Here is a 56414-nt window from a genome sequence, read left to right on the forward strand (position 1 = left end):
CGCGCACAAGGCCGGTACCGTGACCGGTCTGGCCGTCGAGCCGGGTGCCGCGATCACGCAGGGCACCGTCCTCGCCGAACTCAAGTAAGACGCTCACGCCGAATGCCCCCGACCCCGAGGTCGGGGGCATTCGGCGTTTCAACGCAGTCGTTAGTCTGTCGACATGGCCGAACCACCGGAGATTCGCATCGGGACCGCCGAACGCGAGCAGGCGCTCGAACAACTCAGCCGGCACTTCAGCGACGGCCGGTTGTCGGTGACCGAGTTCGACGAGCGCAGCGGGCTGATCACCGCCGCGACCACCCGCGGACAGCTCGAGCAGGTGTTTGCGGATCTCCCCACGCCGACGGCAGCGACCGCCGCGCCCCCGGACGCCTCCACCCCGGACCGCCGCTTCTCCCCCGACTGGCAGGGCCGGATCATGGCGCTGATCCCGCTCGTCGCCCTTCTGCTCTTCTTCGTCACCGGCAGCTGGCTGTGGTTCCTCGCGATCCCCGCCGCCGGCATCCTGCTGTTCGGCACCGATCGCGAACGCAAGCAGCGCAGGCACCGGGACCACCGCCGCCGCGAGCTCGGGGACGGAGACGAGGGCTGATGGAACCGATCGAGATCAACGCCGGTTCCTGGTATCTGCGTGCACTGCGGGAGGACGAGCGCGTCGACGACCGTCCCGCCCTCGCCGACGGCGGTGTCACCGACCCGGATTACATCGCCAACCGCACCGCGCAGTGGGCGGCGGAGGAGCACTACTCGTGGGCGGTGTGCGAACCCACCACCGGCGAACTGCTCGCCGAGGTCGGCCTGACGCCGCGCGGTGACGTCGGCGAGCTCGGCGGCTGGGCACGACACGGCCACGACGACGCACTGGCGAGCGCGAGCGATGCCGTCCGGCGTTTCGCCGAGGGAGCGCTCGGGCTCACCGTAGCCGACCGCTGAGGGCGACCGCCGGGCGACGGCGCGGGCACTCGGTGCACGGGTAGCCTTTTTCCGTGTCCCAGATCGTGGTCCTGACCGGTGCCGGCATCTCCGCAGAGAGCGGAGTGCCGACCTTTCGCGACGCCGACGGCCTGTGGGAGAGCCACCGGATCGAGGACGTGGCCACGCCGGAGGGGTTCGAGCGTGACCGGCTCACGGTGCAGCGGTTCTACGACGCCCGCCGCGACGCGCTGCGCACCGTCGAACCGAATCACGCCCACCGGGCGCTGGCCGAGTTGGAAGAGACACTCGGAACGAGGCTACTGGTCGTCACCCAGAACATCGACGACCTGCACGAGCGGGCCGGCTCGCGCAACGTGATCCACATGCACGGCGAGCTCCGCAAGGCCCTGTGCCGCGCGTGCGGCGTCGCCTCGCCGTGGGACGACGGTTTGATCGACGGGCCGCCCTGCCCCCGCTGCGGAGTCGCCGACCTGCGGCCCGACGTGGTGTGGTTCGGCGAGATCCCGTACGAGATGGAGCGCATCGCCGACGCCCTCACCGAGGCCACCCACTTCGTGTCCATCGGCACCTCCGGTGCGGTCTACCCCGCGGCCGGGTTCGTCCGGCACGCCCGGCAGCACGGTGCCCGGACCCTCGAGCTCAACCTCGAGCCCAGTGAGGGCAGCCACCTGTTTCACGAGACACGGCAGGGCCGGGCCGGCGACCTGGTACCGGCCTGGGTCCGCGAGATGCTGGAGTCGCGGCGCTGACCACCCGTGCGCCCCGGCACGCAACCCGGGCGTGCGTTTCAGCCCTCGAGCAGATGCGAACGAATGGCCTGCTGCGCGGCCCCGTCGATCCCGAGACCGTCGGCGAAGTATCCCTCCACCGTCCCGAACTTCTCCCGCATCTGCCCCAGAGCCGTCTGCAGATATTCGGGACGGACGCCGAGCACCAGCTCGAGAAGTTTCGGGTCGCCACCCCCTGCGGTGAACTTGTCGAAGACGGCCTGGAACGACGGCAGCAGCTGGTCGTTGGTCAGCAGGTAGTCGTGGAACACGTCGTCCTCGTCGACACCGAGCAGGAGCAGCAGCGACGCGGTGGCCCAGCCGGTACGGTCCTTGCCCGTCGTGCAGTGCACGAGGGCGGGCAGGGCGTCGGGCGCCGCGAGGTCGACGAACATCGCCCGGTACGACGCGAGCGCGCTCGGCAGGGTGACCAGGTCGCGATAGACCTCGAGGAACAGGTCCATCGCGTGGGTGTCGCCGAGATACTTCTCGAGGATCGCCGGTTCCTCCAGCACGGACTGCATCTGGGCGGCCATCGACGCCTGCACCTGGTCGGCCAGCACGTCCAGCGGCACCTCCCGAACCGATGCCGGCGCCCGATCGGGCGCCGCGTCGCGCTCGGCCGCGGTGCGCAGGTCGAACACCGTCACGAGACCGAGGTCGGCGAGCCTGATCGCATCGTCGACGGTGACCTTGCTCAGATCCGTCGAACGGTAGAAGCGACCGAAGCGGACCGTCGCGCCGTCACGGGTGCGATACCCGCCGATCTCGCGCAGGTTCGGGACGGACAGGATCGGGATGCTCGTGCCGGGCGTGATCGTCATCTGCCCAAAGTAGGCGAATCCGACACCGGTGGCTCCCCAACCGTCTCGGGGACCGGTTCGTGTCGCGTGGGACGCTGCGGCCGTCAGTCCCGGGTGAGGAGCCGGGCCCGCAACGCGTCGACATCCTCGGTGCCGAGCCCGAGACCCCGCACGAAGTAGCCCTCGATGTCGCCGAAGTCGGTGTGCATCTGGTCTAGCGCGGCCTCCAGGTACTCGCGGCGCACGCCGAGCAGCGGCAGGAGGATGTCGGGGTTGCCGCCGGCGCTGCGGAACCGGTCGAACACCGGCGCGAGCGCGGGCAGCAGCTGCTCGTTGGTCAGCAGGTACTCCTCGAACACCTGGTTCTCGTCGACGCCGAGGACCAGCAGCAGCGCGGCCACGGCCCACCCGGTGCGGTCCTTGCCGGTGGTGCAGTGAATCAGGACCGGCGTGTCCTCGCGGCGGGCCAGGTCGGTGTACAGCGCCCGGTACGCGGCGACCGCGGACGGCATGGACACGAACTCGCGGTAGCTGCCGAGCAGGTGCGAGTTGGTGCCGCCGGTGTCGCCGCCGAGCAGCTGCTCCGCGAGGACGGGATCGCCGATGAGCTTCTGCATCATCGCCGGGGCGGCGGACGGGTCACGGTCGGCGAGCACGTCGAGCGCGACCTCCTTCGCGCCGGTCGGCACGCGGTCCGGGCGGTGCTCGCGTTCGGCGAGTGTCCGCAGGTCGAACACCGTCGCGACGCCGAGGGCGTCGAGCGCGGACCGGTCCGAGTCCGCGACCGCGCCCAGATCGGTGGAGCGGTAGACCCGGCCGCTGCGCACCACCGCGCCGTCCGTGGTGCGGTACCCGCCCGCATCCCGCAGGTTGGGGACGGAGGCGACTGGAATCGGCGACCCGACCGGGCGCGAGATGCTCATGCCTGCACGGTAAACCACGCCGCGGACACCGTCTGCGCCCATCCCCCGCCGCTCCGCTCACCTCACTGCCCGGTCGACACTTCGACGGTGCGCGCAGGCTGCGGCCACGGCGCACAGGGCGCCCCCGCGCTCGGTGCGGCGGCCTCGGTCATGACGACGCCGATCGCCATGCCGAGCACCAGCGCGGCGGCGACACCGATCACCCAGGTCGCCTTCGAGACGGCCGGATCGGGATGTGTGGTCGGATCGAACTCGTTCAAGTGCTGGTTCCTCGGGTGCAGGTTCGGGGCGGGACCGGCACGCGGACGAGGCTGTCGCACAGCCTCGTTCACGCGGGTCCTCGCCGCTCCACCGCGGAGCCGACCAGAATGACAGGGGGCACCGACACGTTCTCCCGAAGCCCCGCCCGGTCAGGCCCCCGGCACCCCGTCCGCCGCGAGCACCCGGTCCAGCGCGGCGACGGCGTCCGACAGTTCGGTGGCGGTGACGGTCAGCGGCGGCCGGAACCGGATCCCCCGTTCCCCGGTGCCGAGAACCAGTACCCGCTCGCACTCGCGCAGGGCGGCGACGGCGGCGTCGCGGCGCCCCGCGGTGTCGAGGGTGATCGCGCACATCAGGCCGCGGCCACGCGGGTCGCTCACCCCGTCGTGCCTGCGTGCGAGCGCCGTCAATTCGGTGAGCAGGTGCGAGCCGAGGAGCCGGGCCCGGTCGATGAGCCGGTCGCGCTCGATCACCTCGAGGATGCGCCGGGCGCGCACCATGTCCGTGAGGTTGCCGCCCCACGTGGAGTTGATCCGTGAACTCACCGCGAAGACGTTGTCGGGGATCTCGTCGACGCGGCCGCCGGCCATGATCCCGCACACCTGGGTCTTCTTCCCGAACGCGACGACGTCCGGTCGCAACCCCAGTTGCTGGTAGGCCCAGGCGGTGCCGGTGAGCCCGGCGCCGGTCTGCACCTCGTCGAGGACGAACAGCGCGTCGTGCTCGCGGCACAGGTCGGCCATCGCCAGCAGGAACTCCGCCCGCAGGTGCCGGTCACCCCCCTCCCCCTGGATGGGTTCGGCAACGAAACAGGCTATGTCGTAAGGGTTCTCGACGAAAGCGCACCGAGCCTGGTCGAGTGCGCGGGCCTCGGCCGCGGCGATGTCCGTCCCGGCTTCGATCGCGGGGGCGTCGATCCGCGGCCACGCGAACAGCGGGAACCGTGCGACCTTGACCGGATCGGTGTTGGTCAGCGACAGGGTGTAGCCGCTGCGACCGTGGAAGGCGTGCCGCAGGTGCAGCACCTGGGAACCGAGCGCGCGGTCCCGGCCGGCCGCCTCGTTGCGGCGGCTCTTCCAGTCGAACGCGACCTTGAGCGCGTTCTCGACCGCGAGCGCGCCGCCGTCGACGAGGAACAGGTGCGGCAGCGCGGGATCGCCGAGGACCCGCTCGAATGCCTGCACGAAGCGTGCCATCTCGACGGTGTAGACGTCGGAGTTGCTCGGCTTGTTCACTGCGACCTCGGCGAGTTCGGCGAGGAACTCCCCGTCGTCGGCGAGCGCGGGATGGTTCATGCCGAGCGCGTTCGAGGCGAAGAACCCGAACATGTCGAGATATTCGGTGCCGTCGCGCTGGTCGACCAGCGTGCGACCGCGGGATCGGGCGAGGTCGAGGACGAGGTCGAATCCGTCGACCAGCATGTGCGCACCCAGCACGCCGAGAACCTCGCCGGGTCCGATGTCCCCGACTCCGTGTCGCTGGTCGACCGCGCCACTCATATTCCGAGGTTAGGCCAAAACTTCCCGTTCAGACACGATATTCAGTAACATTTCCGGCCCTATCTACGCCCTGTCGTAAAATGTCTGCAGAATGATGGTGCTGCGGGTACGGACGTTGGCTGTGGTCCGGATCAGCTGCAGTAGCCGCTCGAGCGCCCGCGGAGACTCCACCCGCACCAGCAGGACGTAGCTCTCCTCCCCCGCGACCGAGTGGCAGGCCCGGATCTCCGGAATGTGCGCCAGGCGAGCAGGCGCATCGTCGGGACCCGACGGATCGAAGGGAGTGATCGCCACGAAAGCGGACAGTTCCTCACCGAGCGCTTCGGGGTCGACGCGCGCACCGTATCCGCGGATCACGCCGCGCGCCTCGAGCCGGCGCACCCGGGTCTGGACCGCCGACACCGACAAACCGGCCTTTTCCGCGAGCGTGGCGAGCGTCGCCCGTCCGTCGTCGACGAGTTCGCGCACGAGCAGCGTGTCGATCTCGTCCAGTGGCTCCGACATGGAGGCAGGCTAGCCCAGTAGGTTCCCATCCGCCGCGACCGCAAGAGGTGCATCCGATGTCCCCCACTTCCCCACGCGAACTCGCCGCCCGGGCCCTGCAGGCGTGCGGTGTCCCCACGCCACCCGACGACGGGGACCTGCCCGCCCGCACGCCGATCGATGGATCGACACTGTTCCGGCTGCCGTCCTCCACCCCCGAGCAGGTGGACGCCGCGATCACCGACTCCCGGCACGCCTTCGAGCGGTGGCGGATCGTGCCCGCACCGCAGCGGGGCGCGCTCGTGCGCCGGCTCGGGGAACTGCTCACCGAACACAAGCAGGACCTCGCAACACTGGTGACGATCGAGGCGGGCAAGATCGCATCCGAGGCCCTCGGTGAGGTGCAGGAGATGATCGACGTCTGCGAGTTCGCGGTCGGACTGTCCCGCCAGTTGTACGGCCGGACAATGCCTTCCGAGCGGCCCGGGCACAGATTGATGGAGACGTGGCACCCACTCGGCGTCGTCGCGGTGATCTCGGCGTTCAACTTTCCGGTCGCGGTGTGGTCGTGGAACGCCGCCGTGGCGCTCGTGTGCGGGGACCCGGTGGTGTGGAAGCCGTCCGAACTGACCCCGCTGACCGCGCTCGCCTGCGACGCGCTGGTCCGGCGCGCGGCGGCGGACACCGGCGCCCCCGACGGCGTGCACCGGGTGCTGCTCGGGACCGGTCCGGTGGGCGAGCGGCTCGTCGACGATCCACGGGTGGCTCTCGTCAGCGCCACCGGCTCCGTCCGCATGGGCCGGGAGGTGGGCCCGCGGGTCGCGGCCCGGTTCGGCCGCTGCCTGCTCGAACTGGGCGGCAACAACGCCGCGGTCGTCGCCCCCTCCGCCGACCTGGATCTCGCGGTCCGGGCGATCGTGTTCGCAGGCGCGGGTACCGCCGGGCAGCGCTGCACCACACTGCGCAGGCTGATCGTGCACTCGTCGATCGTGGACACCGTCGTCGACCGGGTGGCGGCCGCCTACCGGAAGTTGCCGGTGGGCAGCCCCCTCGACGACGGCGTCCTGGTCGGTCCACTGGTCCGCGAACAGGCTTGGGACGGCATGGTTTCCGCACTGGACCGGGCCCGCGCCGACGGCGGCACGGTGGTCTGCGGCGGCGACCGGGTCGAGCGGGCCGGGGTGTACGTCTCGCCCGCCCTCGTCCGGATGCCCGCACAGACCGCGGTGGTCCGCGAGGAGACCTTCGCGCCGGTCCTCTACGTCCTGACCTACGAGGACCTCGACGAGGCGATCGCGCTCCACAACGCGGTCCCGCAGGGGTTGTCGTCGGCGATCTTCACCCTCGACCAGCGCGAGGCCGAGCGGTTCCTCGCCGCCGACGGGTCGGACTGCGGCATCGCGAACGTCAACATCGGCACCTCGGGCGCCGAGATCGGCGGCGCGTTCGGCGGCGAGAAGCACACCGGCGGCGGTCGCGAGTCGGGCTCCGACTCGTGGAAGGCGTACATGCGCCGGGCCACCAACACCGTCAACCACTCCGACCAGCTGCCCCTGGCACAGGGCGTCGAGTTCGGGCGCTGACGCATCGTGAGTCCTTCCGGTCCGGTGGCGGGCCGGAAGGACTCACCGGCGGCGGAGCCGCCTCGCACCGATGCCGTCTCCGGGCCCTTACCCTGAGGGCGTGACGCACTGGTCCGAGCTCGCTCACGAAGTCGCCGAGGACGTGCTGTTCCCGGCCGCCGACAGCGTGGACGCCGACGGCGAGATCCCGTCGAGCCACTTCGCCGCACTGGCCGAGGCCGGGTTCTACGGGCTCGCCGCGCCCCCGGACCGGGGCGGCCCGGCACTCGACACCGGCGAGCTGGTCGCGGTGGTCGAGATCCTCTGCGGCGGCTGCCTGGCCACCGCATTCACCTGGATGCAGCACCACGGTGTCGTCAGCTCGCTCGCCTCGAGCCCGAATCACGATCTCCGTGAACGACTCTGGGACGGCCTGGTCAACGGGTCGGTCCGCGGCGGGGTGGCGTTCGCCGGCGCGATCCCGCAGCCGCCACTGCTCTACGCGCGACGGGTGGACGGCGGATACGTGCTCGACGGGGTCGCGCCGTTCGTCACCGGCTGGGACATCGTCGACGTCCTGCAACTGTCCGCCCGTGACGAGTTCGACGACTCGATCGTCCACCTGGTGGTGGACGCCACCGCCACCGAGGCGGTCGTCGTCGAAGAACTTCCGCTGATCGCGGCCCGCGGCAGCAACACGGTGCGGCTGCGGCTCGACGGGTTCGAGGTTCCGGACGCCCGGGTCGCGAATGTCACCTCGCCCGAGGTGTTCGCGGCCGGTCAGCTGTTCGGGTCGTGGTTGAACGGCTGCATGGCAACCGGCGTGGCACGGCGCTGCCGGACCGAGCTCGCGGAGCGGGGAGTCGACGTCGATCCGTTCGAGTCGGCCGCCGACACGGTCCGCGAGCGTCTGGACAAGGCGCTGACCGTGGCCGGCGACTTGTACGACGCCCGCGCCGCCGCATCGGAACTGGCCATCGTGACCGCGGCCGCGCTGGTGACCGCCACGGGAAGTGCGGCGTCGATCGGCGGCAGCACCGCCGAACGGCTGATGCGGGAGGCGACGTTGACCCTGGTCGCCGCGTCGCGGCCGCAGATCCGCTCGGCGCTGTTGGACCGACTCGGCAGCGGCTAACGCGCGATCGGACGTTCGACGGCGGCCGTCACGTGCCCGCGGATCGTCTCGGCGACCAGCGCCGGATTCTCCAGCATCGGGATGTGCCCGACCCCGGGCAGAACCACCCGGCCTGCGGTGGCGGGCAGCTCGTCGAGGAATCGCCGGCCGTACGTCTCGATCGGCAGCAGCGTGTCGTGCTCGCACAGCACCAGCAGTGTCGAGACCCGAACCCGGCCGATGCCGCGGATTCCGCCGTCCCGCAAGCCCATCCATTCGGTCGGCAGGAACGCGCCGCAGTGCGTCGCGGCCTTGATGACCAGCCGGAGGTCGTCGGCGGGCACCGCGGCGTCGTCGTGGGAGAGCAGCCACAGCACCAGTCGCCGCACCAGTGGCATCCTCCACGCCTGGTCACCGATCAGGCGCCCGATCCCGATGAACGGCGCCAGCGCCAGGAAGATCGCCCCGAGTCGCAGTTCGGACGGCGAGAGGTCCGACCAGCCGCCGGCCGGGGCGATCGCCGTCAGGGAACGTGCGCGGCCGCGCCGCTCGAGTTCGAAGCCGACCCAGCCGCCGAGGGAGTTGCCGACGATGTGGCAGGTGTCCCAGCCGAGCTCGTCGACGATCCGCTCCACACCGTCGGCGTAGTTGTCGATACTGACGTCGAAGGGCCGGACGCGTTCCCCGGCCCAGTGTCCCGGCATCGAGACCGCCAGCACGTCGTGGTCGGCGGCCAGCAGGTCGGCGGTTCGTCGCCACACGTGATGAGACAGCGCGAACGGGTGAATCAGCAAGACCGGTTCGCCGGCGCCCACCCGCCGGAACCGAGCTTCCGCAGTGGTCATCCGGGCAGGCTACGACACCTGTCGAGGGACCGCGCCGTTTCGACACCCACTCGTGATGTCGGGGGCGCGAGGCAGGATGGACCCATGGATGCCGTGCAGGATGGGCGCAGCGACGCCGTGCGGGATGGGCGCAGGGACGCCGTGCTCGACAGGTTCTCGGCGCCCACCCGCGAGTGGTTCGCGGGTGCCTTCCCTGCGCCGACGTCCGCACAGCTCGGTGCGTGGGAGGCGATCGCGGACGGTTCGCACGCCCTCGTCGTCGCACCGACCGGCTCCGGAAAGACCCTCTCGGCGTTCCTGTGGGCCCTCGACCAGCTGGCCACCCGCCCGCACCGGCTCGCCGACACGACGGAGGAGCAGCCCACCGGGACGACGGTCGTCTACGTCTCGCCGCTCAAGGCACTGGCGGTGGACGTCGAACGCAACCTGCGCGCCCCACTCGTCGGGATCACCCAGACCGCGAAGCGACTCGGCCTGACGCCGCCGGAGATCACCGTCGGCGTCCGGTCGGGCGACACCGCCCCGGCCACGCGGCGCGCGATGCTGCGCACCCCGCCGGACATCCTGATCACCACCCCCGAGTCGCTGTTCCTGATGCTCACCTCCGCGGCCCGCGAGACCCTGGCGACGGTGCGGACGGTGATCGTCGACGAGGTGCACGCCGTCGCCGCCACCAAACGCGGCGCGCACCTGGCCCTCTCGCTCGAGCGGCTGGACATGCTGCTTGACCGGCCGGCGCAGCGGATCGGGCTCTCCGCCACCGTCCGCCCGCACGAGGAGGTGGCCCGGTTCCTGGCCGGCTCGGCGCCGGTGCACGTCGTCGCACCGCCCGCACCGAAGACGTTCGACCTGACGGTCCGGGTCCCGGTCGAGGACATGACCGAGCTCGGTGTCACCGACCCGGACCCGACCTCGGAATCACCGGCGCCGCAGCAGGGTTCGATCTGGCCGCACGTCGAGGAACAGATCGTCGACCTGGTGCTCGAGCACTCCTCGTCGATCGTGTTCGCCAATTCGCGCCGCCTCGCCGAACGCCTGACCGCACGACTGAACGAGGTGTACGCGGCGCGACTCGGCGACCCGGTCACCACCCTGCACGCGCCGCCTGCGCAGATCGGCGCGCCGACCGAGGTGAACCACGGCGCCGAGCCGCTGCTGGCGCGCGCCCACCACGGATCGGTCAGCAAGGACCAACGCGCACTGATCGAGGACGACCTCAAGTCCGGCCGGCTGCGGTGCGTGGTCGCCACGTCCAGTCTCGAACTCGGCATCGACATGGGTGCGGTGGACCTGGTGATCCAGGTCGAGGCACCGCCGTCGGTGGCCAGCGGGCTGCAGCGCGTCGGCCGGGCGGGGCACCAGGTCGGGGAGATCTCCCGCGGCGTGCTCTTCCCGAAGCACCGCACCGACCTGATCCACTGTGCCGTCACGGTGGAGCGGATGACCACCGGGAAGATCGAAGCCCTTGCGGTACCGGCGAACCCGCTCGACATCCTGGCGCAGCACACCGTCGCGGTGTGCGCGCTCGACCCGATCGACGCGGGGGCGTGGTTCGACGCGGTCCGGCGCACCGGGAACTTCGCGACCCTGCCCCGGTCCGCCTACGACGCCACCCTGGACCTGCTCGCCGGCCGCTACCCGTCCGACGAGTTCGCCGAACTGCGACCGCGGCTGGTGTGGGACCGCGACGCCGACGTGCTGACCGGCAGGCCCGGATCACAGCGCCTCGCCGTCACCTCGGGCGGCGCGATCCCCGACCGTGGGCTGTTCACCGTCTACATGGTGGGTGAGCGCAACGCGCGGGTCGGTGAGCTCGACGAGGAGATGGTCTACGAGTCCCGGGTCGGGGACGTGTTCGCGCTCGGCGCGACCAGCTGGCGGATCGAGGAGATCACCCACGACCGGGTGCTGGTCTCCCCCGCCTACGGGATGCCGGGCCGGTTGCCGTTCTGGCACGGCGACGGCCTCGGCCGGCCCGCCGAGCTCGGCGCCGCGCTCGGCGGGTTCCTGCGCGAGACCGCGCTCGGCGACCCGGCGGAGCTGCGGCCGCGGCTGACCGCCCAGGGCCTCGACGAGAACGCGACGAACAACCTGCTGGCGCTGGTCGACGAGCAGCGTTCCGCGACCGGGCAGGTGCCCAGCGACCGCACCCTGGTGCTGGAACGGTTCCGCGACGAACTCGGCGACTGGCGGCTGGTGCTGCACTCCCCGTACGGGCTGCCGGTGCACGCACCGTGGGCTCTGGCGATCGGCGCCCGACTGCAAGAGCGGTACGGGATCGATTCCGCGCCAACCGCATCCGACGACGGCATCATCGTCCGGCTGCCGGACACCGAGGACGCGGCGCCCGGTGCGGAGCTGTTCGTCTTCGACCACGACGAGATCGAGGACGTCGTCACCGAGCAGGTCGGGGCGTCGGCGCTGTTCGCGTCGCGGTTCCGCGAGTGTGCGGCCCGCGCCCTGCTGCTGCCGCGCCGCAACCCGGGTCGCCGCGCCCCGCTGTGGCAGCAGCGGCAGCGGTCCGCGCAACTGCTGGACGTGGCCCGCAAGTACCCGACGTTCCCGATCCTGCTCGAGACGGTCCGCGAGTGCCTGCAGGACGTGTACGACCTGCCGTCCCTGATCCGGCTGCTGACCGACGTGGGCCGCCGCCGGATCCGGATCGTGGAGGTGGAGACGCCGTCGCCGTCCCCGTTCGCCACGGCGCTACTGTTCGACTACGTCGGCGCGTTCATGTACGAGGGCGACAGTCCACTCGCCGAACGCCGCGCCGCCGCACTGTCGTTGGACTCGACGCTGCTCGCCGAGCTGCTCGGCCGGGTGGAGTTGAGGGAACTCCTCGACGAGGCGGTGATCGAGCAGACCGAACGCGAACTGCAGCGGCTCGCCGAGGACCGCCGCGCGAAGGACGCCGAGGGTGTCGCCGACCTGTTGCGGCTGCTCGGACCGCTGACCGAAACGGAGGTGGCCGCCCGCGCCACGGCGGATCCGCGGGAGTGGCTGGCCGGGCTCGAAGCCCACAAGCGTGCGATGCGGGTCGCGTTCGCCGGGCAGCAGTGGTGGGTCGCGATCGAGGACGCCTCGCGAATGCGCGACGCACTCGGGGTACCGCTGCCGATCGGCACCCCGGCCGCGTTCATCGAGCCGGTCGACGACCCGCTCGGTGACCTGATCGGCCGCTACGCCCGCACCCACGGTCCGTTCACGCTCGCCGAGTGTGCCTCCCGGTTCGGGCTCGGCACCTCGGTGGTCCGGGACGTACTGTTGCGGCTGGCGCAGGACAAGCGGGTCGTCGAGGGCGAGTTCCGTCCCGCGGCAACGGGTTCGGAGTGGTGCGACGCCGAAGTGCTGCGCCGGATCCGGCGCAGGTCCCTGGCCGCGGCCCGACGCGACGTCGAACCGGTCGAACCGGAGGCGCTCGGCCGCTTCCTCCCCGACTGGCAGCACGTCGGCGGCGGACTGCGCGGCGTGGACGGGGTCGCGGCGGTGATCGACCAACTCGCCGGGGTGCCGATCCCGGCGTCCGCCTGGGAGTCGATGGTGCTGCCGTCGCGGGTGCGCGACTACCGGCCGTCGATGCTGGACGAACTGACCACCACCGGAGAGGTGCTGTGGTCCGGAGCCGGGCAGATCTCCGGCAGCGACGGCTGGGTCCGCCTGCACCTGGCGGACACCGCGCCGCTGACGCTACCGCCACCGCAGGACATCGAGCTGTCCGATCTGCACCGCACGATCCTCGACACCCTGGCGCCGGGCGGGGCGTACTTCTTCCGCACCCTGTCGGACCAGGTCGGGTCCACCGACGACCCGGCGCTCGTCGACGCGCTGTGGCAACTGGTGTGGGCCGGGCACCTGTCGGGCGACACGTTCGCGCCGCTGCGGGCGCTGCTGTCGGGCACCACCCGAGCGACCCCGAGCCACCGGCCTCCGCGCCGCGCACCCCGGACCCGCGCGTACCGGGCGTTGCCGCGGCCGGCACTGCCGTCCCGCACCGGTCCCCCGACTGTGGGCGGCCGGTGGTCGCTGCTGCCCGATCCGGAGCCGGACCCGACGATCCGTGCGCACGCCCGCGCCGACCTGCTGCTTGACCGGTACGGGGTGCTCACCCGAGGCTCGGTGGTCGCGGAGGACGTGCCCGGCGGGTTCGCGCTGATGTACAAGGTGCTGCGCGGGTTCGAGGACGGCGGCCGGTGCCGGCGCGGCTACTTCGTGAACGGTCTCGGTGCGGCCCAGTTCTCGACGTCCGAGGTGGTGGACCGGCTCCGCGGCTTCGCGGAGCCGGGAGCCGAGCCCGCCCGCGCCGCGGTCGCGCTCGCCGCGACCGACCCGGTGAACCCGTACGGCGGCGCGCTGCCGTGGCCCGCCACCGACGGCGGTCATCGCCCGGGGCGCAAGGCCGGAGCGATGGTCGTCCTCGTCGACGGCGAGCTCGCGCTCTACGTCGAGCGGGGCGGCAAGACGCTGCTCACGTTCACCGACGACCCGGGGACCCGGCACAGTGCCGCGATCGCCCTGGCCGAACTCGTCGACCGCGGAGGCGTCGACAAGATCGTCATCGAGAAGGTCGACGGCGAGTCGGTGCACACCAGCCCGCTGTCCCCCGCGCTGGTCGAGGCGGGGTTCTCGGCGACGCCCCGCGGGCTGCGCAAACGGACCTCGTATGGGCACTGACCGGATGCGCCCGGCGCGAGGCGGTGCCGATGCCCGAGGGTGACACCGTCTGGCAGGCCGCGAGCAGGCTGCGCCGCGCGCTGGTCGGCGCGCCGCTGACGGTCTGCGACATCCGGGTGCCTCGGTTCGCGACGGTGGATCTGACGCCCGGACCGGTCGACGAGGTGCTCAGCCGCGGCAAGCACCTGCTGATCCGGGTCGGCGAGGCGACAGTGCACTCCCACCTGAAGATGGAGGGCGAGTGGCACGTGTACCCGGCGGGCGCGCGGTGGCGTCGGCCCGCCTGGCAGGCCCGAATCCTGCTCGGCACCGAGGATTTCCTCGCCGTCGGGTTCCAGCTCGGCATCGTCGAGGTGCTCGCGCGCGCCGAGGAGGAGCGCGCGGTCGGGCACTTGGGGCCGGATCTACTCGGCCCCGACTGGGACACCGGCCGCGCCGCGGCGAACCTCGGCGCCGAGCCGGGCCGCCCGATCGGCGTGGCCCTGCTCGATCAGCGCGTGATGGCCGGGGTGGGCAACGTCTACCGCAGCGAACTGTGCTTCCTGCGCGGCGTGCACCCGGCGACACCCGTCGCGGACGCCGGGGAACCGCGAGCGTGGGCGGATCTCGCGCACCGCCTGCTGACCGCGAACCGCGACCGCACCGTCCGCATCACCACCGGCGACCGCCGTCGCGGTCGCACCACGTGGGTGTACGGCCGCGCGGGCAAGCCGTGCCTGCGCTGCGGCACCCTCGTCGCGGCCGGCATGCTCGGTGACGGCACACCCGATCGTGAGCGGCAGATCTTCTGGTGCCCGAACTGCCAGCCGCAGACCGCTACCGTCACCACATGACGATTCTCCAGGTGGGCGACGCGCAGGAACGACTGCCCGAACTGATCGCGGCAACCACCCGAGGAAAGGAACGGTTCGACATCATCGCGGGCGGAGCGCGCGCGGCGGTTCTCCTCGGCGCGAACCACTACGACGGGCTGCGCGAGACGATCGCCCTGCTGTCCGACCCGCCGATGCTGGCTGCGCACGAGCTCGGTGTCGCCGAGATCGCCGCCGGGGACGTCGTCGACGCTGCCGCCCTCGGTCGGGCCATGCACGACGCCGACCGCGGTCCCGGGGAAGCAACCCCGCCGACTTCGGTGGAATCGCGCCATCGACTGGCCGTCGCACGATCGGCGGCGCTCGCCCTCACCGGAACGGTCCGCGCCCCCGACGCACTCGCGCTGTTCGGCGTCCTCACCGGCCCCCTGCTCGACGACCCGCGCGCCATCGGCGCCGAACTGGACGCGCCTGCGCTGTCACTCCTCTACTCGTTCCCGCGGGGCGCCAATCGGGTGGTCTTCCGGATCGACGAGATCCGGCGGATCGTCGAGGTCACGGCGATCGGCCCGCGCGCCGACGCGTACACGGACTTCCGGTAGCGCAACGCACCCGAGGCCGGGAGTCTCACGACTCGACCGTCACAGCCACCACGTTGTCGTCGGGATCGAGTCGGACCGCGGGCCAGTAGCCGTCCATGAAGTGGTCGCCACACGTGTCCGCCAGGTGCAGCACCACGTCGCCGCCGGGGTGGGTCTCGACGGTGTCGAGCACGAGATCGTCGTGGGCGTCGGCGAGTTCCTCGACGGACGGTGGGTCGTCGCCGAATTGCCGGACCACGGCCTCGACGGCGCTGCGGACCAACCGATCGTGATCGTGCACGACCCGGCGGAGCCTGGGCAGCAGCGAACGGGCCTCGTCGGGGTCGACGGCGGCGGCGAGGAATGCGACGTCCCGCCCGCCGAGTTCGAGTGTCAGGCTGAAATGCCGGTCGTCGAGGCGGGTTCCGTCGGTGAGGTCGAGGTGACCACGGACGAAGGTGCCGAGAGCCTCGTCGACGATCTCCCGATCCGGGGTTGTGGACATGCTCGCCAATCTAGACATCCCCGGGACGGGTCCCCGCGTCAGAGCCTGCTCGCCCGCTCGAGCAGGCCGAGGCAGTGCCGGATCAGGGTCTCGCGCGGCACGGTGACGGTGCCGTCGAGGTAGCCGATGAACAGGCTCGTCAGGGCACCGACGAGGCCGAGGGCGCGCAGGGCCCGTTCGTCGGGATCGGCGATGTCCTTCAGTTGATCTGCCACCAGGACAACGAAACTCGGGGCGAGCGCGAGGCCGCGGCCGCCGAGCGCGGGTTCGCGCAGCGGCGCCAGCAGCAGCACCCGGCCCGCCTCCGGGTGGTCGAGGACGAGTTCGACGAACGCCCGCACCGCGTGTTCGGCGACCTCCGCGGGGCCGTCGGCCTTCGCGACCGCCGCCACCAGCGCGGCACGGGCCCGCTCGCCCACCTCCGCGTACACCTCCCGGATGTAGGTGTCGCGGTCGGCGAAGCTCTCGTAGAAGTACCGCTCGGTGAGGCCGGCCGCGCGGCAGGCGGCGCGCACGTTGACGCCCGGAGCGTCGGCCGTCCCCAGCAGGTCCACGCCGACCTCGAGCAGACGCGTGCGTCGCTGCAGGCGGCGCTGGTCGAGGTCGGGGCGGTCGGTGGCACTCATCGCGCCCGAGTCTAGGAGACAGGCAGCTCCGCTGCTCGTGCGCGGTTTGCGGGTGTGGGGACCCGCAAACCACTCACGAGCGCCGGAGGCGCCTGCGTCACATGTGGGTGCCGCCGTCGATGCGAATCTCGGTGCCGGTGACGAACTTTCCGTCATCGGACGCGAGCATCGCGATCACGCCGGCGACGTCCTCCGGCGGCGCGAACCCGTCGCCGATCCACGGGTACAGCTTGCCGATCAGGCTCGGGTCGACGCCCTCCTCCGGGAAGCCGGGGTTGCTGGTCATCCCGGACGCGATGGAGCCGGGCTCGACGGCGACCGCACGCAGGCCCTGCTTGGCGTACTCGAGCGCGATCGCGTGCGTGAAGGACCGGATGCCGCCCTTCGTCGCGGCGTAGGCGGCCATGTACGGGTGCGCGAACGACGCCGAGGTGGAACTGAAGTTCACCACAACACCCTTCCCCGATTCGAGCAGGGCGGGCAGTGCCTGACGCGTCACGAGGAACGTGCCGGTGAGGTTGACCCCGATCATCGTGTTCCAGAACTCGAGAGTGGTCTCCGCGGTGTGCGAGGACCGCAGGATGCCGGCCGCGTTTACGAGGACCTGCAGGCCGCCGAGGCCCTCGATGGCCCCGCCGATGGCCTCACGCACCGAGTCCTCGCTGGAGATGTCGACGACGGCGGTGGTGAGGCGGTCCGCGACGCCGGCCTCCTCCGCACGCCTGCGGGTCTCGGCGAGGCCCTGCTCGGACACGTCGGCGGCCGCGACGACGCCACCCTCGGACAGCAGCCGAGCCACGGTGGCCTGACCGATGCCCGATCCCGCGCCGGTGACGAGCACCTTGCGTCCCTCGAAGCGATTCATGAGCAGCACTCCTTCTGGTCTCCCGCAGCACTCCTGGTCTGCAGACTGCGTACTTGCACGCTACGCCGGAGTGGCACAACGTGCCATGATGGTGACCATGGCCGACCCGATCGCGCAAGCCCCCCGCTCACTGACCGAGCGCCGCAAGGCCCAGACCCAGCTCGAGATCGCCCGCTGCGCGGCCGAGCTGTTCGCCGCCCGCGGCGCGGCCGCCGTCACCGCGGAGGACATCGCCACCGCGGCGGGCATCGGACTGCGCACCTTCTACCGGTACTTCCCCACCAAGGAGGCGGCGGTCACCCCCCTGCTCGCGGGAGGTGTCGCGGACTGGATCGCCGACCTCGCGGCCACCGCGCCGGGGACGCCGCCGGTCGAGGCCCTCACGAGCTCCGCGCACCGGGCCCTGTCCCGGTCCGACCGGTTCGGCAGCGACTCCCTGCGCCTGAGCCGGGGCCTGCTCCGCGCCGTCCCGGGCGATCCGGGCCTGGAATCGGTCTGGTTCCGCGTCGTCCACGACACCGAGGAAGCCCTCGTCACCGTCCTGGCACCCCTGATGGGCCCGGACGCGGACCCCGTCGACGTTCGGCTGATGGCGGTGGCGGGCAACACCGCGATGCGCCTGGCGATCCAGACGTGGGCCGGCACCGGCGATGCGGACGACGGCGACAGCAACGGCAACGGCAACGGCGCCGGGCCGAGCCCCGCCGACATCGCCGTCCGCTGCATCCGCACCCTGACCGCCGGCCTCGCGGCGCCGGGTTCGGATCCGTCCCGGGGCTGACCCGACATCCGACTTCCCGCCAGCACACTCTCAGCAAATCCATACCTCGCTCCGAGGTGCACCACGGCTACGTACCGCAGTCTGGAACCTGTCCGGAAAACATCCGCACAGGAAGGCTCGACCATGGCCACCGCATCCATCGCCGTCCTCGTCCTGATCGTCATGGCGATCTCCGGGCTGGCCGCCCGGTCGGCCCCCGGCACCGTCGTGCGGACACGCTGAGTGCGCGAGAGCGGCGCCGAGCCGACTGCGCCGACCGCGCATGCCAAGCTGTACCCCATGACGCGCGAGCCCCTGTCCACCGAGGACTACGCCAGCCGGATCAGTGCCTACGTCTACGGCAACATCCTGGTGCTGGCCGCTCTCGTGCCACTGAACAACGCGAGCGTCACGCATGCGGCACTGGTGATCATCGGGACCGGGATCTCCACCTTCATCGCGCACGCCTTCGCCGAATCCCTCGGGCGCAGCACCCGAACCGGCCATGCCCTGACCTGGTCGGAACGACTCGACGAGCTCCGCGACTCGGTGCCGGTCCTGACGTCGGCACTGATCCCGGCGGTGCTGGTGTGGTTGGGCAGCGGACTCGGCTGGATCGAACTGACCACGGCGCTACTGCTCGCCGAGGTCTGGGTGGTCACCCGTATCGCGGGCATCGCCTACGTCATCACCCGGTTGCGCGGTGAACGCCCGACTCGGAACACCCTCGTCTCATCGTTCGTACTCGGGTTCGTCGCGGTGCTGATCGTCGCGATCAAGCTGGTCCTCACCCACTGAGCCCGACGCTGCCCCTGCCGCGGCAGCGCCGGGGCAGCGTCCGCCGTCACCGCGAGATCGGCACCGGCTCCAGGATTTCCGCACGGGCCTCGGGTGCGGCCGCCCGCAGCGCGTCGGCGGACTCGTCGTCGGGCCTGCGCTGCGACTCGACCTCCGCCTCGACCCGCGCCCGATAGGTCTCGACCTCGCGATCGACCGCCGCCGCGTCCCAGCCCAGCACGGGCGCCACCAGGTGCGCGACCTGCTCGGCGCAGTTCACGCCGCGGTGCGGGTACTCGATCGCGATCCGGGTCCGGCGGGCGAGGATGTCCTCGAGGTGCAGTGCCCCCTCCGCCGCCGCCGCGTACACCGCCTCGACCTGCAGGTAGTCCGGGGCGTCGGTGATCGGTTGCAGCAGTTCGGGTGTCGCCGCGCCGAGTTGGAGCACGTCGTCGATCAGCGAACCGTAGCGGTCGAGCAGGTGCTTGACCCGGTACGGGTGCAGCCCGTACAGCTCACCGAGGTGCACCGCCTGGTTCACCAGCGCGAAGTACCCGTCCGCGCCGACCAGCGGCACCTTCTCGGTGATCGACGACGCGATCCGCGCCGGAATGTCCTCGGACGCAATGTCGACGGCATCCTCGGCCATCACCCGGTAGGTCGTGTACTTGCCTCCCGCGATCGCGACCAGCCCGGGCGCCACCCGCGCGACCGCATGCTCCCGGGAGAGTTTCGAGGTCTCGTCGGACTCCCCCGCGAGCAGCGGGCGCAGTCCGGCGTAGACGCCGTCGATGTCGTCGTGGGTGAGCGGGGTGACGAGCACATTGTTCACGTGCCCGAGGATGTAGTCGATGTCGGCCTTCGTCGCCGCCGGATGTGCGAGGTCGAGATTCCAGTCGGTGTCGGTGGTCCCGATGATCCAGTGCCCGCCCCACGGGATCACGAACAGCACCGACTTCTCCGTGCGCAGGATGATCGCGGCGTCGCTGACGATCCGGTCCCGGGGCACCACGATGTGCACGCCCTTGCTGGCCCGGACCCGGAACCGGCCCCGCTGGTGCGACAGCGCCTGGATCTCGTCGGTCCACACTCCGGTCGCGTTGATCACGACGTGACCGCGCACCTCCGTGGTGCTGCCGTCCTCCGAATCCCGCACGCGCACACCGGAAACCCGATCCGCCTCGCGCATGAACCCGACCACCTGCGTCGAGGTGCGCACCACCGCACCGTAGTGCGCGGCCGTGCGCGCCACCGTCATCGTGTGCCGCGCGTCGTCGACCACCGTGTCGTAGTAGCGGATTCCGCCGACGAGCGCGTTCCGCTTGAGCCCCGGCGCCATCCGCAGCGCACCCGCCCGCGTCAGATGCTTCTGCGCGGGAACGGACTTCGCGCCGCCCATCCGGTCGTAGAGCATGAACCCGGCCGCCATGTACGGGCGTTCCCACACCCGGTGCGTCAGCGGGAAGAGGAACTTCAGCGGTTTCACCAGGTGCGGCGCCAGCGTCGACATCGACAGTTCCCGCTCGTGCAGCGCCTCCGCGACCAGACCGAACTCGAGCTGTTCGAGGTAGCGCAGACCGCCGTGGAACATCTTCGACGACCGAGACGAGGTACCCGAGGCGAAGTCCCGCGCCTCCACCAGCGCCACCTTCAGTCCCCGCGTCGCGGCGTCAAGCGCGGCGCCGGCGCCGACGACCCCGCCGCCCACCACCACCACGTCGAACTGTTCGGTCCCCAACTGCTCCCAGGCCAGCTTCCGCTGATCCGGGCCGAGGAACTGCACACCAGGTTGCTTGTCCAACTCGAGCTCCAGAGGTTGTCGGCAAATCTCGCTCCAGGCTAGTAGCTTCGTGCCGAGACCGCCCGAGAGACGAGGACGCCCGTGACCAAGTACATCGCCGCGATCGATCAGGGCACCACGTCGAGCCGCTGCATGATCTTCGATCACGGTGGCCGCGTCGTGACCTCCGCCCAGCAGGAACACCGCCAGATCTTCCCGCAGGCCGGGTGGGTCGAACACGACGCGGCCGAGATCTGGCGCACCACCCGCGAGGTGGCCGCCGCCGCGCTCGCCAAGAAAGACCTCACCCGCGACGACATCGCCGCGGTCGGCATCACGAACCAGCGCGAGACGACCGTCGTCTGGGACCGCGCCACCGGCGAACCGGTGTACAACGCGATCGTCTGGCAGGACACGCGCACCGACCGGCTGTGCGAAGAGATCGCCGACGGGCACGGCCCCGACCGCTACCGGCAGACCACCGGACTGCCGCTGTCCACGTACTTCTCCGGGCCGAAACTGCGGTGGATCCTGGACAACGTCGACGGTGTCCGGGCCCGCGCCGAGGCCGGCGACCTGTGCTTCGGCACCATGGACAGCTGGATCCTGTGGAACCTCACCGGCGGACCGGACGGCGGCGTGCACGCCACCGACGTCACCAACGCGTCCCGGACACTCCTGATGGACCTGACAACCCTGGACTGGGACGAACAGATCTGCGCGGACATGCGGATCCCGACGTCGATGCTGCCGCAGATCCGCAGCTCCTCCGGCCCGTTCGGCACCTGCCGGGAACGCGGCCCGCTCGCCGGCGTCCCGATCGCCGGCATCCTCGGCGACCAGCAGGCCGCCATGTTCGGGCAGGCCTGCCTGTCCCCCGGCGAGGCGAAGAACACCTACGGCACCGGGAACTTCCTGCTGGTCAACACCGGCACCACCCCGGTGCACAGCAAGCACGGACTGCTGACGACGCTGTGCTACCGGATCGGTGAGAGCGCACCGGTGTACGCGCTGGAGGGCTCGGTGGCGGTCACCGGGTCGCTCGTGCAGTGGCTGCGCGACAACCTGGGGATCATCAACTCCGCCAAGGAGGTCGAACTGCTCGCGTCCGCGGTCCCGGACAACGGCGGCACCTACTTCGTGCCCGCGTTCTCCGGACTGTTCGCGCCGCGGTGGCGACCGGACGCCCGCGGAGCGATCGTCGGGCTGACCCGCTTCGTGAACAAGGGCCACCTCGCCCGGGCCGCGCTCGAGGCCACCGCCTTCCAGTCCCGCGAGGTGATCGAGGCCGCCGAGGCCGACTCCGGTGTCGCCCTCACCTCGCTGAAGGTCGACGGCGGGATGGTGCTCAACGAGACCCTCATGCAGTTCCAGGCCGACATCCTCGACGTCCCGGTGATCCGGCCGGTCGTGAACGAGACCACCGCACTCGGTGCGGCCTACGCCGCCGGACTCGCCGTCGGATTCTGGAGCTCCGAGGACGACATCCGCGCGAACTGGGAGATCGGCCACACCTGGACGCCGAACATGCCTGCCGAGCAACGGGATCGGCTGTACCGGGAGTGGAACAAGGCCGTCGAGCGCACCTACGACTGGGTCGACTGACCACCCGTTGGTTCCCTGATGTCACATTGGCTCACTTGCCGACAGCAAATGTCACATTGGGGAACCTCACCGCAGGGACCGGTGGGCCGCGGCGAGGCGGGTCAGCCCCTCGGCCAGCCGGTCGGGTGTGTTCGTCGTGAAGCACACCCGGGCGCTGTGCCGGGCGCCGTCCGTGACGGCGAACGCCGATCCGGGGACGAACGCCACCCCGTGGTCCAACGCGGCCGACAGCAGCGCCTCGGTGTCGGTGCCGTCGCCGAATTCGAGCCAGCCGAACATGCCACCGTCGATCGGTCCGAGCGTCGCAACCCCGGCGAGCTCCCGGTCGACCGCGGCGCGGAGTGCGGCGGCCCGGCGTCCGTACTCGGCGCGCAGGCCCGCCAGGTGCGCCGTGTACCAGGCGTCGTCGGCGAGCAGGTCGGCAGCGACCTGGTGCGTGAGCCGCGACCCGCACAGGTCCGCGCCCTGCTTGAGCAGTTCGACGGCCGCGCAGATCTCCGGCTCCGCGACCATCCAGCCGACGCGCAACGCGGGCGCGAGGGTTTTCGAGGCACTGGACAGCCGGATCACCCGGTCCGAGTGCGCGGCAACCGGTTCCGGTGGCGCATCGCGGAAGTACAGCTCGCCGTACGGGTCGTCCTCGACGATCCGGAAGTCGTAACGCTCGGCGAGGGCGGCCAGTGACCGGCGCCGGTCGGCGGACATGGTCACGCCGCGCGGATTGTGGAAGGTACTGACGGTGTGCACGAGGGCCGGCCGCTCCCCCGCGGCGAGGAGTTCGGCGAGCCGGTCCACCCGCATGCCGTCCGCGTCGAGGGGCACGGTGACGATGCGGGCCTCGGCGGTCCGCAGCACCTGCAGCGCCCCGGTGTAGGCGGGCTCCTCGACCACCACGGTGGCGCCGGGATCGAGCAGCGCCTGCGCGAGCAGGCTCAGCGCCTGCTGGGAGCCGTGGGTGATCACCACCCGCGATGCGTCGACCGGCCCCTGCCGTCGCGCCGACTCGCGCGCGGCCACCACCTCACGCAGTCGGGCCAGCCCGGTGGTCTCGGTGTACTGCAGCGCGGCCGGCGACCCCAGCACCCGCTCGGTGGTGTCCCGGATCCGGTCCAGCGGGACCAGGTTCGGATCGGGAAGCCCGCCCGCGAGACCGATGACGTCGGGGCGAGCGGTGACCGCGAGCAGATCGCGGATTGCGGAGGAACGGAGCGCGGACATGCGTCGCGCGAGAACTGGGGACATGACGACTCCCGGTGGAAGTGGACGAGGTTCGAGGCGACCTGGCGCTCGGATCCACGGGCGGGAGGTACAGAAGGGGCGACCGGGGTTCCCGGCCGCCCCTCATTGTTCCAGAGAGGTTCGGCATGTGGAACGGGGGGCCCACATGCCGGGATCCTCCTAGTCCAGGTCGTCGTGCCGCATCAGCTGACGGGCGGCCTCGGTGATCGAACCGGACAGCGACGGGTACACCGAGAACGTCTGCGCGAGATCGTTCACCGACAGGTTGTTCTGCACCGCGATCGCGATCGGCAGGATCAGCTCGGACGCGGTCGGAGCGACCACCACGCCACCGATCACCACGCCGGTCGCCGGGCGGCAGAAGATCTTCACGAAGCCGCGGCGCAGGCTCGACATCTTGGCGCGCGGATTCGTGTTCAGCGGCAGCATGACGGTGCGGGCGGGCACCTCGCCGTTGTCGATCGAGGCCTGGCTCACGCCGACGTTCGCGATCTCCGGGCGGGTGAACACGGCCGACGCGACGGTCTTGAGCTTGATCGGGCTCACACCCTCGCCGAGGGCGTGGTACATCGCGATCCGGCCCTGCATCGCCGCGACCGAGGCGAGCGGGAACAGTCCCGTACAGTCGCCGGCCGCGTAGATCCCGGACACGGCGGTGCGCGAAACCCGGTCGACCCGCAGGTAACCGCCCTGGTCGAGTTCGATGCCGACCTTCTCCAGGCCCAGACCCGACGTGTTCGGGGTGGAGCCGACCGTCATCAGGGCATGACTGCCGGTGACCGTGCGACCGTCGGACAGCCGGACGATGATCCCGTCCTCGGTGCGCTCGACGGCGTCGGCGCGGGCGTGCTTGACGAGGGTGACACCGCGCTCGGACAGCGCTTCCTCGAGCACCATCGCCGCATCGGCGTCCTCGTGCGGCAGCACCCGGTCCCGGCTGGAGACCATCGTGACCCGCACACCCATCTCGGTGTAGGCGGAGACGAACTCGGCGCCGGTGACACCCGAGCCGACGACGACGAGATGCTCCGGCAGCGAGTCGAGGTCGTAGAGCTGGCGCCAGTTGAGGATGCGGTCGCCGTCCGGCTCCGCGCCCCGCAGGACCCGAGGAGACGCACCGGTCGCGATCAGCACCACGTCGGCCTCGAGCACCCGCTCTCCGCCCTCGGCCAGGATGGCCTTGATCTTGTGGGAGGCCATCCCGATCACCGGGTCGATCAGCTCGCCGGTGCCGGAGAGCAGCTCGACGCCTGCGGTCTGCAGCTTGTCGCGGATGTCGGCGGACTGGGCCTGCGCGAGGCTCTTGACCCGGGAGTGAATCTGCGGCAGCGAGATCGTCGCCTGGGACGGGTCGAGCGCGATGCCCAGGTCGGTGGCCCGGCGCATGTCGGTGCGGACACCGGTCGAGGCGATGAACGTCTTCGAGGGAACGCAGTCCCACAGCACGCACGCGCCGCCCACACCATCGGAATCGATCAAGGAGACTGCCGCCCCATGCTGCGCCGCGACCAACGCCGCCTCGTAGCCGGCGGGTCCGCCGCCAATGATCACGATCCGGGTCATCCGTCCTCCATGTTTCGGCAGGTGCTGTTTCAGCAGCGTGTGCACACTTCTCGGTGCGTCCACGCTATTCCACCCGCCCGTCCGCGCGCACATCGACAGGGCCGCCGTGCGCCGAGCGGAGCGAATTGTGCTGTGTACGGTTCGATGGCCGTCGGCTCACGGTCTACGCTTTCCGCGTGCCGATTTACGCCGCGTACGGATCCAACATGCACCCGGAGCAGATGCTCCAACGCTGCCCGCACTCGCCGATGGCGGGTACCGGCTGGTTGAACGGTTGGCGGCTGACCTTCAGCGGCGGGGACATCGGTTGGGAGGGCGCGCTCGCGACCGTCGTCGAGGACCCCGACTCCCGGGTGTTCGTGGTGCTCTACGACGTGCCCGACGAGGACGAGGCCAGCCTGGACCGGTGGGAGGGTTCCGAGCTCGGCATCCACCGCAAGATCCGGTTGCGCGTCGACACCGACACCGGCGACTCGGTCCTGGCGTGGCTGTATGTGCTCGACGCCTACGAGGGTGGCCTGCCCTCGGCCCGCTACCTCGGCGTGATGGCCGACGCCGCGGAGATCGCGGGAGCTCCCGCGGAGTACGTCCGCGAGCTGCGCACCCGCAACAGCCGCAACGTCGGCCCCGGCACGCCGGGCTACGGCAGCTAGCCCCGGCACGCCGGGTTACGGCAGCCAGCCCCGGCACGCCGGGCTACGGCAGCCAGCCCCGGCACGCCGGGCTACGGCAGCTGGCCCCGGCACGCCGGGTTACGGCAGCCAGGACCCGCCCCGGGGCCCCGCCGCCGTCACGGCACCGTGGGCTCGCCGGACACGGCGAGATTCGCCATCACCCGCACGCCCACCGAGAGGGCCCGCTCGTCGAGGTCGAAGGTCGGCTGGTGGATGTCGAGCTGCTCCCCGATGCCGGACCACACCCCGAGCCGGGCCATCGCGCCCGGCACCTCCTCGAGATACCAGGAGAAGTCCTCGCCGCCGCCGGACTGCGGCGTGTCCGACAGGGCGTCGGGGCCAAGCTGTGAGATCGCGTGCTCGAACATCCGGGTGGAGACCTCGTCGTTGACGACGGGCGGGACGCCCCGGCGATAGTTCAGCTCGTACCGAACCCCGGTCGGCGCGAGCAGGCCGTGCACGATCTCCCGGACCAGCGGCTCGAGCAGCGCCCAGGTGTCGTGGTCACCGGTGCGGACGGTGCCGACCAGCCTGCCCGTCTGCGGGATTGCGTTCGGTGCCTGCCCGGCGCTGACCGCACCCCACACCATCACCGTGCTGGTCCGCGGGTCGATCCTCCGGCTGAGCATGCCGGGCAGCCCGGTGATGACCGTGCCGAGCGCGTACACCAGGTCGGTGGTCAGGTGCGGGCGCGAGGTGTGACCGCCGGGCGAGTCGAGCAGGAGCTCGACGGTGTCGGCGGCCGAGGTGATGGCCCCGAGCCGCACCCCCACGCGACCCGCCGCCAGTCGCGGATCACAGTGCAGCGCAAAGATTCTCGACACATCCTTCATCCCACCGCTCGCGACGACGTCGAGTGCGCCGCCCGGCATCACCTCCTCCGCGGGCTGGAACACCAGCCGCACCCCGTACGGCAGCGGCTCCGGCGACTGCGCGAGCGCGAGACCCGCCCCGAGCAGGATCGTCGTGTGCGCGTCGTGCCCGCACGCGTGGGAGATGCCGGGAACGGTGGACGCGTACGGCGCGCCGGTGTCCTCCTGCAGCGGCAACGCATCCATGTCCGCCCGCAGCGCCACCCGCGGGCCGTCCGGCCCGATGTCACAGGTCAGCCCGGTTCCGCCGGGCAGGATCTTCGGCTCGAGGCCGGCCGCGGCCAGCTTGCGCGCCACGAACTCGGTGGTGGCGAACTCCTGGCGGGCGAGTTCGGGGTGGGCGTGGATGTGCCTGCGCCAGGCCGACAACTCGGCGGTGTGCGTCTCGACCCAGTGATCGATCCAGCTGCTCACGACCGGGCCCCCTTCTCCGACGCGGAGCGCCGGCCGGCCAGGCCCGTCCGCTTCTCGACCCCGGCCAGCAACCGGTCCCTCTGCACCGGATCGGCCGCAGCCGCGACAGCGGTACCCGCCAGCGCGCGGGCACCGTCGAGCACCGCGCGGTCGGCGGAGGCCGTCACGCAGGCCGCCGCGAACTCCGGCTGGTGCGTCACCGCGCCGCCGGACTCGATCCCGATCACCGGGTGGATCCCCGGAATCACATGTGTCACGTTTCCCATGTCGGTGCTGCCCAGCGGGCGCGATCCTTCCCGGTCGGGGGGCAGCGGACTGCGTCCCATCGTCTCGATCAGTTCCCGGTACGCCCCGACCAACCAGGGGTCCGGCCGAAGCTCCGCGTAATTCGGTGACACCGTGCGGATGTCGTGAGTGCAGCCGGCGGCGAGCGCCCCGGCCTCGAAGCATGCGAAGGCCCGCTCGGTGAGCTCGGCGAGCGACTGCGACGTGCGGGCGCGCAGGTAGTACAGCATCTCGGTGCGGGCGGGCACGATGTTCGGCGCCGCGCCGCCGTCGCTGACTATCCCGTGCATCTGCTGATCGGGTTCGAGATGCTGACGCAGCAGACCCAGACCGACCTGCGCAACCGTCGCGGCATCGGCGGCGTTGCGACCGTGCTGCGGCGCGGCCGACGCGTGCGCCTCCCGCCCGCTGAAGGTGACCGCGACGTCCGCCATCGCCAGCGAACTCGCACCGGCGATGTCCTCGGGACCCGGATGCACCATCAGCGCCGCCGCGAGGTCGTCGAACGCGCCGCGTTCGAGCATGAGGACCTTGCCGCCACCACTCTCCTCGGCCGGTGTGCCGATCACCCGGACCGTGATGCCGAGGCGGTCCGCGACCGGAGCGAGCGCGATCCCCGCGCCGACGGCGGCAGCGGCGATGATGTTGTGCCCGCACGCATGACCGATCTCGGGCAGCGCGTCGTACTCGGCGAGGATCCCTACCACCAGATCGCCGCTGCCGTACTCGGCGCACAGCGCCGTCGGAAGGTCGGCGTACGGTGTGGTGACCTCGAACCCGTACCGGGACAGCAGTTCCGAGGTCTTCGCGGCACTACGGTGCTCGGCGAAGGCGAGTTCCGGCTCCGCATGGATGGAATGGGACAGCGCGATCAGATCCGCCTGCGCGCCGGCGAGCGCGTCGTCCACTTCCGAGGTCACACCATCCAGTGTCTCACCCCGCCGCGGCGGCGCTCATCCACGCCGCGGCAAGACTCGTCCGACGCGGCACCCGCCCATGTACTGGCGGGTGCCGCGGTGTCGGTCGACGAGTCAGTTCTGACCGAACGGCAGGTTGCCCGCGTCGGTCTTCGTCGCCAGCGCGGCGAGGATCGACGCGTGGATGTCCGCCTTGATCCGACCGAGGTTGGCACCGCGCACGTTCGCGGTCGCGCCGGCGCGGGCGACCGCGGCCGCGAGCACCCCGTCGCCCTCGACGATCTCGTTGACGATCCCGGCGGCGAGCGCGTCCGGGCCGGCGTAGCGACGGCTGGTGGTCATCGCCTCGACCGCGGTCGGGCGCGGCAGCTGCGTCGTCATGAGCGCGTTCATCCCGATCGTGAACGGCATGTTGAGGTTGGCCTCGGGCAGGCACCAGAACCCGCGGTCGGCGCGCATCACCCGCTGGTCGCAGGAGGCGGCGAGCATCGCACCGGCACCGAACGCGTGGCCGCCGATCGCGGCGACGGTGGTCATCGGGAGGGTCAGCAGTCGGGTGAAGATCGTGTGGACCCGGTCCAGGTAGCCGTGGATCTTGTCGAGGTTGCCGAACAGCCAGTCGGTGTCGAGGCCGTTGGTGAAGAACTTCCCGTCCGCGGTCACGACCAGCGCGGCCGGACCCTCCACCGCTTCGACCTGGTCGAGCGCGGCGTGGAACCGGTCGATCCAGTCCGGGTGGAAGCGGTTCTCGCTGTCCGTCACACCCTCGTCGCCGAGGTGGAGGATGTGGACGTCGCCGTTGCGCTCGAGATAAGGCATGCCCGGATACTACCTGCGGGTAACTTCCGCTGTCGCCAGTACTGTGTGCCTTCATGGGAACCCTCGAGCAGCAGGCCGCGCAGGTTCTGGCCGAGCGCACCGGCGTCGCGAAGCACGACGTCGCGATCGTCCTCGGCTCCGGCTGGCGGGCCGCCGCCGACGCGTTCGGCACGCCCGCGGCGACGGTGCCGATGACCGACCTCCCCGGTTTCGCGGCCCCGTCGGCGTCCGGGCACGCGGGTACCGCACTGTCGGTGTCCGTCGACGACGCCCGGGTCCTGATACTGCTCGGCCGCACCCATGCCTACGAGGGCCACGACCTCGCGCAGGTGGTGCACCCGGTGCGGACCGCCGTCGCCGCCGGCGCCCGCACGGTGGTCCTGACCAACGCCGCAGGCGGCATCAGGGAGGGCATGCGCGTCGGGCAACCCGTCCTGATCAGCGACCACCTCAACCTCACCGCCCGCTCCCCGCTCGTCGGCGCCCAGTTCGTCGACCTGACCGACGCCTACTCCCCACGGCTGCGGGACCTGGCCCGGTCGATCGACCCGGGTCTCGAGGAGGGCGTGTACGCGGGGCTGCCCGGCCCGCACTACGAGACGCCCGCCGAGATCCGGATGCTGCGGACCCTCGGCGCCGATCTGGTGGGCATGTCCACCGTGCACGAGACCATCGCGGCCCGCGCGGCAGGCGCGGAGGTCCTCGGCATCTCCCTGGTCACCAACCTCGCGGCGGGCATCACCGGCGAACCCCTCGACCACGCGGAGGTGCTCGCGGCGGGTGCGGCCGCGGCCGGACACATCGGCGGCCTGCTGCGGAAGCTGGTGTCGTCGCTGTGACCGACGACCTGCGCGGCCGGGTCGAGCGGTGGCTCGCCGGGGACCCCGACCCCGACGCGCGGGCCGAGCTCGCCGCGCTGCCGGAGGGCGAACTGGCGGAACGCTTCTCCGCCCCGCTGACCTTCGGCACCGCCGGGTTGCGCGGGCCGGTGCGGGCCGGACCCAACGGGATGAACGTCGCCGTCGTCACCCGCACCACCGCCGGGATCGCGGCGTGGCTGCAGGCGAAGTGTCTGGGCGGCTCGACGGTCGTGGTCGGGCGCGACGGGCGCCACGGCAGTGCAGTGTTCGCCACCACGGCAGCGGAAGTGCTTGCCGGCGCAGGTTTCTCGGTGGTGTTGCTGCCGGGGCCGACACCGACCCCGGTGGTCGCATACGCGGTGCGGAAGCTGGGCGCGCAGCTCGGCGTGCAGATCACCGCCTCGCACAACCCCGCCGCCGACAACGGCTACAAGGTGTATCTCGACGGCGGCGCGCAGCTGATCTCGCCGTCCGACCGGGAGATCGAGGACGCGATCGCCGCGGTCGGCCCGGCCGTCGCGGTGCCCCGCTCCCCCGTCCGTCCCGCCGAGGACACCCCACTGATGCGGGATTACCTCGCCCGCATCGCAACACTGACCCGATCCACCGAGCGAGACCTGCGCATCGCTCTGACGCCCCTGCACGGTGTCGGCGGCAAACTCGCCGTCGAGGCGCTGCAGGCGGCGGGATTCGCAGAGATCCACACGGTCGCGAGCCAGTACGCCCCGGACCCGGACTTCCCGACCGTCGCGTTCCCGAACCCGGAGGAGCCGGGGGCGACCGACGCGCTGCTGGAACTGGCCGCGCGGGTCGACGCCGATCTGGCGATCGCGCTCGATCCGGACGCCGACCGCTGCGCGGTGGGCGTCCCATCGGCGGACGGCTGGCGGATGCTCACCGGCGACGAGACCGGCGCGCTGCTCGGCGACCACCTGCTCTCGCGGCAACCGGAGGGCACGGATCCGCTCGTCGCGACCACCATCGTCTCTTCGCAGTTGCTCGGCCGGATCGCCGCGGCACGCGGAGCCCGGTTCGCCCGGACGCTGACCGGGTTCAAGTGGCTGGTCCGGGCGGGCAGTGGGCTGGTGTACGCGTACGAGGAGGCGATCGGGCACTGCGTGGACCCGGATGCGGTCCGGGACAAGGACGGGATCTCGGCCGCCGTCGTCGTCGCCGACCTCGCGGCGGGCCTGAAGGCGCGGGGGCGGACCCTTCTCGACGTTCTCGACGACCTGGCGGTCGAGTTCGGGGTGCACGCGACGGCGCAGGTGTCACTGCGTTTCGAGCACCTCGACCGGATCGCCGACGCGATGGCGGGGCTGCGCGCGGCCGTGCCCACCGAACTGGCCGGCCTGCCCGTCACGGCCGAGGACCTGCTGGACCGGCGCGGGCAGGCTCGCACCGACGCGGTGATCCTCACCGGCGAGCGGGTGCGGGTTGTGGTGCGTCCGTCGGGAACCGAGCCGAAGCTCAAGTGCTACCTGGAGGCGTTCGAGCCGGTCACGAGCCGCGCCGACCTGCCCCGCGCCCGCGCCGCCGCCGACGAGGCGCTTCGCGCGTGTGAGCGGTTCTCGACCCGGCTGGGGTGAAGCTCACTCCCGGCGGCGCGGCCGCGCCCAGATGTTGCCGGGCCCAGATGTTGCCGGGCCTAGATGTTGCGGGGCCCGAACTGCCGGTCGCCTGCGTCGCCGAGGCCGGGGACGATGTACGCGTCCTCGTTCAGTCCCTCGTCGATGCTCGCGGTGACCAGACGCACAGGCAGGCCCGAGTCGGCGAGCGCGGCGACGCCCTGCGGTGCGGCGACCACGCAGACGGCGGTGATGTCGGTGGCGCCGCGCTCGACGAGAAGTTCGAGGGTCCGCACCATCGACCCGCCGGTGGCGAGCATCGGGTCGAGGACGTAGACGGGGATCCCGGCCAGGTCGGCGGGGAGCGATTCCAGGTACGGCACCGGCTGGTGCGTCTGTTCGTCCCGCGCCATCCCGACGAATCCGACCTGGGACTGCGGGATGGTCAGACTGGCCTGCTCGACCATGCCGAGCCCGGCGCGCAGCACCGGCACCAGCAGCGGCGGCGCGGCCAACCGGACGCCGCGCGCGGGCGAGACGGGCGTGGCGATCTCGAATTCCTCGATCTCGGCGTCGCGGATCGCCTCGTAGATCAGCATCTGCGTCAGTTCGCGCAGTGCCGCGCGGAACGCCGGATTGCTGCTGTGTTCGTCGCGCATCGTGGTCAATCGTGCGGCTGCCAACGGGTGATCGACCACGTGCGTATCCATGGGCCTCAGGATATGCAGCGGAGGTCGGGCACGCGAAACCGGCGGGAACCGGATGGTGCACCTCTGCGTCCAATCTCGTGACGGTTCGGCTCAGACCGACCGGGCGCAGGGATCGAACGAAACGGGGGAATCGGGCTATGACCGAGTTTTCAGCGGTGACCGACGGGATCCGCGCATACGGCGCGACGGCCACGGTGATGGCGGCCGGTGTGCGCCAGGCCGCGGCGGGGGTAGCCACGGTCGGGCCGGGCCTGTTGACGCCGGTGTTCGGGCTGATCGGCGGCGACTTCCTGGCCGCGTTCGCGACGGCACACGGCTCGCACACCGCCGCGCTCGACGCGCTCGCGGACACCCTCGACAGCATGGGCGCGGCCGCGCACGCGACGGCCACCGTCTACGACGGCGCGGACCGGTCGGTGGCGGGCGGGCTCGCCGACACGGGCTCCGGACTGGAGGTGTGAGAATGATCGCCGTCGACCTGCTGACCCGTCCCCTGACCGACCTGCTCGACACGTTCGGCACCGGCGTGCTGCCGCCCGACGGACCGCCGGAGGCGCTGGCGATTGCATCCGCGGCGCTCGACTCCGCCTATGCCGTCGGCAAGCTCGGGCTCGCCGAGCTCGGCGGCGCCTGGTCGGGAGCGGCCGCCGACGCCGCGGCCGCCAAGGGGCAGCAGGCCCAGGTCCAGCAGGTGAAACTCTCGGAGCGTGGAACGGAGATCGCCGCCGTGCTGACGTCGGCGTCCGGCGACGTCGGCGCGGGCATGGCCGAACTCCAGGCGATCGTCGGCTCGTTCGTCTCGACCGCCGTCGCGGCCGGTCCCGCCCTGACCACGCCCGCCGGGCAGATCATGATCGTCGCGTCCGCCATCGACCACCTGTCGCGCGGCCTGGCCGTGGTCGCCCGGGTCCGTGGCCAGCTCGACGTGCACACAGCCGCGATGACGGAGCTGACCGCTCCCGCCCCGGCGGTGGCGCAGGCAGACACCGGTGCCGTGCAGGCGGTCGTCCGCCCGTCGGCGGCGGGCCGTGAGGTCCCGCTGTCGGGCCTGCAGCAGCGGGGCGACGCGTTCAGTGGCTTCGCACGCGGCTTCACCGATTCGGCGTCCTTCCAGCCCGCGTCGACCTACTCGGGGTTCTCGGGGGCGATGTCTCCGATCTCACGTTCGGGCGGCGCCTCGGCCCCGTCCCCCGGCGGTCCCGCTCCCGCGATCCGCGGTGGGAGCAGTTCGGACCTGTTCGGCTCGAGTGGCGGCGTCGAGGTGTTCCTGCCGGACGGCAGCAGCGCGATGGCACCGAACAAGGAGGCCGCCGACGCGGTGCGCAACGCCCTCAGCCAGCAGGGTGTGCCGTACTCGTGGGGCGGGACGACGCCCGGGCAGGGCCTGGACTGCTCCGGACTGACCCAGTGGGCGTACGGCGAGGCGGGTGTGGACATTCCCCGCCTCGCGCAGGAGCAGAACGTGGGCTGCCAGGTGGATCCGTCCGACCTTCGACCGGGTGATCTCGCCGTCTGGGACGGCCATGTGGCGATGGTGATCGGCAACGGCCAGATGGTCGAAGCAGGCGACCCCGTCCAGGTCAGCGCGGTCCGCACCGACAACATCGGTATGAGCTTCCACGGCTTCTACCGGCCCACCGCATGAACACACCGTTCGACGCCCCCGACGCCCGGTTCGGCCCCGGCATCCCGGTTGCCGCGGTGCTCGGCGCGACCGCTACCCCGGCCCCGGCCCCGGCCTCGGCCCCGATGGCCATACCGGGCCCCGAGCCGGAGCCGGTGCAACTCCCGGAGGACGCCGCCGTCGCCACGACGAGCAACCGTGCGGGCACCGTCACCGTCACCGCGACCGATCGCGGTCAACCGCTCGACGTGCGGGTCGACCCGCGGGAACTGCGCTACAGCGGAGCCGGGCTGGCGGCGGCGATCCTGGAGATGTGCCGGGCGTCGGCGGCGGAGGCCGGGGCCCGCCGCCGCGAGGACCTGGCTGCCGCGGGCGTCCCGGAGGACGTCCTCGACCAGCTCGGATTGCCCACCCGCGACGATCTCGCCGACGCGCAGGCGCGACGGGAGGCGGACGAGGCCACCCCGGCGACGTGGATGAGGCCGGTGTGAGCGAAGCGAACAGGGTCGTTGGTATGAGCGGAACGAACGGGTGGTTGCTGTGAGCGGGGCGATGGATGCGGTCGTCGCTCGCGCGGGCGCCGGGCTCCAATCACTCGAGGACGCGCTGCATCAGCTGTCGTCGGCGCGGGCTCGCGTCAGCCACGGTTCCGGGTTGGTGAGTGTGGAGGTGGACCAGCACGGCGGCATGTGTGGGCTGTGGCTGCCCGAATCGCTGGACGGGGTCGACGCCCGTGACCTGGGGCGCGCGATTGTCGAGACGGCGGGTCGGGCCGCCGGACTGGTCGCGCAGCGGCGGGAGGCGATCCTGGCATCGCTTGCACGTGCGCTGACCGATTAGGCTTCGCGCCATGGCTGGAGACATCGTCCCGATCCAACTCGGTCTGACCGACGGCGACCTCGTCACTCTGTGGGCTCCGCGGTGGCGTGAGGGGGACGACGAGTGGGAGGCGTTCCTCGGCCACGGTGACGATCTGTACGGGTTCGCCTCCGCCGCCGAGCTGGCGGCGTTCGTGCGCGCGAACTCCGAGCACGACCTGATCGAGCACCCGTCCTGGCGGATCGTCGCGGCACTGTCGGCGGCGGAGTTCGAACCCGACGAGTCGCATGTCTTCGATCTCGTCGGCGTCCTGGAACTCGTCGCGGGCGACCCGGACGCGGACACGCTCGGCGAACTCGAGGACACCTTCGAGATCACGCGCTCGATCGGCGAGGTCTGCGAACTGGACGCCGTCACCCGCTATTTCAGCGCGCACCCGGTCCTCGGGTCCGTCGGGGCCGGACCGAGCGCCTTCTTCGGGCGTGAGGGGGCGGAACGGTGGGATCAGGTCGGTGCCGCCGTCGCGGCCGGCTGGGATCGGGTGATCGACGCGATCGACGCGATCGTCCAGTCACCGGCGGTCGATGCGGCCGCGGTCGAGGAGGCCGAGGCCGAAATCGTTGCGGCCGAGGAGAACGTCGTCGACGCCGACGATCTCGCCGAGGAGGGTGACGACGAGGGCGACGACATCGAGTACGTGACGCTCGGCGACACCGACGAGACCGATGGCGAGGAGGAGGAGACGTTCTGGACGTCGGTCGGGATCGACCCCGTCAAGATCATCACGTCCTCGGCGACGTATTTCACGTTGCGCTGCTATCTCGACGACGAACCGGTCTTCCTCGGCCGGGGCGGCAAGATCCTGGTCTTCACGTCCGAGCGCGCACTGGCCCGCTACCTGGCCGACCACAACGACCACGCCCTCGCCCACGTCAGCACGTATTCCGACGTGGCGGCGGCCGCGGTGGACGGTTCGCTCGAGATCGAGGTCACCGACGAGAACGTGTACGTCCTGCCGGGTCTGGCCGACGACCTGGCCGAAGGGCCGCGGGCGGTGGACGCCGACCAGCTCGATCTGGCGGTGGAACTGTTCACCGACGCGGCGGCGTTCGCCGACGACGACTCCACCGAGCAGGCGCTGGCGCCGTCCACGCCGCTCGGCTGGTACGTCTCCTACACGCTCAACCCCGACCCGACGCGCCTGGCGCCGAGTGCCCCGTTCACCGCGGAGTCGCAGTCCTGGCGCGAGCTCGAGCAGGAGTTCGAGTCCCGGCTGCGGGTGGAGTGACGACGGGGACCCCAGTCCGCGAGGCCCCCGTTCACGACGTCACTGCCCGCGCAGCCGCGCGTACCCCGGTTTGACCACGTCCTCGATCAGCGCCAGCCGCTCCGGGAACGGGATGAACGCGGACTTGAGCGCGTTGATGGTGAACCGCTCGAGGTCGTTCCAGTCGTAGTCGAAGGTCTCGGCGAGCTTGATCATCTCTCGGCTCATCGTGGTCGCGCTCATCAGCCGGTTGTCGGTGTTGACGGTGACCCGGAAGCGGAGCCGGGCGAGCAGGTCGAAGGGGTGCCGTTCCAGGCTGGGGACGGCGCCTGTCTGCACATTCGAGCTCGGGCACAGCTCCAGCGGAATCCGCTTGTCCCGCACGTAGTTGGCGAGTCGGCCGAGGCGGGCGTCCCCGTCGTCGTCGACGGCGATGTCGTCGGTGATCCGCACGCCGTGCCCGAGCCGGTCGGCGCCGCAGAAGGCGATCGCCTCGTGGATCGACGGCAGTCCGAACGCCTCGCCTGCGTGAATCGTGAAGTGTGCGTTGTTCGCCCGCATGTGTTCGAAGGCGTCGAGGTGCCGGCTCGGTGGGTGCCCGGCCTCGGCGCCTGCGATGTCGAACCCGACGACTCCGCGCTCCCGGAAGCGGACGGCCAGGTCCGCGATCTCCCGGGAGCGTGCGGCATGCCGCATCGCGGTGAGCAGGCAGCCGACCCGGATCTCGTGTCCGGCGTCCCGCGCCTGCGCCGTCCCGTCCTCGAACCCGAGCAGGGTGTGGTGCACCACCTCGTCGAGGGTCAGGCCCCGCTCGAGGTGCTGTTCGGGCGCGAACCGGACCTCCGCGTACACGACGCCGTCCGCGGCGAGGTCGGCGACGCATTCGCGCGCGACCCGCTGCAGACCCTCGGGGGTCTGCATCACCGCGACGGTGTGGGCGAACGTCTCCAGATACTGCTCCAGTGAGCCGCTGCTCGCCGCCGAGGAGAACCAGTCCGCGAGGGTGTCGGCGTCGTCGGCGGGCAACCCGTCGTAGCCGCAGTGGTGGGCGAGTTCGAGCACGGTGGCCGGCCGGAGTCCGCCGTCGAGATGGTCGTGCAGCAGTGCCTTCGGCGCGGTGCGCACCGTGTCGAGGTCGAGAGGGGCCGGGCCGGGGCCGGTCGGGGTGATGTTCCAGCTCGGTGGCGTGCTCATATCCCGAAACTAGACCCGGACCAGGCCGATGCGGTCGATCACGAGCGGCTCGTCGGGTGGCGTGTCGCCGATGTCCCAGGCTCCGTCGAGGGCGGCGCGGGCGTGTTCGAACCGGTGCGGGGTGTCGGTGTGCAAGGTCAGCAGCGGTGCGCCGGCGACGACGGTGTCGCCCGGACGGGCGTGCCACTGCACGCCGGCGCCGGGCTGGACTGCCTGTCCCTGTCGTTCACGGCCCGCGCCGAGCCGCCACGCGGCGACGCCGACGGCCATCGCGTCGAGCCGGGTGAGCGCTCCGGAGCTGTTTGCGTACAACACTTCTCGCTCCCTCGCGACAGGCAGCGGTGCCGCCGGGTCCCCGCCCTGCGCACGCACCATCGCCCGCCACCGGTCCATCGCCCGCCCGTCCCGCAGGACGTCGGCCGGATCGACGGTGTCCAGCCCGGCCGCCGCGAGCATCTCCCGCGCCAGGGTGACGGTCAGCTCCACCACGTCCGCCGGTCCCCCGCCGGCGAGCACCTCGACCGCCTCCGCGACCTCGAGGGCGTTGCCCGCGGTGTATCCGAGCGGGGTGTCCATCGCCGTCAGCAGCGCGACCGTGTGCACCCCGGCGTCGTGACCGAGTTCGACCATCGCCGTGGCCAATTCGCGCGCCTGCGGAACCGATTTCATGAAGGCACCGGAGCCGACCTTCACGTCGAGGACGAGCGACTGTGAGCCCTCCGCGATCTTCTTGCTCATGATCGAACTGGCGATCAGCGGGATGGACTCGACGGTGCCGGTGACGTCGCGCAGTGCGTACAGCTTGCGGTCCGCCGGGGCGAGATCCGCACTCGCCGCGCACACCACCGCGCCGACCCGTGGGTCCGCGAGCGTCCGCAGGATCTCGTCCGCGTCCAGATCCGCGCGCCATCCGCGGATCGCCTCGAGCTTGTCGAGAGTGCCTCCGGTGTGGCCGAGCCCGCGCCCGGACAGCTGCGGGACCGCGGCTCCGCAGGCGGCCACCAGCGGCGCGAGCGGCAGGGTGATCTTGTCCCCCACCCCGCCCGTCGAGTGCTTATCCACGGTGGGCCGCGGCAGCGACGTCAGGTCCATCCGACGGCCGGACGCGATCATCGCGCGGGTCCAGGCCGCGGTCTCGCGGCGACCCAGGCCGCGGAAGACGATCGCCATCGCGAGCGCGGACATCTGCTCGTCGGCGACGTCGCCGCGGGTGTAGGCGTCGACGACCCACTCGATCTGTGCGTCGGTGAGCTCGCGCCCGTCCCGCTTGGCGGTGATGACGGAGACTGCGTCAAAACCTCCCGAGGCTGCGCCCGAGACTGCGTCAAAACCCCCCGAGGCTGCGCCCGAGCCTGCGTCAAAACCCCCCGAGGCTGCGCCCGAGACTGCGTCAAAACCCCCCGAGGCTGCGCCCGAGGCGACGTCAAAACCCCCCGAGGCTGCGCCCGAGCTGACGTGCGCGCTCATCGGGTCCCGTCCTCGCCGGTGTGCACCCGCGCCAGGTCATCAGGCCCGAAGGGCGCAGGCAGAAGCGTCGACAGTGGCACCGGACCCACCCCGGTGTCGACCAGCAGTCCCCCGCCGCCATGCTCGTGCAGCAGCTGCCTGCAGCGCCCGCACGGCGTCAGTACCTGGGAATTCGCATCACGGCAGCTGAACGCGACCAGGCGCCCGCCTCCGGTGGCGTGCAAGTTACCGACGAGTCCACATTCGGCGCACAGACTCAGCCCGTATGAGACATTTTCCACATTGCATCCGACGACAATTCGGCCATCGTCGACCAGCGCGGCCGCACCCACCGGATAGTGCGAATACGGCGCATATGCCCCCTCGCGGACACGATCTGCGTTGTCGCGCAACAGTTTCCAATCGATTTCGACCACAATTCCCCATCCTCGCACGAGCGGGGCACCACCGCAGCGCGCCGCGCCGACCCACGCTGACCATTGGAAAGGCAAACCTAAGTAGCGTTCCCTGGTCTCGTACGAACCGCCCGTCGAATTAGTTCCCACTTCCGGGGAGGATTACAGTGCAGTGAGTCGGTTCAGGTTCTCGTCGCGCCATAGGCTGAAAACTGCAGGGTGGTCCCCGAAAACAGCCGAAATCCCCGGTGCGACGCGTCCACCAAAGACGTTGGAGGCACAGCACTCGATGAGTAGCACGACTGAAGCCGCTCCGGCACAGGAGCGCACGCGGTCGCTATACCGGGGCGACCCCGGAATGTGGTCTTGGGTTCTACACCGGATCACCGGCGTCGCGACCTTTTTCTTTCTCTTCGTTCACGTTCTCGACACCGCGCTCGTGCGGGTCAACGCGGACACCTACGACCGGGTCATCGAGACCTACAAGAACCCCATCGTGGGGCTCCTGGAGCTCGGACTGGTCGCGATGGTCCTCTACCACGCACTCAACGGTATCCGCGTGATGCTCGTGGACTTCTGGTCGAAGGGCCCCCAGTACCAGCGCGTCATGCTCTGGGTCATCCTCGCGATCTGGTTCGTCGTGATGATTCCGGGCGCCGGACGCATCTTCTACAACATGTTTGCGGGGCACTGACATGAGCGAAGCCAAGACTCTGGGCAAGTCGTACGACCGCCCGGCCAGCCTGGACGCCCCGCGCTCGCCGCGCCGTCAGGCCAAGAACAACTTCGAGCTCTACGCCTGGTTGTTCATGCGCCTGTCCGGCCTCGCACTGGTCATCCTGGTGCTCGGCCACATGTTCATCATGCTGATGATGGATGACGGCGTGCACCGCATCAACTTCGCGTTCGTCGCCGGCCGCTGGTCCAGCCCGTTCTGGCAGATCTGGGACCTCGCGATGCTCTGGCTCGCGATGCTGCACGGCGGCAACGGTCTGCGCACCGTGATCGCGGACTACTCGCGCAAGGATTCCACGCGCTTCTGGCTGAACACGATCCTCGCTGTCGCGGTGATCCTGATCATCCTGACCGGCACGTACGTCATCTTCACCTTCGACCCGACCTTCGTCCCGGGGAGCTAATCTTCATGCTGGAACATCGTTACGACGTGGTCATCGTCGGCGCCGGCGGCGCCGGCATGCGCGCAGCCATCGAATCTGGCCCGCGCACCCGCACCGCGGTCCTGACCAAGCTCTACCCCACCCGCTCCCACACCGGTGCGGCGCAGGGCGGCATGTGCGCCGCACTGGCGAACGTGGAGGAAGACAACTGGGAGTGGCACACCTTCGACACCGTCAAGGGTGGCGACTACCTCGCCGACCAGGACGCGGTCGAGATCATGGCCAAGGAGGCCATCGACGCGGTGCTCGACCTGGAGAAGATGGGTCTGCCGTTCAACCGCACACCCGAGGGCAAGATCGACCAGCGTCGTTTCGGTGGCCACACCCGCGACCACGGCAAGGCCCCGGTCCGCCGGGCCTGTTACGCCGCGGACCGCACCGGTCACATGATCCTGCAGACGCTGTACCAGAACTGCGTCAAGCACGACGTCGAGTTCTTCAACGAGTTCTACGCCCTCGACATCGCGCTCACCGAGACCGAGGAAGGCCCGGTCGCGACCGGCGTCATCGCCTACGAGCTGGCCACCGGCGAGATCCACGTCTTCCACGCGAAGTCGATCGTCTTCGCGACCGGCGGTTCGGGCCGCATGTACAAGACGACGTCCAACGCGCACACCCTCACCGGTGACGGCATGGGCATCATCTTCCGCAAGGGCCTGCCGCTCGAGGACATGGAATTCCACCAGTTCCATCCGACAGGCCTCGCCGGCCTGGGCATCCTCATCTCGGAGGCCGTCCGAGGCGAGGGCGGCATCCTCCGCAACGCCGACGGCGAGCGCTTCATGGAGCGCTACGCCCCCACCATCAAGGACCTCGCGCCGCGCGACATCGTCGCCCGCTCGATGGTGCTCGAGGTGCTCGAGGGTCGCGGTGCCGGTCCGAACAAGGACTACGTCTACATCGACGTCACGCACCTCGGCGAGGACGTGCTCGAGGAGAAGCTCCCCGACATCACCGAGTTCGCCCGCACCTACCTGGGTGTCGACCCGGTCACCGAGCTGGTGCCGGTCTACCCGACCTGCCACTACGTGATGGGCGGCATCCCCACCAAAATCAACGGTGAGGTGCTGCGCAACAACGAGGACCACGTTCCCGGCCTGTACGCCGCCGGTGAGTGCGCGTGCGTCTCGGTGCACGGTGCGAACCGCCTCGGCACCAACTCGCTGCTCGACATCAACGTGTTCGGCCGTCGCGCCGGCATCGCCGCCGCCGAGCACGCGCTGGCCACCGAGTTCGTGCCGCTGCCGGACGAGCCCGCGAAGATGGTCGAGGAATGGCTCGCGGTCATCCTCTCCGAGCACGGTCACGAGCGCGTCGCGGACATCCGCACCGAGCTGCAGCAGTCCATGGACAACAACGCGTCCGTGTTCCGCACCGAGGACACCCTCACGCAGGCGCTCAAGGACATCAAGGCGCTCAAGGAGCGGTACAACCACATCACCGTGCAGGACAAGGGCAAGCGCTACAACAGCGACCTGCTCGAGGCCGTCGAACTCGGCTTCCTGCTCGAGATGGCGGAGGTCACCGTCGTCGGCGCACTGAACCGCAAGGAGTCGCGTGGCGGCCACGCCCGCGAGGACTACCCGGACCGCAACGACGCCGAGTACATGCAGCACACCATGGCGTACAAGGTCGGCAAGGACCTCATCTCCGACATCCGTCTGGACTACAAGCCGGTTGTCCAGACCCGCTACGAGCCGATGGAGCGTAAGTACTGATGTCCGCACCAGTTCTCGACAAGGACGCGACCGCGCTGCCGCCCGTGCCCGAGGGAGCCGTCATGGTCACCCTCAAGATCGCCCGGTTCAACCCGGAGGACGGCAAGGGTCAGCACTGGGACTCCTTCCAGGTTCCGTGCCTGCCGACCGACCGCCTGCTGAACCTGCTGCTGTACGTGAAGGGTTACCTCGACGGAACGCTGACGTTCCGCCGCTCCTGCGCACACGGCGTCTGCGGCTCGGATGCGATGCGGATCAACGGTGTCAACCGGCTGGCCTGCAAGGTGCTGATGCGCGACATGCTGCCCAAGGACGGCAAGTCGCTCACCATCACGATCGAGCCGATCAAGGGCCTGCCGGTCGAGAAGGACCTGCTCGTCGACATGGAGCCGTTCTTCGACGCGTTCCGTGCCGTCAAGCCGTTCCTGATGACCTCGGGCAACGAGCCGACCCGTGAGCGGATCCAGTCGCAGGCCGACCGCGCCCGGTTCGACGACACCACCAAGTGCATCCTGTGCGCCTGCTGCACCACCTCGTGCCCGGTGTACTGGAGCGACGGCAGCTACTTCGGCCCGGCCGCGATCGTGAACGCACACCGCTTCATCTTCGACAGCCGTGACGAGGGAGCCGCCGAGCGGCTCGACATCCTCAACGACAAGGAAGGCGTGTGGCGTTGCCGCACGACCTTCAACTGCACCGACGCGTGCCCCCGCGGCATTCAGGTGACGAAGGCGATCCAGGAAGTCAAGCGCGCCCTGCTCTTCTCGCGCTAGATCGCCGAGCACGACATCAGCTAAAGGCGCGGACCCGACAGGGTCCGCGCCTTTAGCTGCCTGTCGCCAGGTCAAACGTTAATTCCATATTTCCAGCCACGAACCCATGTAACGTCCGCTACCAATCCGTTACCATGTGCTCGCAGACTGCGCGAGACCCCAATTCAGGGGTCGACACACGAAGGGATCGGGACCTACGGCAATGGAGTCAGACTTCGCATCTCGGTTGAACAAACTGTTCGACACGGTACATCCACCCGGCCGCAAGCCACACACGAACACCGAGGTTGCCGAGGCCCTCAATTCGGCCGGCCATCGCATCTCCAAGCCGTACATCTCCCAACTGAGGAACGGCCAGCGCACCAACCCGTCGCCGGAAACCGTTGCCGCTCTTGCCCAGTTCTTCAAGGTCAAGTCCGACTACTTCTTCGACGACATCTACGCCGCTCGCATCGACCACGACCTGGAGCTGCTCTCCCAGCTGCGCGGCTACGGCCTTCGTCGACTGTCGGCGCGCGCGTTCGACCTGTCCAGCGAGTCACAGGAACTGCTCACCGCAATGGCCGAAAAGCTGCGGCGCAGCGAGGGATTGCCGGCTACCCCACCGGACTCCACCGAGTAGCGGGGTGCGCACCACCACCCCACGAGTAAGGCGCTGGCGGGTCCTGACCGCCAGCGCCTTGCTGGGTTCGCTCCTGATCCTGCCGGGTCTCGCCTCTGCGGCGAACGGCGATGGCAGGTCCGACCCCACGCCCTCCGCACAGGAACGTGGCCAGGGCAATGGCAACGGCGGTCAGGGCAACGGCAACGGCAACGGCGGTCAGGGCAACGGCAACGGCGGCCAGGGCAACGGCGGCGGCTGGTGCGACCACGACGGAGGCAACGGACCCGGCGGCAACTGCGGCAACGGCAATGGCAATGGCAACGGCGGCTGGTGCGACCACGACCGGCACGGAAACCATTGCGGTGGGCCCACACCCACCACGACGGCCGCCCATCCGACCACCACCAGGGTCGAGCCCACAACCACTGCTGAACCGACGACGACCGTGGAACCCACGACCACCACCGTCGAACCCACCACGACAACGGTCGAGCCCACCACCACGACCACCAGCGTGGAACCCACCACGACCACCACCGTCGAACCCACCACGACAACGGTCGAGCCCACCACGACCACCGTCGAGCCCACCACGACCACCGTCGAGCCCACCACCACGACCACCGTCGAGCCCACCACCACGACGGTCGAGCCCACCACGACGACCGTCGACCCCACGACCACCACCGTGGAACCCACCACCACGACGGTCGAGCCCACCACGACGACCGTCGACCCCACGACCACCACCGTGGAACCCACCACGACGACCGTCGACCCCACGACCACCGTCGAGCCCACCACCACGACCGTGGAACCCACCACCACGACGGTCGAGCCCACCACCACGACCGTCGACCCCACGACCACCACGGTCGACCAGACGACCACCACCGTGGAACCCACCACCACGATCGCGCCCACCACCACGGTCGAGCCCACGACGACCGCGGAACCCACGACCACCACCGTGGAACCGACGACCTCGCTGGCCGCGGCGACCACGACCTCGAGCGCTGTTGCGGTCCCCGGGGTCGGACCTTCGGGTGACGGGGACGGCACGGGTGGCGGCGATGCCGATCAGCGGGTGCCGCCACCGGCCGCGGAGTCGAACGAGCAGCCCGCCTCACTCGCGGATGCACCCGAGGCGGCACCTGCCGCGGACGCACCGTCGAACCCGGCTGCACAGGCTAATCCTGCGGACGGGCCCGCGGCGGACGCTCTTTCGCAGGCAGCGGACGAGCGGGCGCGGGCGGCAGCCGTGGCTCCCGGGCACGAAACGTTGATCGCGAACGCGGCGCCGCAGGCACCGCACCGCGATGCGCGCCCGGTCGCCGCGCATCATGCGGCGGGTTCACCCAACCCGAATGTCGCGCTGGCGTCGGAGTCCCGGCCGGGCGGCGACATCGGTGCCGCCACGGCCGGCGTCACGGCGGTGCTGTTCGCGGCTGGCGCGACCGGGTTCATGAGCTTCCGCAGCGCCCGCGCCGCGCGAACCCGATTGAACCTCGCGCGCGCCGAGTTCCTGGAGCCACTGCGGTGACGGCTCCGAGGGACCCCGGCTCGCGGCCGGTCCGCAATCACCGTCGTGTCCTGGCCGCGGTGGACGCGGTGCTCGACATGGCCGCGCAGACCCACGCGGTCACCATCGAGGACATCGTCCAGTCGCTGGCCGACACCCGCCGGCGTCCGATTGAGATCGCGTTCGAGGACCTCGGGCCGGGGGTGTGGGGGCAACGCCGTGAGTTCCCGGATCATGACCGGATCGTGCTCGCGCGTAGCCTTCCCAGTGTGACCAGGACCCTCGCCCACGAGATCGGGCACATCGTCTTCCGACATCCGGGCGCCGCGATCGCCGAGACGACGCTCGCGGCCGACGACGATCTGATCGCGTACATGCTCAGTCAGCGGTCCGCCGGGTCCGCGGACCTCACGCACGAGGCGTTGCACGAGTGGGAGGCGGAGGCGTTCGCCGTCCGTCTCCTCCAGCGCCTCGGCCAGTTCGAACGTGACGAGAACTGGCGGCCTCTGCTGTGCTTCGACGAGGCTCTCGGGTGATCACCTGGGCTGTCGCCCTACTGTGCTCCACCGCGGTGGGAGCACGGATCGGGCGTCTGACGGTGCGCCCTCCGTCGTTGGCCCGGGTGGCCATCGCGCTGGCAGCGATCTCGCTGACCGTGGCGGCGACCGTGCGTACCAGCACGGTGTCGGAGGTGCTCGACGGATACGGCGACCATGTCGCCGCCACGGTGTTCGAGCTGTGCCTGATCGCGTTCGGGACGACGACGGCGCTGATCGCCGCGGCGTCGACGACGGTTCTCAGCGCCCGTCCGCAGTGGCAGCTGGTCACCGTTTCCGCGGTCGCCACGGCGGTGGTCACCGGCCTCGAACTCTCGGCTGCGGAGCACAGCCCGGTCACGTCGGTGTACCTGGTGGTGACCGCCCTGTTCGCGACCGCCGTCGCGATCCGGTACGCGCGGTGGAATCCGCTGGGACGGGCCATCGGGCTGTACTGCGCGGGTCTGGTCGTGATCGCGGCAGGTTGCGCGGTCGACCTGTTCACCGACGCGCGAAGCCATTTCTCACCCTCGTCCGGCCTGTGGTCGCTGGCGGTGATCCTCGTCAGCGCAGGATGTTCGTCGGTGATGATCGAGGCGTGGGGTCGGGCGCAGCTGGACCTGCGTCGCACTCGCGGCCTCTGGACGGCGCTGACCTCGGCGCACCCCGAACTGCTCGACAGCGACTACCGGTCGGTGACCTCGACGCTCACGGCCGGCGACCGGATCTCGCAGATCCTCGACGGACTGTATCTGCACGACGGCGGTGGTCTGCTCGGCCCGGGTTGGTCGCCGCCGCCCGCCGATCCGGCGGAGCAGGCCGACGCGGTCGCGCAGTGGTTGCATCGCACGGCCGTCGAGATCGAGCCGATCGACCCGGGCTGGCTCGGCACCCCGGACGGGCTCACCGATCGGCAGTGGATTCTGGCGGTGAGCGCGGCATACGATCGACCCCGGCGGCGGGCAGACGCGACCGTCGCCTGACAGCACCCATGGGTGCGCTACCCTGCCTCCTCGATGAACACGCTCGGTAAGGCCCGGAACTGTGCGATCGCCGTCGCCGCGATCGGCATGATCGGTGTGCCCGCGGCAGCACAACCCCTCCCCGCCGAGCCGGGCTCCACCCCAGGCGCGGTGACCAGCACGCCGTTCACCGCTCCGAACACCGACGGATGCCCGAACCGCGCCGTGCCGCCGCCCGCGATCGACCTGTCCGAGGTACCCGCGCCGGGTGACCCGACGCCCACCCCGCTGCCGGTGCCTGCGCGCCCCGTCGGCGGCGAGAACCTGGGCGCCTGCGGAGTGGTGACGGCCGACGGCTCTCCTCCGCTGCCGGCCGACATCTCGGCCACCGCGTGGGTCCTGTCCGACCTCGACACCGGTGCTGTTCTCGCGGCGAAGGACCCGCACGGCCGATACCGCCCGGCGAGCACGATCAAGATGCTGCTGGCCCTCGTGGCTTTGCACGAGCTGGACCTCGACGAGACGGTGACCGCGACCGCGGAGGACGCGAACGTCGAGGGCAGCGCGGTCGGGTTGGGCAAGGACGGCCGGTACACCAACCGGCAGCTACTGCAGGGCCTGGTGATGGCGTCGGGCAACGACGCCGCGCACGCGTTGTCCACGCAGCTCGGCGGCGACGCGGAAACCGTGCGGAAGATGAACGAGCTGGCCCGCCACCTCGGCGCGCTCGACACCCGGACGGCGACGCCATCGGGGCTCGACGGACCCGGAATGTCCAGTTCCGCATACGATCTCGCCCTGGTCTACCGGGAGGCGATGCGCAACCCGACCTTCGCCGAACTGATCCACACCGAGCGGGTCGAGTTCCCCGGATTCCCCAAGAACCCCGACGATCCCCTCGACGTGGACCATCCCGGGTTCACCCTCGCCAACGACAACAAGCTGCTCTACAACTACGACGGTGCACTCGGCGGCAAGACCGGCTACACCGACGACGCACGGCAGACGTTCGTCGGGGGCGCCGAACGCGGCGGCAGGCGTCTGGCGGTGACCCTGATGGCCGGGGACGTCCTGCCGATCCGCCCGTGGGAGCAGGCCGCCCGACTGCTCGACCACGGTTTCGCGCTGCCGCGCTCGACCTCGGTGGGTGAGCTCGTCGACCCCGGCGAGACCGATCACGCCGACGCCGCTCCGGTCACCGTGGCCGCGCCGCCGGAGTCGTCCACCGCGGGCGACGTCTCTGCCGTGAGCACCGCCGGTGGCGGCGACGTCCCCCGTAACGCGGTCCTGGCGGTGGGCGGCGCGATCATCGCCGTCCTCATCGGCGGCGCGGCGCGTCTGCAACGCCGGCGACACTGACGCGGCAGCTTCGAAAGCACCGCCGCGCTGCGCCTTCGGGAGCGCTCCCGCGCTACGACTTCGGGAACGCTCCCGCGCTACGGCTTCGGGAGCGCTCCCGCGCTGCAGCTTCGAGAAACCCGGACGCCGCGCGGCTGCGGTCAGCGACGGTGGCGCCTGAGCCAGCCACCGAGGCCCAGCGCGGCGGCCGCGCCGGTCGCGACCAGCACGGCGGCCTCGACGAGCGTGGCGCTGCGCGCCGGCGGGGGCGCGGCCACCTCGATGACGGCAGGCTGGGGCGGCGGCACGTGTGCGAGTTCCTCGTTCTCACGAGTGGTGGCCGCCCAGGCGGTGGAGACAAGCAGCAGCCGTGCAGTGAAGTAGATGAACACCAGCAGACCGATGATCGGACCGAAGGTCGACCCGGCCGGCCCCCCGGTCACGGACTGCAGGTAGATCACGCCGACCCGTTTGAACACCTCGAACCCGAGGGCGGCGATCAGCGCGGCGCGGGCCGCGCTCCGCAGCGTCACCGGCTCCCGCGGCAACCGGGCGATCACCCAGGTGAACAGCGCCCACGTGATCACGGCCGCGAGCAGTGACGTGCCGATCTGCACCAACGTCTGCACCCAGCCCAGGTCGTCGATGCCGAGGAACTCGAGGACGGTACCCGTCACTCCCCCCTCGGCCAGGACCGAGAGCCCCACCGACAACACCAGTGCCAGGAACAGGCCGAGCAGCTTCGACAGGTCCCGCAGCTTGGTCGCCACGAATCCCGTCGGCGGATGCCGCTGCGCCCACATCGCGGACAGCGCCTCGCGCACGTTCGCCATCCAGCCCAGTCCGGCGTAGGCGGCGAAGATCAGACCGAACACACCGACGGTCGCGCGGGCGGCGATCGCCGCGTCGATCAGCTCGTTGATCTGGTCGCCCAGGTCGCCGGGCATCGCCTTGGTGACGGTGGTGTGGATCGAGTCCAGCAGGTTGGGGTTCTGAACCAGAACGAAGCCGAGGATCGCGAACGCGACCATCAGCATGGGGAACAGCGCGAACACGCTGAAGTAGGTGATCCCGGCCGCGAAGTAGTCGCCCTTGTTCTCCTGGTACCGGCCGGCGGCGCGGATGACGTGGTCGAGCCACGGCCAGGCGGCGCGCCGGCGCTCGAGCAGTCCCTTGAAGTCCGGCACCGGCGCTCACCCCTGTCGCTGAATCAGCCCTGCCGGCTCATCCCTTCTGCGGCAGGAATCCCACCTTGTCATAGACGGTGGCCAGAACCTTGGCGGACACTTCGCGTGCCCGCTCCGCGCCCGCGTCGAGGATTCGGTCCAGCTCGGCCTCGTCTGCGAGGAACTCGTCGACCTTCGCGCGCAGCGGCGTCACGAACTCCACCAGTGCGTCGGCAGTGCCTACCTTTAGGTCGCCGTATCCCTTTCCGGCGTAACCCTTCTCGAGGTCCTCGACGCTGGTCCCGGACAGTGCGGACTGGATGGTCAGCAGATTGGAGACACCCGGCTTGTTCTCCCGGTCGAACCGGATCTCGCGCTCGTTGTCGGTGACCGCGGACTTGATCTTCTTGGCCGAGATCTTCGGGTCGTCGAGCAGGTTGATCAGACCGGCGTCGGTGGCGGCGGACTTGCTCATCTTCGACGTCGGGTCCTGCAGGTCGTAGATCTTCGAGGTGCCCTTGATCATCTGCGCCTCGGGCACCACGAACGTCTTGCCGAAGCGGGTGTTGAACCGCTGCGCGAGGTCGCGGGCCATCTCCAGGTGCTGACGCTGGTCCTCCCCGACCGGCACCCGCTGCGGGCGATACAGCAGGATGTCGGCGGCCATCAGCACCGGGTAGGTGAACAGGCCGACGGTCGCGGCCTCGGCGCCCTGCTTGGCGGACTTGTCCTTGAACTGCGTCATCCGGCTGGCCTCACCGAAACCGGTGATGCAGTTCAGGACCCACGCGAGCTGCGCGTGCTCGGGCACCTGGCTCTGCACGAACAGCGTCGACCGTTCCGGGTCGATGCCGAGCGCCAGCAGCTGCGCCGCCGCGACCTTCGTCCGCTTGCGCAGCTCCTTCGGGTTCTGCGGGACGGTGATCGCGTGCAGGTCGGGAATGAAGTAGAAGGCGTCGAAGTCGTCCTGCAGCTGCACCCACTGGGCCAGGGCGCCGAGGTAGTTGCCGAGGTGGAAGGAGTCGGCGGTCGGCTGGATACCGGAGAGCACCCGCTGGCGGGGAGCTGAATCGGGGGTGGACGATGCGGAACTCGACATGGTCCCGATCCTTTCATGCCCGCCCCGGTACGCCGGTGTCCACCCTGCGCCGACGGGTCTTCTCGGCGCCGGGGTCTTGTCGGCGCCGGCGGCTTCTCAGCGCCGGCTCAGTCGTCGAGCCGAACGATCGCGACCCCGACCGTCGTCCACCGCCGCGCCAGGGCGGCGGAATCCAGTGCGGCGACCTGCGCCACCACCCGGATGCCGGCGTCCTGCAGCGCCGACAGCAGCCAGGGCACCTCCCCCGGCTGGTCGCCAAGCAGCGCGCCGGCGTCGCGGACGATCACGATCAGGTCGGGTGCGGCGCCGAGCCAGTCCTGCCAGTCCCGCAGGCACTCGTCGAAGGCGTCCTTGTTCGCGCCGAAGTAGTACGGGAACTGCAGCGCGGCCGCGAACTCGTCGTAGACGGCAGGCACCGTCGGCATCCGGGTGCCGCGGACACGGCGTACGGCGTAGCCGCTCTCGGACAGCGCGTAGGCCGCGTTGTCGGCGTCCCTGGGCGCCCCGGCGAGCAGCCCGACACGCACGGGGCCGGTTGCGAACTGGTGCAGCGTCGTCATCAGCGCATCCTCGTGAAAGATTCGTAGTGGTCACCGGTGTACCAGGCGCTGGTGTCGCTGCCGGTGACGATGCGCTCCGCGTCGCGCGATTCGCCGCGCCGTTTCGGGTTCACGTCCCATTCGCGATACGCGATCGACGACCCGGCCGTGTCGGTGCGGGGCAGCGTCCCCTCCCGGTTGCGCCAGGTGTCCCCGCCCTTCGTGCCCGGCGCGTTCGCCGACCCCGGCCAGCGGCCCGCGTCGATCTCGGCGAGGGTTGCCCACGCGACGTCGGGCACGGGCACCGGCACGACACCGCGCGGTCCGGCGGTCTGTGCGGCGGCGGTGGTGGTGGCCGGCGCGGGGGGCGGCAGTGCGACAAGGGTCCCGTCCTCGTCAACGGTCAGCCGTTGCACCTCGTCACGGGTCAGCCCTTGCTGCGTGGCGGTGACGGTGGCGATCGAGGGGTTGCCCGCGTGGCTGCGTACAAGTTCCGCGTCCGGGCCGGTCTGGCCACCGGGACCGGTGAGCAGGAACCCGGCGACCACCGCGAGCACCGCGACAAGGACCCCGAGGACGAGGCGGGCCCGCGGCCCCAGCCTGGTCACCGGTAGCGCACCGTGACCGGCGCGTGGTCGGACCAGCGCTGGTCGTAGGACGCCGCACGTTCGACGACGGCTTCCTTGGCACGCTCGGCGAGACCCGGGGTGGCGACCTGGTAGTCGATCCGCCAGCCGGAGTCGTTGTCGAACGCCTTGCCGCGGTAGGACCACCAGCTGTAGGGCCCGGCGAGGTCGGGGTGCAGTCCGCGCACCACGTCCGCCCAGCCGAACTCGCCGAAGACCGAACCCATCCAGGCCCGCTCGTGCGGCAGGAAGCCGGAGTTCTTGACGTTGCCCTTGTGGTTCTTCAGGTCCAGTTCGGTGTGCGCGATGTTCCAGTCGCCGCACACCACCGCGTCGCGTCCGGCCCCGGTCGCGGCCGCGCCGGTGGCGGTCAGGTACGCGCCGAACGAGTCGATGAACCGTTCCTTCTCGACCTGCCGCTCGGTGCCCACCTCACCGGACGGCAGGTACAGGCTGGCGACGGTCAGGTCGTCGAAGTCGGCTTCCAGGTAGCGGCCCGCCTCGGCGAACTCGTCGTCGCCGTGGCCGATCCGCACCGCGTCCGCGGGCCGGCGGGAGAGCACAGCGACCCCGTTGCGGCCCTTGACCGCGGACTGAGCGGTCGCCATGTGCCACCCCGCGTCGAGCGCCGGGGCGAGGGTGGCGTGCAACTGTTTGTCGTCGGCGCGGGTCTCCTGCAGGCAGACCACATCCGCGTCGGTGGCGGCGAGCCACTCGAGCAGACCCTTCTTCGCGGCGGCGCGAACGCCGTTGACATTGACCGTGGAGATGATGTGCGGCACGGGGTGAAACCGTATCGAACCACTCGGACACAGCCGGCCGGCCGGGGTGAACGCCGCGGGCCAGGCGCGTGTCTGACGGCCCCGACCCCGCTCCCCGACAGTGGCTGAAGGTGGCCTTCGTCCGGTTGAACCGAACGAAGGTCACCTTCGTTCGGAGCCGCTGCACCCGGTCAGGCGTGGCTGCCGCGGCGTTCGAGCAGGACCGCGACGCCGAGCACCACGAGCCCGGCGAGGGCGAGGCCCGACGCGACCACGGCGGGGGCCGTGTATCCGAATCCGGCCGCGATCACGACTCCGCCGATCCAGGCACCGAACGCGTTGGCGACATTGAGCGCGGCGTGGTTGAGGGCGGCGGCGAGGGTCTGCGCGTCGGCCGCCACGTCCATCAGCCGTGTCTGCAGTGCGGGCACCATGGCCGCTCCCGCCAGTCCGATCAGGAACACGAACACCAGCGCGGTCACCGGGTTGTGCACGGCGGCGACGAATCCGGCGAGGATCACCGCCAGGGCGGCCATCATCGCGGCGAGGCCAGGGATCAGGGCACGATCTGCGAGATGACCGCCGACCAGGTTGCCCACCACCATGCCGAGGCCGTACAGCATCAGCGCCAGCGGCACGAGTGATCGCGACAGGCCGGACACGTCGGTCAGGGTGGTGCTGATGTAGGTGTAGACCGCGAACATGCCGCCGAATCCGACCATGCCCATGATCAGGGTCATCCACACCTGCACGCGCGTCAGCGCGCCGAGCTCGGTGATCGGGTTGGTCGTCGGCATCGCGTCCAGTCGTGGGATCCACAGCATCAGGGAGACGACGGTGACCACCCCGATGACCGCGACGAGCGCGAACGCGGCCCGCCATCCCAGGTGCTGCCCGAGCCAGGCGGCGACCGGCACCCCGACCACGTTGGCCACGGACAGACCGAGCATGACGGTCGCGACCGCCTTGGCGCGGCGACCGGGCTCGGCGAGGTGGGCGGCGACGAGCGCGGCCACCCCGAAGTAGGCGCCGTGCGGCAGGCCGGCGACGAACCGGGCCACCATCAGGGTGGCGTAGTCGGGAGCGAACACGGACGCGGCGTTGCCGACGGTGAACGCCACCATCAGCGCGATCAGCAGGACGCGGCGCGGCACCCGTGCGGTCAGCGCCGCGATGGTCGGGGCGCCGACGACCACGCCGAGGGCGTAGGCGGAGATGACGTGCCCGGCGGTCGGTTCGCTGACGCCCAGGCCGCCCGACATCTCCGGCAGCAGCCCCATGGCGACGAACTCGGTGGTGCCGATCCCGAAGCCGCCGAGTGCGAGGGCGAGCATCGCGAGCGAGCGGGCGGCGCCGGGCCCCCGGAAACCACGGGACGGACGCTCGATGCGGGACAGTGTCGACGAAACCACTGATCAATTGTGGTCACGGGGGCCGACGGTCCGCCAAGTGAGGGGGCGTGAGTTCGCTCACCCGGCGCCGGATACGCCGAAGGGGCGCCCGGGTTGTCCGGACGCCCCTTCGGGTGTGCTCGTGCGCGGGATTACTTCGCCGCGAACGCCTTCTGCAGGTTCTCGTCGAGCGCGCCGAGGAACTCCTCGGTGGTCAGGTAGCCCTGATCGCCACCGACCAGAAGCGCGAGATCCTTCGTCATCTGACCGCCCTCGACGGTCTTGATGACGACGTCCTCGAGCTGCTGTGCGAAGTCGATCACCTCGGGGGTGTTGTCGAGCTTGCCGCGGTGCTCGAGACCACGGGTCCAGGCGAAGATCGACGCAATCGGGTTGGTCGACGTCGGCTTGCCCTGCTGGTGCTGGCGGTAGTGCCGGGTGACGGTGCCGTGCGCGGCCTCCGCCTCGACGGTCTTGCCGTCCGGGGTCATCAGCACGGAGGTCATCAGACCCAGCGAGCCGTAGCCCTGCGCGACGGTGTCGGACTGGACGTCACCGTCGTAGTTCTTGCAGGCCCAGACGTAGCCACCCTCCCACTTGAGCGAGGAGGCGACCATGTCGTCGATGAGGCGGTGCTCGTAGGTCAGGCCCGCGGCGTCGAACTCGGCCTTGAACTCTTCTTCGAAGATCCGCTGGAACTCGTCCTTGAACATACCGTCGTATGCCTTGAGGATCGTGTTCTTGGTCGACAGGTAGACCGGGTAGTTCTGCTGCAGGCCGTAGGCCAGCGAGGCACGCGCGAAGTCCTGGATGGACTTCTTGTAGTTGTACATCCCCATGACGACGCCGCCGTCCTCGGGAATCTTGCACACCTCGTGCTGGATCGGCTCGGAGCCGTCCTCGGGGGTGTACGTGATGGTGACGGTGCCTGCGCCGGGGACCTTGAAGTCGGTGGCGCGGTACTGGTCACCGAACGCGTGACGTCCGACGATGACCGGCTTGGTCCAGCCCGGAACCAGGCGGGGCACGTTGGAGATCAGGATCGGCGCGCGGAAGATGGTGCCGCCGAGGATGTTGCGGATGGTGCCGTTCGGCGACCGCCACATCTTCTTGAGGCCGAACTCCTCGACCCGGGCCTCGTCCGGCGTGATGGTCGCGCACTTGACGCCGACGCCGTGCTTCTTGATCGCGTTCGCGGCGTCGACGGTGACCTGGTCATCGGTCTTGTCGCGGTATTCGATACCGAGGTCGTAGTACTCGAGATTCACATCGAGGTACGGATGGATCAGCTTGTCCTTGATGAACTGCCAGATGATGCGTGTCATCTCGTCGCCGTCCAGTTCGACGACGGTGCCCTCAACCTTGATTTTGGACATGTGTACTTCGCGTCCTCCTAGGAAGTTTCCCCTGGTCACACGGTTAGCCATCCGCTTCGTGAGCGGTTGGCGAACGACTCAATTCAGTAAACCCAAACGTCGCGGGCACACACCGGGATGCCGCGCCAAACAAGACAAGCGTACTGCTAGCGGCGTGGCGCGCAACGATCGCCCCCGACGGCGACACCCCTACCGCCGGGTAACTTCACCCAGCTCAGACGGCCCACCAGCGAGTCGTTCATCCGCTCCACCGCATATTTCACGTCCGACAACGACTGTGACACCATCCAGACTCTACGTCCGGATGTGAGGGGAGTCACTACCCCGGCCGGCCACACCCGATGCTCCGGCGAGGCCGGCGATACCGTGGGTAGGTGCGCCGGATCAGCAGGGACTCCATCAGCCGGGACACGACGCTGTGCATGTCGCTGTCCGCCCGACCGTCGAACATCGGAACCCGGTTCCACAACCACCTCTACGAGGAACTCGGGCTGGACTTCCTCTACAAGGCGTTCACCACCACCGACCTGGCATCCGCGATCGCCGGCATCCGTGCACTCGGGATCCGCGGCTGCGGTGTCTCGATGCCGTTCAAGGAGGCATGCATCGAGCATGTCGACGTCATGCATCCGTCCGCGGAGGCGATCTCATCGGTGAACACCATCGTCAACGAGGACGGTGTCCTGCACGCGTACAACACCGACTACGAGGCCGTCGTCACCCTTCTCGCCGACCGAGCCGTCGACCCGTCGACACCGGCCGCGGTCGCCGGCAGCGGCGGCATGGCCAAGGCGGTCGTGGCGGCACTGCGCGACCAGGGTTTTCGCTCGGTGACGGTGGTCGCCCGCAACGCCGGGACCGGTCGCGCGCTCGCCGACCGGTACGGCTTCGCGTGGCGCCCTGATCTCGGGGACCTGCGACCGCGACTGCTGGTCAACGCGACCCCGCTCGGCATGTCGGGCGGGCCCGGTGCAGACGCATCGCCGTTCGACGCCGACGCGGTGCAGGCCGCCGAGACCGTCTTCGACGTCGTCGCCATGCCACCCGACACACCGCTGATCCGGGCGGCGCGGGCGGCGGGCAAGACCGTCATCACCGGAGACGAGGTGATCGCGCTGCAGGCGGCGGCCCAGTTCGTGCTGTACACCGGTGTGACACCGACCCGCGACCAGATCCGCCGGGCGTCGGAGTTCTCCCGACGGTGAGCGACCCGGCCGCCGCACGTCCATGAATTTCACCCGGACAGGGGCGAGGATTCACTCACAGAGTGCGCGGCGGCACAGCCGGGCAACCTACGAGGAGGACACATGCTGGGACTGGGCTTCATCGGATGGATCGTCATCGGCGGACTCGCCGGCTGGATCGGCAGCAAGATCCTGCACAACACGGGTCAGGGCGTGATCCTCAACATCGTCGTCGGCGTCTTCGGCGGCCTGATCGGCGGCTTCCTGCTCAACCTGATCGGGGTCGACGTCGAGGGTGCCGGCCTGATCTTCAGCTTCCTGACATGCCTGCTCGGCGCGGTGATTCTCCTGTGGCTGGTGCAGAAGGTCAAAGCCTGAGCACTCCCCCGGAGAGAACGCTTTCCGACGCTTCGCCCGGACGCGAAGGCCCCGATGCCCACTGCATCGGGGCCTTCCCGCGTCACGTGTCGACGCCGCCGACGGTGCCGACCTCAGCGAGTGGGCGAAGCGGTCGGCATCGGTGTCGGCGGTGACGTTCCGCCCGCCGCCGGAGCCGTGTCGGTCAGCCGGTACACGTGGTCCGGGGAGATGATCTCGGTGATCGCCGTGCCCAGCAACGTGCTCGGTTCCTGGCCCTCGTAGCCGGTGTCGGTGTTGATCATGATGACGAGGGTGGTCGCCCGCTCCGGCAGGTACACCGTGACCGTCTGGTACCCGGGCAGGCTGCCGTTGTGGCCGATCCAGCCGGCCGCGTTGAACAGGCCCAGCCCGTACCC

General features: G+C 70.5%; 57 protein-coding genes (1 of these 57 running past the window's edge). 30 read left to right on the forward strand and 27 right to left on the reverse strand.

What is annotated here, in order from left to right; translation table 11 throughout:
* Positions 1–163: 163 nt before the first annotated feature.
* From ACWEPG_RS20985 to ACWEPG_RS20995, 3 genes are read left to right on the forward strand one after another with little or no spacing between them, the layout of a single operon-like run.
* Complete coding sequence (locus tag ACWEPG_RS20985; RefSeq protein WP_452595196.1) at positions 164–595, forward strand: DUF1707 SHOCT-like domain-containing protein; 432 nt, start codon at positions 164–166, stop codon at positions 593–595.
* On the forward strand, positions 595–936 hold the full coding sequence (locus ACWEPG_RS20990) for a hypothetical protein (RefSeq protein ID WP_450116132.1): 342 nt from the start codon (positions 595–597) through the stop codon (positions 934–936). Before ACWEPG_RS20985 ends, ACWEPG_RS20990 begins: the two co-directional genes overlap by 1 nt.
* A gap of 53 nt (positions 937–989) precedes the next feature.
* On the forward strand, positions 990–1688 hold the full coding sequence (locus ACWEPG_RS20995; RefSeq protein WP_450116133.1) for an NAD-dependent deacylase: 699 nt from the start codon (positions 990–992) through the stop codon (positions 1686–1688).
* 38 nt (positions 1689–1726) lie between these two features.
* On the opposite strand, the gene ACWEPG_RS21000 is transcribed toward ACWEPG_RS20995, so the two are convergent.
* From ACWEPG_RS21000 to ACWEPG_RS21020, 5 genes are all read right to left on the reverse strand, one after another.
* Positions 1727–2530, reverse strand: coding sequence for a tyrosine-protein phosphatase (locus ACWEPG_RS21000; protein ID WP_450116134.1), 804 nt, complete (start codon positions 2528–2530; stop codon positions 1727–1729).
* 83 nt (positions 2531–2613) lie between these two features.
* Positions 2614–3432, reverse strand: a complete 819-nt coding sequence (locus ACWEPG_RS21005; RefSeq protein ID WP_452595197.1) for a tyrosine-protein phosphatase — start codon at positions 3430–3432, stop codon at positions 2614–2616.
* A gap of 62 nt (positions 3433–3494) precedes the next feature.
* On the reverse strand, positions 3495–3692 hold the full coding sequence (locus ACWEPG_RS21010) for a hypothetical protein (RefSeq protein WP_450116136.1): 198 nt from the start codon (positions 3690–3692) through the stop codon (positions 3495–3497).
* 150 nt (positions 3693–3842) lie between these two features.
* On the reverse strand, positions 3843–5192 hold the full coding sequence (lat, locus tag ACWEPG_RS21015) for an L-lysine 6-transaminase (RefSeq protein ID WP_452595198.1): 1350 nt from the start codon (positions 5190–5192) through the stop codon (positions 3843–3845).
* A gap of 63 nt (positions 5193–5255) precedes the next feature.
* Positions 5256–5696: an Lrp/AsnC family transcriptional regulator gene (locus tag ACWEPG_RS21020; protein ID WP_450116138.1), complete on the reverse strand. Its 441-nt coding sequence runs from the start codon at positions 5694–5696 to the stop codon at positions 5256–5258.
* 56 nt (positions 5697–5752) lie between these two features.
* On the opposite strand from ACWEPG_RS21020, the gene amaB reads away from it, so the two are divergent.
* Positions 5753–7258 carry an L-piperidine-6-carboxylate dehydrogenase gene (gene amaB, locus ACWEPG_RS21025; RefSeq protein WP_452595199.1) on the forward strand — a complete coding sequence of 502 codons (1506 nt, stop codon included), beginning with the start codon at positions 5753–5755 and terminating at the stop codon, positions 7256–7258.
* Positions 7259–7358: 100 nt separating this feature from the next.
* The gene (locus tag ACWEPG_RS21030) at positions 7359–8372 is read left to right on the forward strand and encodes an acyl-CoA dehydrogenase family protein (RefSeq protein WP_450116140.1); all 1014 of its coding nucleotides are present in this window, start codon (positions 7359–7361) and stop codon (positions 8370–8372) included.
* Here ACWEPG_RS21030 and ACWEPG_RS21035 read toward each other — a convergent pair.
* Entirely contained in the window at positions 8369–9196 is an 828-nt protein-coding gene (locus tag ACWEPG_RS21035; protein ID WP_450116141.1) for an alpha/beta fold hydrolase, read from the reverse strand. The genes ACWEPG_RS21030 and ACWEPG_RS21035 overlap by 4 nt on opposite strands.
* An 84-nt stretch (positions 9197–9280) precedes the next feature.
* Here ACWEPG_RS21035 and ACWEPG_RS21040 point away from each other — a divergent pair, with 84 nt between their 5' ends.
* From ACWEPG_RS21040 to ACWEPG_RS21050, 3 genes are read left to right on the forward strand one after another with little or no spacing between them, the layout of a single operon-like run.
* Entirely contained in the window at positions 9281–13867 is a 4587-nt protein-coding gene (locus tag ACWEPG_RS21040) for an ATP-dependent helicase (protein WP_452595200.1), read from the forward strand.
* A gap of 29 nt (positions 13868–13896) precedes the next feature.
* Complete coding sequence (locus tag ACWEPG_RS21045) at positions 13897–14700, forward strand: DNA-formamidopyrimidine glycosylase family protein (protein WP_452595201.1); 804 nt, start codon at positions 13897–13899, stop codon at positions 14698–14700.
* The gene (locus ACWEPG_RS21050) at positions 14697–15281 is read left to right on the forward strand and encodes a hypothetical protein (RefSeq protein ID WP_450116144.1); all 585 of its coding nucleotides are present in this window, start codon (positions 14697–14699) and stop codon (positions 15279–15281) included. Before ACWEPG_RS21045 ends, ACWEPG_RS21050 begins: the two co-directional genes overlap by 4 nt.
* A 25-nt stretch (positions 15282–15306) precedes the next feature.
* Here ACWEPG_RS21050 and ACWEPG_RS21055 read toward each other — a convergent pair whose 3' ends face one another.
* From ACWEPG_RS21055 to ACWEPG_RS21065, 3 genes are all read right to left on the reverse strand, one after another.
* Positions 15307–15765, reverse strand: coding sequence for a hypothetical protein (locus ACWEPG_RS21055; RefSeq protein WP_450116145.1), 459 nt, complete (start codon positions 15763–15765; stop codon positions 15307–15309).
* 38 nt (positions 15766–15803) lie between these two features.
* Complete coding sequence (locus ACWEPG_RS21060) at positions 15804–16391, reverse strand: TetR/AcrR family transcriptional regulator (protein WP_450116146.1); 588 nt, start codon at positions 16389–16391, stop codon at positions 15804–15806.
* Positions 16392–16488: 97 nt separating this feature from the next.
* Positions 16489–17256: an SDR family NAD(P)-dependent oxidoreductase gene (locus ACWEPG_RS21065; protein ID WP_450136311.1), complete on the reverse strand. Its 768-nt coding sequence runs from the start codon at positions 17254–17256 to the stop codon at positions 16489–16491.
* Between the two features lie 70 nt (positions 17257–17326).
* Between ACWEPG_RS21065 and ACWEPG_RS21070 the strand changes: the two genes are divergently transcribed.
* Positions 17327–18037 carry a TetR/AcrR family transcriptional regulator gene (locus tag ACWEPG_RS21070; protein ID WP_450136310.1) on the forward strand — a complete coding sequence of 237 codons (711 nt, stop codon included), beginning with the start codon at positions 17327–17329 and terminating at the stop codon, positions 18035–18037.
* 279 nt (positions 18038–18316) lie between these two features.
* A complete protein-coding gene (locus tag ACWEPG_RS21075; protein WP_450116149.1) occupies positions 18317–18814 on the forward strand; it encodes a hypothetical protein in 498 nt (165 codons plus the stop codon).
* A 46-nt stretch (positions 18815–18860) separates the two neighbouring features.
* Here the strand turns inward: ACWEPG_RS21075 and ACWEPG_RS21080 are convergent, their stop codons facing one another.
* Positions 18861–20594 (reverse strand): glycerol-3-phosphate dehydrogenase/oxidase, encoded by a 1734-nt coding sequence (locus tag ACWEPG_RS21080; protein ID WP_450116150.1) that lies wholly within the window; start codon positions 20592–20594, stop codon positions 18861–18863.
* An 81-nt stretch (positions 20595–20675) separates the two neighbouring features.
* Here ACWEPG_RS21080 and glpK point away from each other — a divergent pair, with 81 nt between their 5' ends.
* Positions 20676–22178: a glycerol kinase GlpK gene (gene glpK / locus ACWEPG_RS21085; protein WP_450116151.1), complete on the forward strand. Its 1503-nt coding sequence runs from the start codon at positions 20676–20678 to the stop codon at positions 22176–22178.
* A 66-nt stretch (positions 22179–22244) separates the two neighbouring features.
* Here the strand turns inward: glpK and ACWEPG_RS21090 are convergent, their stop codons facing one another.
* Positions 22245–23420 carry an aminotransferase-like domain-containing protein gene (locus ACWEPG_RS21090; RefSeq protein ID WP_452595202.1) on the reverse strand — a complete coding sequence of 392 codons (1176 nt, stop codon included), beginning with the start codon at positions 23418–23420 and terminating at the stop codon, positions 22245–22247.
* Between the two features lie 156 nt (positions 23421–23576).
* Positions 23577–24980 carry an NAD(P)H-quinone dehydrogenase gene (locus tag ACWEPG_RS21095; RefSeq protein WP_450116153.1) on the reverse strand — a complete coding sequence of 468 codons (1404 nt, stop codon included), beginning with the start codon at positions 24978–24980 and terminating at the stop codon, positions 23577–23579.
* A gap of 176 nt (positions 24981–25156) precedes the next feature.
* Here ACWEPG_RS21095 and ACWEPG_RS21100 point away from each other — a divergent pair, with 176 nt between their 5' ends.
* Positions 25157–25633: a gamma-glutamylcyclotransferase gene (locus ACWEPG_RS21100; protein ID WP_450116154.1), complete on the forward strand. Its 477-nt coding sequence runs from the start codon at positions 25157–25159 to the stop codon at positions 25631–25633.
* A gap of 137 nt (positions 25634–25770) precedes the next feature.
* On the opposite strand, the gene ACWEPG_RS21105 is transcribed toward ACWEPG_RS21100, so the two are convergent.
* From ACWEPG_RS21105 to ACWEPG_RS21115, 3 genes are all read right to left on the reverse strand, one after another.
* Positions 25771–26940 (reverse strand): M20 family metallopeptidase, encoded by a 1170-nt coding sequence (locus tag ACWEPG_RS21105; protein ID WP_450116155.1) that lies wholly within the window; start codon positions 26938–26940, stop codon positions 25771–25773.
* Positions 26937–28145 carry a M20 family metallopeptidase gene (locus tag ACWEPG_RS21110; protein WP_452595203.1) on the reverse strand — a complete coding sequence of 403 codons (1209 nt, stop codon included), beginning with the start codon at positions 28143–28145 and terminating at the stop codon, positions 26937–26939. The genes ACWEPG_RS21105 and ACWEPG_RS21110 overlap by 4 nt, the downstream gene beginning before the upstream one ends.
* Before the next feature lie 111 nt (positions 28146–28256).
* Positions 28257–28961 (reverse strand): enoyl-CoA hydratase/isomerase family protein, encoded by a 705-nt coding sequence (locus ACWEPG_RS21115; RefSeq protein ID WP_452595204.1) that lies wholly within the window; start codon positions 28959–28961, stop codon positions 28257–28259.
* Positions 28962–29014: 53 nt separating this feature from the next.
* Between ACWEPG_RS21115 and ACWEPG_RS21120 the strand changes: the two genes are divergently transcribed.
* On the forward strand, positions 29015–29800 hold the full coding sequence (locus ACWEPG_RS21120; RefSeq protein WP_450116158.1) for a purine-nucleoside phosphorylase: 786 nt from the start codon (positions 29015–29017) through the stop codon (positions 29798–29800).
* A complete protein-coding gene (locus ACWEPG_RS21125; RefSeq protein WP_452595205.1) occupies positions 29797–31410 on the forward strand; it encodes a phospho-sugar mutase in 1614 nt (537 codons plus the stop codon). The genes ACWEPG_RS21120 and ACWEPG_RS21125 overlap by 4 nt, the downstream gene beginning before the upstream one ends.
* A 59-nt stretch (positions 31411–31469) precedes the next feature.
* On the opposite strand, the gene upp is transcribed toward ACWEPG_RS21125, so the two are convergent.
* On the reverse strand, positions 31470–32099 hold the full coding sequence (upp, locus tag ACWEPG_RS21130; protein WP_450116160.1) for a uracil phosphoribosyltransferase: 630 nt from the start codon (positions 32097–32099) through the stop codon (positions 31470–31472).
* 137 nt (positions 32100–32236) lie between these two features.
* On the opposite strand from upp, the gene ACWEPG_RS21135 reads away from it, so the two are divergent.
* Genes ACWEPG_RS21135 through ACWEPG_RS21155 form a run of 5 tightly spaced genes read left to right on the forward strand, consistent with a single transcriptional unit; the run spans position 32237 to position 35830 of the window.
* Complete coding sequence (locus tag ACWEPG_RS21135) at positions 32237–32560, forward strand: type VII secretion target (protein ID WP_452595206.1); 324 nt, start codon at positions 32237–32239, stop codon at positions 32558–32560.
* A gap of 2 nt (positions 32561–32562) precedes the next feature.
* Entirely contained in the window at positions 32563–33744 is a 1182-nt protein-coding gene (locus ACWEPG_RS21140; protein ID WP_452595207.1) for a C40 family peptidase, read from the forward strand.
* Positions 33741–34214: a hypothetical protein gene (locus ACWEPG_RS21145; protein WP_452595208.1), complete on the forward strand. Its 474-nt coding sequence runs from the start codon at positions 33741–33743 to the stop codon at positions 34212–34214. Before ACWEPG_RS21140 ends, ACWEPG_RS21145 begins: the two co-directional genes overlap by 4 nt.
* Before the next feature lie 49 nt (positions 34215–34263).
* Complete coding sequence (locus ACWEPG_RS21150) at positions 34264–34563, forward strand: YbaB/EbfC family DNA-binding protein (protein ID WP_450116164.1); 300 nt, start codon at positions 34264–34266, stop codon at positions 34561–34563.
* A gap of 10 nt (positions 34564–34573) precedes the next feature.
* Entirely contained in the window at positions 34574–35830 is a 1257-nt protein-coding gene (locus tag ACWEPG_RS21155) for a primosomal protein (RefSeq protein WP_450116165.1), read from the forward strand.
* Positions 35831–35869: 39 nt separating this feature from the next.
* Here ACWEPG_RS21155 and ACWEPG_RS21160 read toward each other — a convergent pair whose 3' ends face one another.
* Genes ACWEPG_RS21160 through ACWEPG_RS21170 form a run of 3 tightly spaced genes read right to left on the reverse strand, consistent with a single transcriptional unit; the run spans position 35870 to position 38886 of the window.
* Positions 35870–37003, reverse strand: a complete 1134-nt coding sequence (locus ACWEPG_RS21160; RefSeq protein WP_450136299.1) for an adenosine deaminase — start codon at positions 37001–37003, stop codon at positions 35870–35872.
* Between the two features lie 9 nt (positions 37004–37012).
* Positions 37013–38470, reverse strand: coding sequence for a thymidine phosphorylase (locus ACWEPG_RS21165; RefSeq protein ID WP_452595209.1), 1458 nt, complete (start codon positions 38468–38470; stop codon positions 37013–37015).
* Positions 38467–38886, reverse strand: a complete 420-nt coding sequence (locus ACWEPG_RS21170) for a cytidine deaminase (protein WP_450116168.1) — start codon at positions 38884–38886, stop codon at positions 38467–38469. Before ACWEPG_RS21170 ends, ACWEPG_RS21165 begins: the two co-directional genes overlap by 4 nt.
* Before the next feature lie 268 nt (positions 38887–39154).
* On the opposite strand from ACWEPG_RS21170, the gene sdhC reads away from it, so the two are divergent.
* The 9 genes from sdhC (at position 39155) to ACWEPG_RS21215 (ending at position 47517) form a co-directional block, all read left to right on the forward strand.
* The gene (sdhC, locus tag ACWEPG_RS21175) at positions 39155–39559 is read left to right on the forward strand and encodes a succinate dehydrogenase, cytochrome b556 subunit (protein ID WP_450116169.1); all 405 of its coding nucleotides are present in this window, start codon (positions 39155–39157) and stop codon (positions 39557–39559) included.
* A gap of 1 nt (position 39560) precedes the next feature.
* On the forward strand, positions 39561–40004 hold the full coding sequence (locus ACWEPG_RS21180) for a succinate dehydrogenase hydrophobic membrane anchor subunit (RefSeq protein ID WP_450116170.1): 444 nt from the start codon (positions 39561–39563) through the stop codon (positions 40002–40004).
* A gap of 5 nt (positions 40005–40009) precedes the next feature.
* Complete coding sequence (sdhA, locus tag ACWEPG_RS21185; RefSeq protein WP_450116171.1) at positions 40010–41761, forward strand: succinate dehydrogenase flavoprotein subunit; 1752 nt, start codon at positions 40010–40012, stop codon at positions 41759–41761.
* The gene (locus ACWEPG_RS21190) at positions 41761–42534 is read left to right on the forward strand and encodes a succinate dehydrogenase iron-sulfur subunit (RefSeq protein WP_450116172.1); all 774 of its coding nucleotides are present in this window, start codon (positions 41761–41763) and stop codon (positions 42532–42534) included. Before sdhA ends, ACWEPG_RS21190 begins: the two co-directional genes overlap by 1 nt.
* Positions 42535–42736: 202 nt before the next feature.
* Positions 42737–43156, forward strand: coding sequence for a helix-turn-helix domain-containing protein (locus ACWEPG_RS21195; RefSeq protein ID WP_450116173.1), 420 nt, complete (start codon positions 42737–42739; stop codon positions 43154–43156).
* A gap of 4 nt (positions 43157–43160) precedes the next feature.
* Complete coding sequence (locus tag ACWEPG_RS21200) at positions 43161–44681, forward strand: hypothetical protein (protein ID WP_452595210.1); 1521 nt, start codon at positions 43161–43163, stop codon at positions 44679–44681.
* 77 nt (positions 44682–44758) lie between these two features.
* On the forward strand, positions 44759–45196 hold the full coding sequence (locus tag ACWEPG_RS21205; RefSeq protein WP_450116187.1) for an ImmA/IrrE family metallo-endopeptidase: 438 nt from the start codon (positions 44759–44761) through the stop codon (positions 45194–45196).
* 35 nt (positions 45197–45231) lie between these two features.
* Positions 45232–46179 carry a hypothetical protein gene (locus ACWEPG_RS21210; protein ID WP_452595211.1) on the forward strand — a complete coding sequence of 316 codons (948 nt, stop codon included), beginning with the start codon at positions 45232–45234 and terminating at the stop codon, positions 46177–46179.
* Between the two features lie 33 nt (positions 46180–46212).
* Entirely contained in the window at positions 46213–47517 is a 1305-nt protein-coding gene (locus tag ACWEPG_RS21215; protein ID WP_452595212.1) for a serine hydrolase, read from the forward strand.
* A 140-nt stretch (positions 47518–47657) separates the two neighbouring features.
* On the opposite strand, the gene yhjD is transcribed toward ACWEPG_RS21215, so the two are convergent.
* The 7 genes from yhjD to ACWEPG_RS21250 form a co-directional block, all read right to left on the reverse strand.
* Entirely contained in the window at positions 47658–48683 is a 1026-nt protein-coding gene (gene yhjD / locus ACWEPG_RS21220) for an inner membrane protein YhjD (RefSeq protein WP_452595213.1), read from the reverse strand.
* Between the two features lie 37 nt (positions 48684–48720).
* On the reverse strand, positions 48721–49761 hold the full coding sequence (trpS, locus tag ACWEPG_RS21225; RefSeq protein WP_450116178.1) for a tryptophan--tRNA ligase: 1041 nt from the start codon (positions 49759–49761) through the stop codon (positions 48721–48723).
* 107 nt (positions 49762–49868) lie between these two features.
* The gene (locus ACWEPG_RS21230) at positions 49869–50321 is read right to left on the reverse strand and encodes a barstar family protein (protein WP_450116179.1); all 453 of its coding nucleotides are present in this window, start codon (positions 50319–50321) and stop codon (positions 49869–49871) included.
* Positions 50321–50908 (reverse strand): ribonuclease domain-containing protein, encoded by a 588-nt coding sequence (locus tag ACWEPG_RS21235; RefSeq protein ID WP_452595214.1) that lies wholly within the window; start codon positions 50906–50908, stop codon positions 50321–50323. The genes ACWEPG_RS21230 and ACWEPG_RS21235 overlap by 1 nt, the downstream gene beginning before the upstream one ends.
* The gene (locus ACWEPG_RS21240) at positions 50905–51708 is read right to left on the reverse strand and encodes an exodeoxyribonuclease III (RefSeq protein WP_452595215.1); all 804 of its coding nucleotides are present in this window, start codon (positions 51706–51708) and stop codon (positions 50905–50907) included. The genes ACWEPG_RS21235 and ACWEPG_RS21240 overlap by 4 nt, the downstream gene beginning before the upstream one ends.
* Positions 51709–51878: 170 nt before the next feature.
* Positions 51879–53021 carry an MFS transporter gene (locus ACWEPG_RS21245; protein WP_452595297.1) on the reverse strand — a complete coding sequence of 381 codons (1143 nt, stop codon included), beginning with the start codon at positions 53019–53021 and terminating at the stop codon, positions 51879–51881.
* A 209-nt stretch (positions 53022–53230) separates the two neighbouring features.
* A complete protein-coding gene (locus tag ACWEPG_RS21250) occupies positions 53231–54454 on the reverse strand; it encodes an NADP-dependent isocitrate dehydrogenase (RefSeq protein ID WP_450116182.1) in 1224 nt (407 codons plus the stop codon).
* Between the two features lie 374 nt (positions 54455–54828).
* Here ACWEPG_RS21250 and ACWEPG_RS21255 point away from each other — a divergent pair, with 374 nt between their 5' ends.
* Together ACWEPG_RS21255 and ACWEPG_RS21260 are read left to right on the forward strand one after the other, a co-directional pair.
* On the forward strand, positions 54829–55659 hold the full coding sequence (locus ACWEPG_RS21255; protein WP_452595216.1) for a shikimate 5-dehydrogenase: 831 nt from the start codon (positions 54829–54831) through the stop codon (positions 55657–55659).
* A 102-nt stretch (positions 55660–55761) separates the two neighbouring features.
* Positions 55762–56016, forward strand: coding sequence for a GlsB/YeaQ/YmgE family stress response membrane protein (locus ACWEPG_RS21260; protein WP_450116184.1), 255 nt, complete (start codon positions 55762–55764; stop codon positions 56014–56016).
* Between the two features lie 113 nt (positions 56017–56129).
* Here the strand turns inward: ACWEPG_RS21260 and ACWEPG_RS21265 are convergent, their stop codons facing one another.
* On the reverse strand, positions 56130–56414 hold the final stretch of the coding sequence (locus ACWEPG_RS21265; RefSeq protein WP_452595217.1) for a serine hydrolase domain-containing protein. 996 nt of this gene lie beyond the right edge of the window; the window shows 285 of its 1281 coding nt (coding positions 997–1281); its start codon lies beyond the right edge, outside the window — the gene reads right to left on this strand; it ends in the stop codon at positions 56130–56132.

It is taken from the genome of Rhodococcus sp. NPDC004095, assembly GCF_053604015.1.

Bases quoted from the DNA above. Each gene is read 5' to 3' on its own strand.
- ACWEPG_RS20985 (WP_452595196.1), top strand. From the start codon at position 164: ATGGCCGAACCACCGGAGATTCGCATCGGGACCGCCGAACGCGAGCAG.
- ACWEPG_RS20990 (WP_450116132.1), top strand. From the start codon at position 595: ATGGAACCGATCGAGATCAACGCCGGTTCCTGGTATCTGCGTGCACTG.
- ACWEPG_RS21000 (WP_450116134.1), bottom strand. From the start codon at position 2,530: ATGACGATCACGCCCGGCACGAGCATCCCGATCCTGTCCGTCCCGAAC.
- ACWEPG_RS21005 (WP_452595197.1), bottom strand. From the start codon at position 3,432: ATGAGCATCTCGCGCCCGGTCGGGTCGCCGATTCCAGTCGCCTCCGTC.
- lat (WP_452595198.1), bottom strand. From the start codon at position 5,192: ATGAGTGGCGCGGTCGACCAGCGACACGGAGTCGGGGACATCGGACCC.
- ACWEPG_RS21020 (WP_450116138.1), bottom strand. From the start codon at position 5,696: ATGTCGGAGCCACTGGACGAGATCGACACGCTGCTCGTGCGCGAACTC.
- amaB (WP_452595199.1), top strand. From the start codon at position 5,753: ATGTCCCCCACTTCCCCACGCGAACTCGCCGCCCGGGCCCTGCAGGCG.
- ACWEPG_RS21035 (WP_450116141.1), bottom strand. From the start codon at position 9,196: ATGACCACTGCGGAAGCTCGGTTCCGGCGGGTGGGCGCCGGCGAACCG.
- ACWEPG_RS21040 (WP_452595200.1), top strand. From the start codon at position 9,281: ATGGATGCCGTGCAGGATGGGCGCAGCGACGCCGTGCGGGATGGGCGC.
- ACWEPG_RS21045 (WP_452595201.1), top strand. From the start codon at position 13,897: ATGCCCGAGGGTGACACCGTCTGGCAGGCCGCGAGCAGGCTGCGCCGC.
- ACWEPG_RS21050 (WP_450116144.1), top strand. From the start codon at position 14,697: ATGACGATTCTCCAGGTGGGCGACGCGCAGGAACGACTGCCCGAACTG.
- ACWEPG_RS21055 (WP_450116145.1), bottom strand. From the start codon at position 15,765: ATGTCCACAACCCCGGATCGGGAGATCGTCGACGAGGCTCTCGGCACC.
- ACWEPG_RS21060 (WP_450116146.1), bottom strand. From the start codon at position 16,391: ATGAGTGCCACCGACCGCCCCGACCTCGACCAGCGCCGCCTGCAGCGA.
- ACWEPG_RS21065 (WP_450136311.1), bottom strand. From the start codon at position 17,256: ATGAATCGCTTCGAGGGACGCAAGGTGCTCGTCACCGGCGCGGGATCG.
- ACWEPG_RS21075 (WP_450116149.1), top strand. From the start codon at position 18,317: ATGACGCGCGAGCCCCTGTCCACCGAGGACTACGCCAGCCGGATCAGT.
- ACWEPG_RS21090 (WP_452595202.1), bottom strand. From the start codon at position 23,420: ATGTCCCCAGTTCTCGCGCGACGCATGTCCGCGCTCCGTTCCTCCGCA.
- ACWEPG_RS21095 (WP_450116153.1), bottom strand. From the start codon at position 24,980: ATGACCCGGATCGTGATCATTGGCGGCGGACCCGCCGGCTACGAGGCG.
- ACWEPG_RS21115 (WP_452595204.1), bottom strand. From the start codon at position 28,961: ATGCCTTATCTCGAGCGCAACGGCGACGTCCACATCCTCCACCTCGGC.
- ACWEPG_RS21120 (WP_450116158.1), top strand. From the start codon at position 29,015: ATGGGAACCCTCGAGCAGCAGGCCGCGCAGGTTCTGGCCGAGCGCACC.
- upp (WP_450116160.1), bottom strand. From the start codon at position 32,099: ATGGATACGCACGTGGTCGATCACCCGTTGGCAGCCGCACGATTGACC.
- ACWEPG_RS21135 (WP_452595206.1), top strand. From the start codon at position 32,237: ATGACCGAGTTTTCAGCGGTGACCGACGGGATCCGCGCATACGGCGCG.
- ACWEPG_RS21140 (WP_452595207.1), top strand. From the start codon at position 32,563: ATGATCGCCGTCGACCTGCTGACCCGTCCCCTGACCGACCTGCTCGAC.
- ACWEPG_RS21145 (WP_452595208.1), top strand. From the start codon at position 33,741: ATGAACACACCGTTCGACGCCCCCGACGCCCGGTTCGGCCCCGGCATC.
- ACWEPG_RS21155 (WP_450116165.1), top strand. From the start codon at position 34,574: ATGGCTGGAGACATCGTCCCGATCCAACTCGGTCTGACCGACGGCGAC.
- ACWEPG_RS21160 (WP_450136299.1), bottom strand. From the start codon at position 37,003: ATGAGCACGCCACCGAGCTGGAACATCACCCCGACCGGCCCCGGCCCG.
- ACWEPG_RS21165 (WP_452595209.1), bottom strand. From the start codon at position 38,470: ATGAGCGCGCACGTCAGCTCGGGCGCAGCCTCGGGGGGTTTTGACGTC.
- sdhC (WP_450116169.1), top strand. From the start codon at position 39,155: ATGAGTAGCACGACTGAAGCCGCTCCGGCACAGGAGCGCACGCGGTCG.
- ACWEPG_RS21180 (WP_450116170.1), top strand. From the start codon at position 39,561: ATGAGCGAAGCCAAGACTCTGGGCAAGTCGTACGACCGCCCGGCCAGC.
- sdhA (WP_450116171.1), top strand. From the start codon at position 40,010: ATGCTGGAACATCGTTACGACGTGGTCATCGTCGGCGCCGGCGGCGCC.
- ACWEPG_RS21190 (WP_450116172.1), top strand. From the start codon at position 41,761: ATGTCCGCACCAGTTCTCGACAAGGACGCGACCGCGCTGCCGCCCGTG.
- ACWEPG_RS21195 (WP_450116173.1), top strand. From the start codon at position 42,737: ATGGAGTCAGACTTCGCATCTCGGTTGAACAAACTGTTCGACACGGTA.
- ACWEPG_RS21205 (WP_450116187.1), top strand. From the start codon at position 44,759: ATGGCCGCGCAGACCCACGCGGTCACCATCGAGGACATCGTCCAGTCG.
- ACWEPG_RS21215 (WP_452595212.1), top strand. From the start codon at position 46,213: ATGAACACGCTCGGTAAGGCCCGGAACTGTGCGATCGCCGTCGCCGCG.
- trpS (WP_450116178.1), bottom strand. From the start codon at position 49,761: ATGTCGAGTTCCGCATCGTCCACCCCCGATTCAGCTCCCCGCCAGCGG.
- ACWEPG_RS21230 (WP_450116179.1), bottom strand. From the start codon at position 50,321: ATGACGACGCTGCACCAGTTCGCAACCGGCCCCGTGCGTGTCGGGCTG.
- ACWEPG_RS21245 (WP_452595297.1), bottom strand. From the start codon at position 53,021: ATGCTCGCCCTCGCACTCGGCGGCTTCGGGATCGGCACCACCGAGTTC.
- ACWEPG_RS21250 (WP_450116182.1), bottom strand. From the start codon at position 54,454: ATGTCCAAAATCAAGGTTGAGGGCACCGTCGTCGAACTGGACGGCGAC.
- ACWEPG_RS21260 (WP_450116184.1), top strand. From the start codon at position 55,762: ATGCTGGGACTGGGCTTCATCGGATGGATCGTCATCGGCGGACTCGCC.